Source organism: Microvirgula sp. AG722 (genome assembly GCF_003269145.1).
Lineage (GTDB): Bacteria > Pseudomonadota > Gammaproteobacteria > Burkholderiales > Aquaspirillaceae > Microvirgula > Microvirgula aerodenitrificans.
Window position 1 is genome coordinate 115,344 of record NZ_QLTJ01000003.1, and the last position, 55,678, is coordinate 171,021.

54 protein-coding genes and 10 tRNA genes (1 of these 64 running past the window's edge) are annotated in these 55,678 nt (G+C 63.5%); 22 read left to right on the forward strand and 42 right to left on the reverse strand.

What is annotated here, in order from left to right; translation table 11 throughout:
• Positions 1 to 31 precede the first annotated feature (31 nt).
• Genes DFO50_RS06525 through DFO50_RS06535 form a run of 3 tightly spaced genes read left to right on the forward strand, consistent with a single transcriptional unit; the run spans position 32 to position 1,775 of the window.
• Positions 32 to 610, forward strand: a complete 579-nt coding sequence (locus tag DFO50_RS06525) for a hypothetical protein (protein ID WP_199489756.1) — start codon at positions 32 to 34, stop codon at positions 608 to 610.
• The gene (locus DFO50_RS06530) at positions 585 to 911 is read left to right on the forward strand and encodes a hypothetical protein (protein ID WP_112692287.1); all 327 of its coding nucleotides are present in this window, start codon (positions 585 to 587) and stop codon (positions 909 to 911) included. The genes DFO50_RS06525 and DFO50_RS06530 overlap by 26 nt, the downstream gene beginning before the upstream one ends.
• 18 nt (positions 912 to 929) lie before the next feature.
• The gene (locus DFO50_RS06535; protein WP_112692221.1) at positions 930 to 1,775 is read left to right on the forward strand and encodes an MBL fold metallo-hydrolase; all 846 of its coding nucleotides are present in this window, start codon (positions 930 to 932) and stop codon (positions 1,773 to 1,775) included.
• Positions 1,776 to 1,908: 133 nt separating this feature from the next.
• Here DFO50_RS06535 and DFO50_RS06540 read toward each other — a convergent pair whose 3' ends face one another.
• The 3 genes from DFO50_RS06540 to DFO50_RS06550 all read right to left on the reverse strand — a co-directional run bounded on the left by DFO50_RS06540 (position 1,909) and on the right by DFO50_RS06550 (position 3,806).
• Entirely contained in the window at positions 1,909 to 2,112 is a 204-nt protein-coding gene (locus tag DFO50_RS06540) for a hypothetical protein (protein WP_028498187.1), read from the reverse strand.
• A gap of 128 nt (positions 2,113 to 2,240) precedes the next feature.
• Positions 2,241 to 2,915 (reverse strand): glutathione S-transferase family protein, encoded by a 675-nt coding sequence (locus DFO50_RS06545; RefSeq protein ID WP_199489757.1) that lies wholly within the window; start codon positions 2,913 to 2,915, stop codon positions 2,241 to 2,243.
• Positions 2,916 to 3,053: 138 nt separating this feature from the next.
• Positions 3,054 to 3,806: an SDR family oxidoreductase gene (locus DFO50_RS06550; protein ID WP_107888549.1), complete on the reverse strand. Its 753-nt coding sequence runs from the start codon at positions 3,804 to 3,806 to the stop codon at positions 3,054 to 3,056.
• A gap of 125 nt (positions 3,807 to 3,931) precedes the next feature.
• On the opposite strand from DFO50_RS06550, the gene DFO50_RS06555 reads away from it, so the two are divergent.
• Positions 3,932 to 4,888, forward strand: coding sequence for a LysR family transcriptional regulator (locus DFO50_RS06555; protein ID WP_199489758.1), 957 nt, complete (start codon positions 3,932 to 3,934; stop codon positions 4,886 to 4,888).
• A 106-nt stretch (positions 4,889 to 4,994) separates the two neighbouring features.
• Here DFO50_RS06555 and DFO50_RS06560 read toward each other — a convergent pair whose 3' ends face one another.
• Positions 4,995 to 5,918, reverse strand: a complete 924-nt coding sequence (locus DFO50_RS06560) for an AraC family transcriptional regulator (RefSeq protein ID WP_112692223.1) — start codon at positions 5,916 to 5,918, stop codon at positions 4,995 to 4,997.
• Between the two features lie 221 nt (positions 5,919 to 6,139).
• Here DFO50_RS06560 and DFO50_RS06565 point away from each other — a divergent pair, with 221 nt between their 5' ends.
• Positions 6,140 to 7,294 carry an NADH-dependent flavin oxidoreductase gene (locus DFO50_RS06565; RefSeq protein WP_028498184.1) on the forward strand — a complete coding sequence of 385 codons (1,155 nt, stop codon included), beginning with the start codon at positions 6,140 to 6,142 and terminating at the stop codon, positions 7,292 to 7,294.
• A 307-nt stretch (positions 7,295 to 7,601) separates the two neighbouring features.
• On the opposite strand, the gene DFO50_RS06570 is transcribed toward DFO50_RS06565, so the two are convergent.
• Genes DFO50_RS06570 through mobB form a run of 3 tightly spaced genes read right to left on the reverse strand, consistent with a single transcriptional unit; the run spans position 7,602 to position 10,185 of the window.
• The gene (locus DFO50_RS06570) at positions 7,602 to 8,465 is read right to left on the reverse strand and encodes an alpha/beta hydrolase (RefSeq protein WP_199489759.1); all 864 of its coding nucleotides are present in this window, start codon (positions 8,463 to 8,465) and stop codon (positions 7,602 to 7,604) included.
• Between the two features lie 2 nt (positions 8,466 to 8,467).
• Complete coding sequence (gene glp, locus DFO50_RS06575) at positions 8,468 to 9,691, reverse strand: gephyrin-like molybdotransferase Glp (RefSeq protein ID WP_233495202.1); 1,224 nt, start codon at positions 9,689 to 9,691, stop codon at positions 8,468 to 8,470.
• Positions 9,688 to 10,185, reverse strand: coding sequence for a molybdopterin-guanine dinucleotide biosynthesis protein B (mobB, locus tag DFO50_RS06580; protein ID WP_028498181.1), 498 nt, complete (start codon positions 10,183 to 10,185; stop codon positions 9,688 to 9,690). The genes glp and mobB overlap by 4 nt, the downstream gene beginning before the upstream one ends.
• A gap of 202 nt (positions 10,186 to 10,387) precedes the next feature.
• Here mobB and DFO50_RS06585 point away from each other — a divergent pair, with 202 nt between their 5' ends.
• The 4 genes from DFO50_RS06585 to DFO50_RS06595 all read left to right on the forward strand — a co-directional run bounded on the left by DFO50_RS06585 (position 10,388) and on the right by DFO50_RS06595 (position 13,508).
• Positions 10,388 to 10,744, forward strand: coding sequence for a 5-carboxymethyl-2-hydroxymuconate Delta-isomerase (locus DFO50_RS06585; RefSeq protein WP_028498453.1), 357 nt, complete (start codon positions 10,388 to 10,390; stop codon positions 10,742 to 10,744).
• A gap of 41 nt (positions 10,745 to 10,785) precedes the next feature.
• Positions 10,786 to 11,949 (forward strand): pyridoxal phosphate-dependent aminotransferase, encoded by a 1,164-nt coding sequence (locus DFO50_RS06590; protein WP_112692224.1) that lies wholly within the window; start codon positions 10,786 to 10,788, stop codon positions 11,947 to 11,949.
• Positions 11,950 to 12,153: 204 nt separating this feature from the next.
• Entirely contained in the window at positions 12,154 to 12,309 is a 156-nt protein-coding gene (locus DFO50_RS19120) for a hypothetical protein (protein WP_158537410.1), read from the forward strand.
• A gap of 197 nt (positions 12,310 to 12,506) precedes the next feature.
• Positions 12,507 to 13,508, forward strand: coding sequence for a class 1 fructose-bisphosphatase (locus DFO50_RS06595; RefSeq protein ID WP_112692225.1), 1,002 nt, complete (start codon positions 12,507 to 12,509; stop codon positions 13,506 to 13,508).
• A gap of 46 nt (positions 13,509 to 13,554) precedes the next feature.
• Here the strand turns inward: DFO50_RS06595 and DFO50_RS06600 are convergent, their stop codons facing one another.
• Positions 13,555 to 14,316 carry a LysR substrate-binding domain-containing protein gene (locus DFO50_RS06600; RefSeq protein WP_233495203.1) on the reverse strand — a complete coding sequence of 254 codons (762 nt, stop codon included), beginning with the start codon at positions 14,314 to 14,316 and terminating at the stop codon, positions 13,555 to 13,557.
• Between the two features lie 28 nt (positions 14,317 to 14,344).
• On the opposite strand from DFO50_RS06600, the gene DFO50_RS06605 reads away from it, so the two are divergent.
• Entirely contained in the window at positions 14,345 to 14,815 is a 471-nt protein-coding gene (locus DFO50_RS06605) for an NAD(P)H-dependent oxidoreductase (protein ID WP_199489760.1), read from the forward strand.
• A 63-nt stretch (positions 14,816 to 14,878) separates the two neighbouring features.
• Here the strand turns inward: DFO50_RS06605 and DFO50_RS06610 are convergent, their stop codons facing one another.
• The 9 genes from DFO50_RS06610 to DFO50_RS06650 all read right to left on the reverse strand — a co-directional run bounded on the left by DFO50_RS06610 (position 14,879) and on the right by DFO50_RS06650 (position 23,433).
• Positions 14,879 to 16,702, reverse strand: a complete 1,824-nt coding sequence (locus DFO50_RS06610; RefSeq protein WP_112692226.1) for a SurA N-terminal domain-containing protein — start codon at positions 16,700 to 16,702, stop codon at positions 14,879 to 14,881.
• A 121-nt stretch (positions 16,703 to 16,823) separates the two neighbouring features.
• Positions 16,824 to 16,900: transfer RNA gene (locus DFO50_RS06615), tRNA-Asp, on the reverse strand.
• Between the two features lie 4 nt (positions 16,901 to 16,904).
• Positions 16,905 to 16,981: transfer RNA gene (locus tag DFO50_RS06620), tRNA-Val, on the reverse strand.
• A gap of 27 nt (positions 16,982 to 17,008) precedes the next feature.
• Positions 17,009 to 17,278 carry an HU family DNA-binding protein gene (locus DFO50_RS06625; protein WP_028498176.1) on the reverse strand — a complete coding sequence of 90 codons (270 nt, stop codon included), beginning with the start codon at positions 17,276 to 17,278 and terminating at the stop codon, positions 17,009 to 17,011.
• Between the two features lie 103 nt (positions 17,279 to 17,381).
• A complete protein-coding gene (gene lon, locus DFO50_RS06630; protein WP_199489761.1) occupies positions 17,382 to 19,805 on the reverse strand; it encodes an endopeptidase La in 2,424 nt (807 codons plus the stop codon).
• Between the two features lie 214 nt (positions 19,806 to 20,019).
• Positions 20,020 to 21,294, reverse strand: coding sequence for an ATP-dependent Clp protease ATP-binding subunit ClpX (gene clpX / locus DFO50_RS06635; RefSeq protein WP_028498174.1), 1,275 nt, complete (start codon positions 21,292 to 21,294; stop codon positions 20,020 to 20,022).
• 13 nt (positions 21,295 to 21,307) lie between these two features.
• Positions 21,308 to 21,946, reverse strand: coding sequence for an ATP-dependent Clp endopeptidase proteolytic subunit ClpP (gene clpP, locus DFO50_RS06640; protein WP_051528659.1), 639 nt, complete (start codon positions 21,944 to 21,946; stop codon positions 21,308 to 21,310).
• A 2-nt stretch (positions 21,947 to 21,948) separates the two neighbouring features.
• The gene (gene tig, locus DFO50_RS06645; protein WP_028498172.1) at positions 21,949 to 23,259 is read right to left on the reverse strand and encodes a trigger factor; all 1,311 of its coding nucleotides are present in this window, start codon (positions 23,257 to 23,259) and stop codon (positions 21,949 to 21,951) included.
• An 89-nt stretch (positions 23,260 to 23,348) separates the two neighbouring features.
• Positions 23,349 to 23,433: transfer RNA gene (locus tag DFO50_RS06650), tRNA-Leu, on the reverse strand.
• Positions 23,434 to 23,729: 296 nt separating this feature from the next.
• On the opposite strand from DFO50_RS06650, the gene DFO50_RS06655 reads away from it, so the two are divergent.
• Positions 23,730 to 24,422 carry a Bax inhibitor-1/YccA family protein gene (locus tag DFO50_RS06655; protein WP_028498171.1) on the forward strand — a complete coding sequence of 231 codons (693 nt, stop codon included), beginning with the start codon at positions 23,730 to 23,732 and terminating at the stop codon, positions 24,420 to 24,422.
• Between the two features lie 47 nt (positions 24,423 to 24,469).
• Here the strand turns inward: DFO50_RS06655 and tilS are convergent, their stop codons facing one another.
• Positions 24,470 to 25,819, reverse strand: coding sequence for a tRNA lysidine(34) synthetase TilS (gene tilS / locus DFO50_RS06660; protein ID WP_112692227.1), 1,350 nt, complete (start codon positions 25,817 to 25,819; stop codon positions 24,470 to 24,472).
• A complete protein-coding gene (locus tag DFO50_RS06665) occupies positions 25,788 to 26,756 on the reverse strand; it encodes an acetyl-CoA carboxylase carboxyltransferase subunit alpha (RefSeq protein WP_028498170.1) in 969 nt (322 codons plus the stop codon). Before DFO50_RS06665 ends, tilS begins: the two co-directional genes overlap by 32 nt.
• 204 nt (positions 26,757 to 26,960) lie before the next feature.
• Here DFO50_RS06665 and DFO50_RS06670 point away from each other — a divergent pair.
• The 7 genes from DFO50_RS06670 (at position 26,961) to DFO50_RS06700 (ending at position 27,574) form a co-directional block, all read left to right on the forward strand.
• Positions 26,961 to 27,036: transfer RNA gene (locus DFO50_RS06670), tRNA-Val, on the forward strand.
• Between the two features lie 5 nt (positions 27,037 to 27,041).
• Positions 27,042 to 27,118, forward strand: a tRNA-Asp gene (locus DFO50_RS06675).
• A gap of 7 nt (positions 27,119 to 27,125) precedes the next feature.
• A tRNA-Asp gene (locus DFO50_RS06680) sits at positions 27,126 to 27,202 on the forward strand.
• A 20-nt stretch (positions 27,203 to 27,222) separates the two neighbouring features.
• A tRNA-Val gene (locus tag DFO50_RS06685) sits at positions 27,223 to 27,299 on the forward strand.
• Positions 27,300 to 27,307: 8 nt separating this feature from the next.
• Positions 27,308 to 27,384 (forward strand) — tRNA-Asp (locus tag DFO50_RS06690).
• Positions 27,385 to 27,412: 28 nt separating this feature from the next.
• Positions 27,413 to 27,489: transfer RNA gene (locus DFO50_RS06695), tRNA-Val, on the forward strand.
• A gap of 8 nt (positions 27,490 to 27,497) precedes the next feature.
• Positions 27,498 to 27,574, forward strand: a tRNA-Asp gene (locus tag DFO50_RS06700).
• Positions 27,575 to 27,692: 118 nt separating this feature from the next.
• Here the strand turns inward: DFO50_RS06700 and DFO50_RS06705 are convergent.
• From DFO50_RS06705 to DFO50_RS06740, 8 genes are all read right to left on the reverse strand, one after another.
• On the reverse strand, positions 27,693 to 27,956 hold the full coding sequence (locus tag DFO50_RS06705; RefSeq protein ID WP_028499867.1) for an acyl-CoA-binding protein: 264 nt from the start codon (positions 27,954 to 27,956) through the stop codon (positions 27,693 to 27,695).
• A 74-nt stretch (positions 27,957 to 28,030) separates the two neighbouring features.
• Positions 28,031 to 28,564, reverse strand: coding sequence for a phosphatidylglycerophosphatase A (locus DFO50_RS06710; RefSeq protein ID WP_112692228.1), 534 nt, complete (start codon positions 28,562 to 28,564; stop codon positions 28,031 to 28,033).
• Positions 28,542 to 29,483, reverse strand: a complete 942-nt coding sequence (gene thiL / locus DFO50_RS06715) for a thiamine-phosphate kinase (RefSeq protein WP_112692229.1) — start codon at positions 29,481 to 29,483, stop codon at positions 28,542 to 28,544. The genes DFO50_RS06710 and thiL overlap by 23 nt, the downstream gene beginning before the upstream one ends.
• Positions 29,484 to 29,560: 77 nt before the next feature.
• Complete coding sequence (gene nusB, locus DFO50_RS06720; protein WP_028499870.1) at positions 29,561 to 30,055, reverse strand: transcription antitermination factor NusB; 495 nt, start codon at positions 30,053 to 30,055, stop codon at positions 29,561 to 29,563.
• A complete protein-coding gene (gene ribH / locus DFO50_RS06725) occupies positions 30,055 to 30,528 on the reverse strand; it encodes a 6,7-dimethyl-8-ribityllumazine synthase (protein WP_028499871.1) in 474 nt (157 codons plus the stop codon). The genes nusB and ribH overlap by 1 nt, the downstream gene beginning before the upstream one ends.
• Positions 30,529 to 30,651: 123 nt before the next feature.
• The gene (ribBA, locus tag DFO50_RS06730) at positions 30,652 to 31,758 is read right to left on the reverse strand and encodes a bifunctional 3,4-dihydroxy-2-butanone-4-phosphate synthase/GTP cyclohydrolase II (RefSeq protein ID WP_107888563.1); all 1,107 of its coding nucleotides are present in this window, start codon (positions 31,756 to 31,758) and stop codon (positions 30,652 to 30,654) included.
• 30 nt (positions 31,759 to 31,788) lie between these two features.
• On the reverse strand, positions 31,789 to 32,436 hold the full coding sequence (locus tag DFO50_RS06735; RefSeq protein WP_028499873.1) for a diphthine--ammonia ligase: 648 nt from the start codon (positions 32,434 to 32,436) through the stop codon (positions 31,789 to 31,791).
• Positions 32,433 to 33,050 carry a riboflavin synthase subunit alpha gene (locus tag DFO50_RS06740; RefSeq protein WP_112692230.1) on the reverse strand — a complete coding sequence of 206 codons (618 nt, stop codon included), beginning with the start codon at positions 33,048 to 33,050 and terminating at the stop codon, positions 32,433 to 32,435. Before DFO50_RS06740 ends, DFO50_RS06735 begins: the two co-directional genes overlap by 4 nt.
• A 197-nt stretch (positions 33,051 to 33,247) precedes the next feature.
• Here DFO50_RS06740 and DFO50_RS06745 point away from each other — a divergent pair, with 197 nt between their 5' ends.
• From DFO50_RS06745 to bluB, 4 genes are read left to right on the forward strand one after another with little or no spacing between them, the layout of a single operon-like run.
• Entirely contained in the window at positions 33,248 to 34,846 is a 1,599-nt protein-coding gene (locus DFO50_RS06745; protein ID WP_028499875.1) for a peptide chain release factor 3, read from the forward strand.
• Complete coding sequence (locus DFO50_RS06750; RefSeq protein WP_084300205.1) at positions 34,846 to 35,721, forward strand: mechanosensitive ion channel domain-containing protein; 876 nt, start codon at positions 34,846 to 34,848, stop codon at positions 35,719 to 35,721. The genes DFO50_RS06745 and DFO50_RS06750 overlap by 1 nt, the downstream gene beginning before the upstream one ends.
• A 47-nt stretch (positions 35,722 to 35,768) precedes the next feature.
• Positions 35,769 to 36,422: a TetR/AcrR family transcriptional regulator gene (locus DFO50_RS06755; RefSeq protein WP_028499876.1), complete on the forward strand. Its 654-nt coding sequence runs from the start codon at positions 35,769 to 35,771 to the stop codon at positions 36,420 to 36,422.
• A 28-nt stretch (positions 36,423 to 36,450) separates the two neighbouring features.
• The gene (gene bluB, locus DFO50_RS06760) at positions 36,451 to 37,134 is read left to right on the forward strand and encodes a 5,6-dimethylbenzimidazole synthase (protein WP_028499877.1); all 684 of its coding nucleotides are present in this window, start codon (positions 36,451 to 36,453) and stop codon (positions 37,132 to 37,134) included.
• Between the two features lie 7 nt (positions 37,135 to 37,141).
• Here the strand turns inward: bluB and DFO50_RS06765 are convergent, their stop codons facing one another.
• The 15 genes from DFO50_RS06765 to infB form a co-directional block, all read right to left on the reverse strand.
• On the reverse strand, positions 37,142 to 37,987 hold the full coding sequence (locus DFO50_RS06765; RefSeq protein WP_112692231.1) for a proline/glycine betaine ABC transporter permease: 846 nt from the start codon (positions 37,985 to 37,987) through the stop codon (positions 37,142 to 37,144).
• A 381-nt stretch (positions 37,988 to 38,368) separates the two neighbouring features.
• A complete protein-coding gene (locus DFO50_RS06770) occupies positions 38,369 to 39,079 on the reverse strand; it encodes an ABC transporter ATP-binding protein (protein WP_028499879.1) in 711 nt (236 codons plus the stop codon).
• A complete protein-coding gene (locus DFO50_RS06775; protein WP_028499880.1) occupies positions 39,076 to 39,846 on the reverse strand; it encodes an ABC transporter ATP-binding protein in 771 nt (256 codons plus the stop codon). Before DFO50_RS06775 ends, DFO50_RS06770 begins: the two co-directional genes overlap by 4 nt.
• Before the next feature lie 7 nt (positions 39,847 to 39,853).
• Positions 39,854 to 40,966: an ABC transporter ATP-binding protein gene (locus DFO50_RS06780; protein ID WP_028499881.1), complete on the reverse strand. Its 1,113-nt coding sequence runs from the start codon at positions 40,964 to 40,966 to the stop codon at positions 39,854 to 39,856.
• 24 nt (positions 40,967 to 40,990) lie between these two features.
• Positions 40,991 to 41,920: a branched-chain amino acid ABC transporter permease gene (locus DFO50_RS06785; RefSeq protein WP_028499882.1), complete on the reverse strand. Its 930-nt coding sequence runs from the start codon at positions 41,918 to 41,920 to the stop codon at positions 40,991 to 40,993.
• A 580-nt stretch (positions 41,921 to 42,500) separates the two neighbouring features.
• Positions 42,501 to 43,844, reverse strand: coding sequence for an N-succinylarginine dihydrolase (astB, locus tag DFO50_RS06790; protein ID WP_233495204.1), 1,344 nt, complete (start codon positions 43,842 to 43,844; stop codon positions 42,501 to 42,503).
• Entirely contained in the window at positions 43,844 to 45,310 is a 1,467-nt protein-coding gene (gene astD, locus DFO50_RS06795; protein WP_112692232.1) for a succinylglutamate-semialdehyde dehydrogenase, read from the reverse strand. Before astD ends, astB begins: the two co-directional genes overlap by 1 nt.
• On the reverse strand, positions 45,307 to 46,353 hold the full coding sequence (gene astA / locus DFO50_RS06800; RefSeq protein ID WP_028499885.1) for an arginine N-succinyltransferase: 1,047 nt from the start codon (positions 46,351 to 46,353) through the stop codon (positions 45,307 to 45,309). Before astA ends, astD begins: the two co-directional genes overlap by 4 nt.
• A complete protein-coding gene (locus DFO50_RS06805) occupies positions 46,350 to 47,384 on the reverse strand; it encodes an arginine N-succinyltransferase (protein WP_028499886.1) in 1,035 nt (344 codons plus the stop codon). The genes astA and DFO50_RS06805 overlap by 4 nt, the downstream gene beginning before the upstream one ends.
• A 103-nt stretch (positions 47,385 to 47,487) precedes the next feature.
• Positions 47,488 to 48,699 carry an aspartate aminotransferase family protein gene (locus tag DFO50_RS06810; protein ID WP_112692233.1) on the reverse strand — a complete coding sequence of 404 codons (1,212 nt, stop codon included), beginning with the start codon at positions 48,697 to 48,699 and terminating at the stop codon, positions 47,488 to 47,490.
• Positions 48,700 to 48,964: 265 nt separating this feature from the next.
• Complete coding sequence (gene pnp / locus DFO50_RS06815; protein WP_028499888.1) at positions 48,965 to 51,076, reverse strand: polyribonucleotide nucleotidyltransferase; 2,112 nt, start codon at positions 51,074 to 51,076, stop codon at positions 48,965 to 48,967.
• A gap of 211 nt (positions 51,077 to 51,287) precedes the next feature.
• A complete protein-coding gene (gene rpsO / locus DFO50_RS06820; RefSeq protein ID WP_028499889.1) occupies positions 51,288 to 51,557 on the reverse strand; it encodes a 30S ribosomal protein S15 in 270 nt (89 codons plus the stop codon).
• 71 nt (positions 51,558 to 51,628) lie between these two features.
• The gene (gene truB, locus DFO50_RS06825; protein WP_112692234.1) at positions 51,629 to 52,570 is read right to left on the reverse strand and encodes a tRNA pseudouridine(55) synthase TruB; all 942 of its coding nucleotides are present in this window, start codon (positions 52,568 to 52,570) and stop codon (positions 51,629 to 51,631) included.
• 69 nt (positions 52,571 to 52,639) lie between these two features.
• A complete protein-coding gene (rbfA, locus tag DFO50_RS06830) occupies positions 52,640 to 53,047 on the reverse strand; it encodes a 30S ribosome-binding factor RbfA (RefSeq protein ID WP_028499891.1) in 408 nt (135 codons plus the stop codon).
• Positions 53,048 to 53,134: 87 nt separating this feature from the next.
• Positions 53,135 to 55,678: the 3' portion of a translation initiation factor IF-2 gene (gene infB / locus DFO50_RS06835; protein ID WP_028499892.1), read on the reverse strand. The gene runs 357 nt beyond the window's last position; 2,544 of the gene's 2,901 nt are visible here — the last part of the coding sequence; the start codon falls outside the window, past its right edge; the stop codon is at positions 53,135 to 53,137.

Consider the following 55,678-nt stretch of genomic DNA (forward strand, 5'->3'; position numbering starts at 1 on the left):
AGAATGCTTAACCGTAACGAAGGAAAATCCGATGATCTATACCGTGGAATGCAGCTTCGCCGATCCTGCCAGCGAAGCCGAATGGAACGACTTCTACAGCCTTGAAAAACTGCCCGCGCTCATCTCGGTAACCGGCTTTCATTCCTCGCAACGTTTCAAATCGATCAGCGAAGGTTGTCCCGTCTACCTGGCCATCCACACGGTGGACGGCCTTGATGTCCTGACGGGAGAGGAATATCGCCGCAAAGGCGGCGGCAATTTCGCGCGGTGGCAGCAACAGATCACCGACTGGCATCGCAATCTCTACAGTGACATTGGTCTGGCGCCGGCAGTCCATGCCGACGAACTCCTCGTTCTGGGTGCAAAGGGCCCCGATTCGCTGATTGCGATGGGTCTCGAACCGCTGGGCATGCAGGCCGTTGCGCTGGAAAAGTATCCGGAACGGCGGTGGCTCGCCATCCTGCCCCGAAGCAAGCTCCACCTTGTCGAGACGCTCCCGGAGGGCGTAGACCTGTACGAGCCGATGACGGCGCAATTGACCCGCGCCGGTGCCCTTCCGGCCGGGGAAAACAGGCAGGCCAGCGATGCCAAACCTGACCTTCTACATTGACGCGGGCCAGATGCCGTCCGAAGAGTGCCTTGCCGGGCTTTCCCGCGACTGCATCAAGCTCTGTACCGGAATCCTTGAGGCGCAACTCAAAAATGTTCACGTCATTTATGTCAATGTACAACCCGGCCAGGGGCATCCCGTCTTTGCGGAAATCCGGTATCGCCTTGAGGCGTTTCGCACACCTGCGGTCATGAACCGGTTCATGACCGCTTTGGACAACACCATCGCTCATCACACGGGTCTTGCCGCGCGCATTCGGTGTTTTGGTTATGCCGCGTCGAACATTTACGCCCGAAACTAACCGCTCTGGAGACGTATTGTGTCCATCCTTGCCTTTCCCGGTCAGCAGGTCGGGGATTTCACGGTCACCGCAATCAGCGATGGCTACCTCAATGCCAGCCTCGATTGCCTCTCGAACATCGACGCGTCCGAAGCGTCCGGAATCCAGCGCGATGCGGGTCAGAATGAGCCCTCTGCGATACATATCAACTGCTACGTGATACGCAGCGCCGGGCGCACCATTCTTGTCGATGGTGGCGCTGGTGGCATCAAGCAATGGGGCGGGCGGCTGCAGGCCAATTTGTTGCTGGCTGGCATCGAGCCATCCATGATCGATACCATCCTGCTCACGCATGCCCACCCCGACCATGTTGGCGGGCTGGTGAATGCTGCCGGACAAGTGATTTTTCCGAATGCGGAACTGGTTGTGCATCAGCGCGAGGTCAAGTTCTGGCAGGACGACGCAAATCTGGCCCGTGCCAGTGAGCGGGCGCGCGGTAATTTCCTGATCGCGCGTCAGGTATTCCACGGCTATAGCGACAAGCTGCGTACTTTCGATGAAGGAGAGGTGCTCTCCGGGATCAGCGCGATACCATTACCAGGGCATACCGACGGACATACCGGATATATCGTCGAATCCCGTGACCAGAGTCTGCTTGTCTGGGGAGATACCGTGCATTTTCCGTATATCCAGATTCAGCGACCGGACGTGTCGATTGCATTTGACCAGGACCCATCCCTGGCAGCCGCCACCCGATCACGTCTGCTGGACAGGGTCAGTTCCGAAGGGCTTTTGATCGCCGGCATGCATCTGGGAGAGGCCGGCTTCGCGCGAATCAAGCAAACAAAGGGGGAGTACGGGCTGTTCTACGAGACCGAAGCGTGAGGGCGCGAACAGAAGCGACCCTGTCTGAGATCACTCCCGCACTCAACACCTGGGCGACCACGAAAACGTTGATGCCTGCATAACGGTCTTGGCCGCTTCGGCCGAGCTGCACGCCTGGCCTGTTCGGCCGGTTTCAAATAACGGATACGTCGAACTCATCCGAATCGGCTATCGGGCGGTAGTGCGAATACAGCATACAAGACGGCGGTGGTGACGAGCCCAAAACAGGCTCTGCCACGGCCGCCGCACGAGGCTGGATTTCCGTTTGCTCTGAGATCTCCAGTGCATCGTCTACCTCAATCAGCTTGAGGGGCGGCTTCAGACTGGCAAGCGTCATTCGTAATACCAGAATAAAATGACGCGTTCGCGCATTGGAAATCCTCGCTCAAGCCAAACCCATCGTCGAGGTATGACTCCGGTCTGTTCCTGAGCATGCCGACCCGGCCAGATACGGCTGGAGGCGTCTTAAATCTCCTTCATCAGCAAGGCTTGCTGACGCTGCAAGTGCGCCTGAAAAAGCGCCGGATAAGCTGCGGAAACTGCAGCGCTCACGCTCGCTCTCGCACTGAGCGCTTTGCGCCAGGCATTGACCCCGGGAAAGTCTGTGAACAGCGATTCGGTGCTATCGGTTTCCAGCACATCGAAATAGCGGAAAACGGGCGCAAAAACCGCATCCACCATGCCAAAGGCCTCACCCGCAAAGTACGGGCCAGACCCGAGAATCTTTTCGAGTTGAGCCAGTTTGTCCTTGAGCGAAGCGGCTTTCAGATCGGCGCTAGCTTGATCCCTGGCGTTCAGATACCCCCAGGCCTCTTCCAGGGTTGCGGAGCCAAATTCAATCCATGCTCGGTGCTTCGCTCGCATCAGAGGATCATCCGGATAGAGGCCGGGACCGGGCCGGGTTTCCTGCAGGTATTCGCAGATAGCCACACTCTCGAACAGTATTTCCTCCGCGCCATATGCATCCTGCACCTGAAGCAGGGGGACTTTGCCGGTCGGTGAAATCGCCAGAAACCAGGCGGGTTTGTCACCAAGATCCACATTGATGCGATGAAACGGAACCTGTTTTTCGAGCAACACGATGGCGGCTCGCTGAACGAAGGGGCACAGCGGGTGGCTGATCAGGGTAAGCGTGGGCATTGTCAGGTCGGGTTTTGAAGGGTGGGATCGAGGAAGGGGCGCGGGGATATTCGCCACGCCCCTCCTGCCTGTTGGCTGCGGTCTTGAAGCCGAGGGCTTGTTACCGAATGCGGCGACCTGGACGCCAGCCTTGCGTGGTCAGCGGTTGAGCAGGCGGCCGCCATCCACGACGATTTCCGAACCGAGCGTCCAGCGGGACTCGTCGGAGGCCAGATACAGCACCGCCTTGGCTACCTCGTCGGCGGTACCGAAGCGGCCGAGCGGGATAGTAGCGGCGATGTCCTTGTTCACCTGCGCGCGATAGGCATCGGGGATGCCGAGCTTGTCGTACAGCGGCGTTTCGACCGGGCCGGGACTGACCGCGTTGACGCGAATCCCGCGCCCCAGCAATTCCGTCGACAGCGTCTTCGACATGTTCAGGAATGCGGCCTTGGTGGCGGCATAGACGGAAGAGCGATCCGCGCCGGCATGCGCGCTGACCGAGGTTGTCAGGATGACGGAGGCGGGATTCGCAAACACCGGCAGCAGTGCCTGAAGCAAGAAATACGGCCCCTTGACGTTGATATCGAAGGAACGGTCGAACATCTCTTCCGTCCATTCCTCGATCGGCAGCCACATGGATACGCCGGCATTGAGGAAGGCGACATCGAGCTGGCCGTAGTGGTCCTTGACGGCCTGCGCCAGTTCCCTTTGCGCAGCGACGCTGGCCGAGTCTGCGCGCAGCACCGGAACCTCGGGCCCGAGTTCAGCCCGGGCCTTTGCGATTGAATCGGGATTGACGCCCGTGACGATGACGCGAGCGCCTTCGGCCAGGAACTGTTTTGCGGTTTCCAGACCGATGCCGCTGGTGCCACCGGTGATGAGCGTACGTTTACCTTGCAAGCGTGACATTGTGTTCTCCATTCAGTAACGACCACGGTGGTCGGCAGGGAGAAATGTGCACCTATGCTTCAATCTGGATAAGATGGTCGTATTGAATATATTTAATGCCCTGAGTGCATGAATACGGAGGCTGCGTGGACCGATTTCTCTTGATGACCTGCTTCGCGCGCGCCGTGGAGACCGGCAGCTTTTCTGCGGCAGGACGCGATCTGGGCCTGGGGCAACCCAACGTCAGTCGCTACGTGGCAGCGCTGGAAGACCACCTGCAAACGCGGCTGCTGCACCGATCCACGCGCAAGCTGTCTCTGACGCCGGAGGGCGAACGCTACTACGCCGACATCCGGCGAATCCTCGACGCGGTGGAGGAGTCCGAATCCTCATTCAGGAGCAATGCCGATCCGTCAGGGCTCTTGCGCGTCGCCTGTCCCACCGCGCTCGCCCATGCCTTCGTGTTGCCACACGTGCCGGCATTCCTGGAGCGTTATCCCAGACTGACGCTGGATCTGCAGATCAACGATCGCTACGTGGACCTCGTCAATGAGGGGACCGAACTCGCGATTCGCATCGGACAACTGGAGGACAGCGCACTCCGCGCCCGGCGCATCGGGTCGTACGAACGCGTCTTCGTGGCCAGTGAGGATTACCTGGCCAAACGCGGGATTCCCCGGACACCTGATGATCTGCACGAGCACGACTGCGTGGTCTACACCTTGCTGGCGTCTGGTGCGACATGGCGCTTCCGCAATACCGAAATTCCGGTTTCCGGCAGGCTGAGAGTGAACTCGCCCGACGCCGTCCGCGCAGCAGTCACCGCGGGACTGGGGGTTGGGCACGGACCGGCATGGCTGTTTGACGAAGGCTTGAAGAGCGGGCGCCTGAAGTACATCCTGACGGGATATTCAGCACCGGCTGTCCCTGTGCAGATCGTCTATGTCGCCAACCGGCTTCTGCCAACCCGGGCAATCGCGTTCATGGACTTCATCGCCGATGTGTTTTCGGAGATCCCGGCTTTCAATGAGGCCACTCCATCGTCCAGGCTGCAGGGGAATGATTACCCTCGCTCTGGCCGATATCCGGGCACTGAGGTTTAAATAGGCTTTCAGGCATCACGGCTTCGGCGGCGGCGGCGTCGGTCTTTGCATTGTGTGGCACGTGGTGGTTTCCATGCCGAAGGCACTCTGGCACAGGTGGCCGCTCTTAGTGGCTTTGTCCGTCTCTCGCCCAACTGGATTCCCGCATCCGCTTGATATCGCGATTCGGAGGATCTCCGAATAATCGGCTGTACTCCCGACTGAACTGTGATGCGCTCTCGTACCCGACACGTGTCGCCGCACTGCCCGCATCCAGATTCTCATTGAGCATCAGTTGCCGGGCATCGAGTAGCCGCAGGTTCTTCAGGTACTGCAAGGGACTCACGCCGACCACTGCACGAAAATGCTGCCGAAAAGTTGAAGGGCTCATGTGAGCTTTGGCCGCGAGATCATCTATCAGCACGCTCTCTGTGTAGTGCTGTTTCAGCCATGTGACCACCTTGGCAATTTGCTGGCTCGGCGAGCCTATCGCAACGAGACGGCGCAGGTTGGAGCCATGCCCCCCATGCAGCAAGCGAACGACGATCTCCTGCTGGATCAGGGGTGCGAGGAGAGGGATCAGTGATGGCTCGGCGAGCAGCCGGAGCAAGCGGGTCAGCGCATCCTGCAGACCTGGCTCCAGTGCCACAAGGGATACTCCTCGTGCCGTCGAGGCCTGGAGCGGGGCCGCAAACTCCATCTCCGCCGCCATCTGGGCAATAAGACGAGCATCCAGTTCCAGCCAAATCCCGAGGAAAGGTTCTGCGGCGCTGGCACGAGTGACGTACGCCACCACGGGCATGTCCACGGTGGTGATAAGGGATTGCCCGACCCCGTAGTCGAAGACCTCATCGCCCAGTGTGATCCGCTTGCCGCCCTGCACGATCAGCGCAAGGCCCAGGCCATAAATGCAGGGCATCGGATCGGTGGTGGAACTGCAGCGACGAAGTTTCAGCGCTGCAATCGGTGTGTCGTAGTCTCCATCGATTTGTGCAATGTTGCCCACCAGACTGACAAGTTCTCCGATGTCAGGCTTTGCTTCAACGGTCACTGGATACCTCCATGAAAACTAGTGTTTTCCTTTGTGTTTCGTGATTGAAGCTTAGCATTGCCGAATGCAGACCAGGCCCTTCATTGATCGAAGCTCATCACATCAGGCAAGAAACGCGACGGTTTTGGCAAACGGAACCAAGGCATTCAGGAACACACTGCTTGCCATGGGAGCACAAACCACCGCAGAGCGCCTTTTTCAACAATGGAGATTCGATTCAAATGACCCAAACCATATCGAGACTGCTTCAGCCTTTGGCTTTCAAGAACGGCCTGACCCTGCGCAACCGCGCTGTGATGGCACCGATGACGACATGGTCGGCGAATCCGGATGGCAGCATCTCCGACCAGGAGGTGGCCTACTACCGCGCTCGCGTCAACGGTGTTGGCATGGTGGTGACGGGTTGCACGCACGTGACGCCGGACGGCATCGGCTTCACTGACGAATTCGCCAGTCACGATGATCGCTTTATTCCCAGCCTCCGTCGCCTGTCGGAAGCAGCCAGGAGCGGCGGAGCGCCAGCCATCTTGCAAATATTCCACGCCGGCAACAAAGCCTTGCCACACCTCGTGCCGGATGGTCGCGTTGTCAGTGCCAGTGCGCTGAAGGTACCGCCCAGCCCGTTCAATAGCGCCGAAGTGACCAGTCATGCGCTGAGCAAGGAAGAAATCGAAGGGATCATCCGAGCGTTCGGCGAAACGACTCGTCGCGCCATTGAGGCAGGCTTCGACGGCATCGAGCTGCATGGCGCTCATGGCTTTCTCATCCAGAACTTCTTCTCGCCCATGTTCAACCAGCGCGAGGATGAATGGGGTGGCTCGCTCGAAAACCGTATGCGCTTCCCCCTGGCCGTCGTACGCGAAGCACAACGGGTCATCGCCGAACACGCCAAGCGGCCATTCCTGCTGGGCTACCGCATCTCACCGGAAGAGCCTGGCGAAGGGGCGCTACGGATTGGCGACAGCTACGTGCTGATCGACCGGCTGATCGAGGCGGGTGTCGATTACCTTCATGCGTCGCTCTTTGACATTCCGAATGCCAGACCTGCGGACTACAGCGGCGAGCAAACCACTGCCGAGCTGATTGTTGAGCACGTTGCCAACCGCATTCCCTTGATTGCTGCGGGTCTTATCCGGACGCCCGATGACGCCGAAAAAGCACTCGCGACGGGCCTGGAGTTGGTCGCAATCGGACAGGGGCTGGTGATGAATCCGAAATGGGTAGAACTCGCCACCGAAGGACGGGGAACAGAGATTGCCACAGCGCTCGATTCCGACCGCGTGCCGCAACTGACGATCCCCGACAAATTGTGGGGCGTCATTCAGGTGGCCAAGGGCTGGTTTCCACTTGTTGAGGCAACACCACCTGCCGCTTGATGACTCCTCAACGCAACCAGGCACTCAGTCATCTTGGGGCCAACTGCCTTCGGTTTCTGCGTCTGACCTTCAGCAGTTGGTCGGGCTGACTGAGCTCTTCAAGCACCGTCACCAAATAAGTCCAGCATGCAGTGATTGCCAGGTGATCAATTGAATCGAGCCAGATTTTGTTGAGACCGCGCGGGCTGCTTTTGGCGCTGCATATGCCACTCAAGCAAGGAGGGCTGAACGGCAGCTTTGGCCGAACAGCAGCCTCCCAAGGCCCCCAAGCGAAACTCGCCCGGTTGCAAATCCGCCCCCCATCCCCTCATGAACGCCCCCCCGACAAACACCCCTCAATCCACCCAATCAACTCATCAATAACCCGGTCGCGATCCAGATCATTCAGCGTCTCATGGTAGTTGTCCGGATACAGGGCCAGATCGACATCGGCCGAGCCCACGCCGGCAGCAAATTCGCGGCTGCCGTCCGGCTCGGTCAGTCGGTCGGCGGTGCCATGGAACACGCGTACCGGCAGCGTCAACGTCTGCCGGCCGGCCGCAATGCGGCGCATGGCCACGATCAGTTCGGCGCCGGTTCGCGCCGGTACGCCACCGTGATGGACCAGCGGGTCGGCACGGTTGTCGGCAACCACAAGCGGATCGCGGGACAGCAGCGCGGCGTCAATGCGCCGCACCGGCAGGCCCGGCGCAAGGCAGCCGATCACCTGGGCGACGGCAATCATCCAGCGTGGTACGTCGGCACCGAGCGACAGCGCCGGGCTGCTCAGGATCAGCCCGGCCAGCGCCACCCCGCTGGCGGGCAGGCGCTCGATCGCCCATAGCGCGGCAATTGCGCCGCCCATGCTGTGTCCCATCAGGAACAGCGGCACGCCGGCCGGACAGTGGCGGCCGGCCAGTGCCAGCAAGGCTTCGGCATCGTCCAGGTAGTCATCAAAATGGCGCACCCGCGCCCGGGCGCCGGCCGAGCGGCCATGGCCGCGCAGGTCGACCGTGACCAGCGAGATGCCGGCCCGGTTCAGCCGCTCGGCAAAGGCTGCATAGCGGCCGCCGTGTTCGGCCAGCCCGTGCACCAGCGCCACTACCGCGCGCGGGGCGGCGGCAGGCCAGATCCGTCCGGACAAGGCCGTGCCGTCACGGCTGCTCAGGGCCTGTTCCAGCGCGGCCGTCACGCTCAGACCAGTGCCGACATCGGCAGAAAATCGACCAGATCACCGGGTTTGACCGTCCGGCCCGGCGCCAGCCGCACCAGCCCGTCCGCCCACGCGCACGAGGTCAGCACGCCCGAGCCCTGGTGCGGGTAACGTTCGACGGCCAGGCCGCCATCGTCCTGCCCGACCAGCCGGGCGCGCAGGAATTCGGTCCGGCGCGCATCCGCCCGCGTCCAGTCGAAGGCTGCCGGCAGGCGCAGCGGCAGTGGCAGGCGCACGGCGGTGCGTCCCATGCGCTGGCGCAGGAAGGGCACGATCAGCGTCAGCAGGGTCACGTAGCCGGACACCGGGTTTCCCGGCAGGCCGATAAAGTCGGCGGCACCAATGCGGCCATAGGCCAGCGGCTTGCCGGGCTTGATGGCGATCTTCCACAGATGCAGCTCGCCCTCGCGCTCGACGGCGGTCTTGACATGATCTTCTTCGCCCACCGACACGCCGCCGCAGGTCACCACCACATCGGCACTGGCCGCCGCATCGCTCAGCGCCAGCCGGGTCGCCGCCAGGCTGTCCGGAATGATGCCGAGATCGCGGATCTCGCAGCCGATCTGTGCCAGCAGACCGCGCAGCCAGTAGCGGTTGGAGTTGTAGATGCGGCCGGGCTGCAGGCGTTCACCCGGCTCGGTCAGTTCGTCACCGGTAAAGAACACCGCGACGCGCAACGGCCGGAACACGTCGACATCCGGTACGCCGACCGACGCAATCAGGCCGATATCGGCCGGCGTCAGCCGTTTGCCGGCAGCGACAATCACCTGGCCATGGCCGATGTCCTCGCCGGCGCGGCGGATGTTCTGTCCGATGCCCGGTGCATGCAGGATGCGGACCCGGTCGCCGTCGAGCTCGCTGTCTTCCTGCATGACCACCGCGTCGGCGCCGGCGGGAATCGGGGCGCCGGTAAAGATGCGCGCCAGGGTGCCAGCCTTTAGCGGTCCTGGCTGGCTGCCGGCCGGCACGCGCTGGCTGACTTCGAACGTGACGCCGTCACGCCAGTCGGCCACGCGCAGCGCATAGCCGTCCATGGCACTGTTGTCGTGTGGCGGCACGTCGATGCCGGACACCACCTCGTGCGCCAGTACCCGGTTGCGGGCGCGGATCAGCGGCACGGTCTCGGTGTCTTCGAGCGGACGCGCACGGGACAGCAGCCAGTCGGCGGCGGCCTCGAAGTCGAGCATGGTGGAAGCAGCGGTCACGGCAAATACCTTTCTGTAATGAAGGCGACGACACCCTCGACGTCGTCGCGATGAAACACGGGCAGCGCATCGCCAATGGCGGTCGGCAGGTCGGTCACGACCGCCCGCACGCGCGGATCGGCAGGTGCCAGTCGCGGCCGGCCGGCCGTGCTGTCGACGACCTCGAGCTTGTCGATCGCTTCGTTCTTGAAGCCTTCGACCAGCACCAGATCACACGGCGCCAGTCGGCGCACATGCTCGTCCAGTGCCATGTCGTTGGCATCGGGCACGGTCTCGATCAGCATGCGTCGGGCCGGTGTCACCAGCATGACCTGTGCGGCGCCGGCCTGCCGGTGTCGCCAGCTGTCGCGACCGGGGGTATCGAAATCGGCATCGTGATGGGTGTGCTTGATCACTGCCACCCGCACACCGGCCGCCGTCAGTCTGGCGACGACTTTCTCCAGCAAAGTGGTTTTGCCACTGCCGGAATATCCGGCGAATCCAAGGACCTGCAACGGCGCCTCCAGGACAGCGTACCCGGCGGGGCCGGGGCTGGCAAAAATTCAATAGCGGCTGGGCAGCCGCCAAAAGTAAATGACTATGGTCTGAAATTCTGGACGATTCCCCCCGGGGCGGCAACCGCCCCGGTCAGGCTGGCATAATGCCCTGTCAACCGACGCCCTGTCGTGCCCTGCCCCTTACCGGAAACCGCTCCCCATGCCTCACCTGACACTGGAACACAATCTCGACCTCGACGCCCGCTCGCTGCTGCTGGAACTGAACCGCACGCTGATCGCCAGCGGTCATTTCTCCGCCGACGACATCAAGAGCCGCGCCTACCGTGCCGACGTGGTCTGCATCGGGGAGGACGCCGACATCGACTTCGTCCATGTCACGCTGTTCCTGCTGTCCGGACGCAGCGCCGACGAGCGCCGGGCCCTGACCGCCATGTTGCTCGACACGCTGACGCAGCGGCTTGCCAATCGCGCCGGACGTGCCCTGCAAATGACGGTCGATGCCCGCGAAATGGAACGGGCACTGTACGCCAAGGCCGTGACCGGCCCGCTGGCTTGAGCCCCGCCCCCCCACTCTTCCGTATCGAAACAGGTTCCCTCATGCAACTCGCTGCCCGACTGGCGCAGATCCAGCCGTTTCATGTCATGTCCATCCTTGAGCGCGCCAAGCGCCTGGAACAGGACGGCCACGATGTCATTCACCTTGAAATCGGCGAACCGGACTTCCCGACCCCGGCGCCCATCGTTGCCGCCGCGCAGTCGGCGCTGAGTCGCGGCGAGACGTTCTATACCGCGGCAATGGGCCTGCCGGCGCTGCGGGAAGCGATTGCCGGCTGGTACCGCGACCGCTACCGGCACGAGGTCGACCCGGCCCGCATCTGCGTGACGCCGGGCGCTTCCGGTGCCCTGCTGATTGCGCTGGCGCTGCTGGCCGAGCCGGGCCGTTCGGTGCTGCTGCCCGATCCGACCTATCCGTGCAATCGCCACCTGGTCAGCCTGCTCGATGCCGAGCCGGTCAGCGTGCCGGTCGATGCCGCCAGCCGCTATCAACTGAGTGCCGCCGACATCGACGCGCACTGGCGCGAAGACAGCGTCGCGGCCATGATCGCCAGCCCGGCCAACCCGACCGGCACCCTGATCACGCCGGACGCGCTGGCCGACCTGCATCGTGCCGTCGCCGCGCGCGCCGGCACGCTGATTGTTGACGAGATCTACCACGGCCTGACCTATGGCTGCGACGCCCCGACCGCGCTGGCCCAGTCCGACGACATTTTTGTCATCAACAGTTTCTCCAAGTACTTCCAGATGACCGGCTGGCGTCTCGGCTGGCTGGTGGTGCCGGATGCCTATATTGCCGCGACGGAACGGCTGATGCAGAACCTGTTCCTGGCCGCGCCGACGCTGTCGCAACATGCCGCACTGGCCGCGTTCGCCCCGGAAACCGTCGCCGGTCTGGAGCTCCGCCGCAGCGAGTTCGCCCGCCGGCGCGACGCCCTGCTGGCAACGCTGACGCCGCTGGGCTTTCGTTTCCCGGCCATACCGGAGGGCGCGTTCTACCTGTATGCCGATGTCTCGGCACTGACCGACGACAGCTTTGCCTTCGCCCGCGACCTGCTGGAACAGGCCCATGTCGCCGTTGCGCCGGGGCGGGATTTCTCGCTGCACGATGCCGAGCGCTATGTCCGCCTTGCCTACACCTGCGACAGCGAACGGCTCGCGGAAGCGGGACGGCGCATCGCCGGTTTTGTCGACCGCCGGAACTGAGCCAGTCATCGCAGGTTCACAATGCGGTAAATGGCTTGTCATTTACCGCAAGCATAGTCTAGTCTTATCTGCAAGCCGAAAACGGTATGGGCCTGTAACAACAATCGGTTTAGCCCCGGGACACACTGCCGGGGTGTCAACGCAGGCTCTTTGACAAGAACGCCATCGGGCATCCCCCGAATGTGCGGTTGGTTGGAGACTAAAATGAACAATGCGATGAAATTGCTGGACCTGTATGCAACGATCCATCACCGCCCCCGCCAATCCAGTTATCGGGAAATCCAGCGCTGCGTGATCGCGATCACCGCGAACCGCCGGGCACCGCTTCCGGTTGCCAGCCAGCGCCACAGCGAACGCTGATAACCCGGACGGGGACGGCAATGCCTGCCTGACTCCCCGTTTCCCCCCCAACGACAACACGCCAACCGCTCAGGTTGGCGTTTGTGCGTCCGGACATGTGGCATGTCGCATACCAGCCGGGTCGTCAGTCTGGCAAAATAAGGGATTGTCGCGCGCCGGCCTCCGCCGTTCGCGCCCGCTTCCCATTCAGGACCGCCATGAACCGCATCACGCTTTCCCGCTTCCTGCTCGACGCCGAACGTCAGGGCCAACTGGCCGACGCCACGCTGCGCGAACTCATTCTTACTGTAGCCAACACCTGCGTTGCCATTGGCGACGCCGTCAATCGCGGCGCGCTGGCCGGCGTGCTCGGCGAAGCCGGCACCGGCAATGTGCAGGGCGAGGACCAGAAGAAACTGGACGTCATCGCCAACGACATGCTGCTCGAAGCCAATGAATGGACCGGTCAGCTGGCGGCCATGGCCTCGGAAGAAATGGACGATCCGTATCCGATCCCGGCCGCCTACCCGCAAGGCCCGTATCTGCTGCTGTTCGATCCGCTCGACGGCTCGTCGAATATCGACGTCAACATTTCCGTCGGCACCATCTTCTCGGTGCTGCGCGCCCCGGAAGGCAAGACCGGCATCGAAGTCGCCGACTTCCTCCAGCGCGGCACCACCCAGGCCGCGGCCGGCTATGTGCTGTATGGCCCGCAGACCATGCTGGTGCTGACCAGCGGCCATGGCGTCAACGGCTTCACCCTCGATCACGGCACCGGCCAGTTCGTGCTGACCCACCCGCTGATGCGCGTGCCGGAAACCGCCAAGGAATTCGCCATCAACATGTCGAACCAGCGCCACTGGGAAGCCCCGGTCCAGCGCTATGTCGGCGAACTGCTCGCCGGCAAGACCGGTCCGCGCGGCAAGGACTTCAATATGCGCTGGGTGGCGTCGATGGTGGCCGAGGTGCATCGCATCCTGTGCCGTGGCGGCGTGTTCATGTACCCGAAGGACAGCCGTGACCCGTCCAGGCCCGGCAAGCTGCGCCTGATGTACGAAGCCAACCCGATGTCGTTCATCATCGAGCAGGCCGGCGGTGCCGCCAGCAATGGCCACGGCCGCATTCTCGACCTGCAGCCGGAAGGCCTGCACCAGCGCGTCGCCGTCTTCCTTGGCGCCAGGGAAGAAGTCGACCTCGTGACCGCCCTGCACGCAAACTGAGCGGGATGCGGGCCGCCGGATTCCGGTCCGGCAGCCCGTCGCGCGCTCACACCGACGCCGCGATATGCTCGCGCAGCCACTGATGCGCGGGATCACGGTGCGAGCGCTCGTGCCACAGCATGTGCATCTCGAAGCCGGCCACGGCAACGGGCGGCTCGACCTGCTGCAGCCGGGGATCGTCCTGCACCAGCCGCGACGGCAGCATGGCCACCAGATCGGTACTGGCCAGCACTGATTTCAGAAACAGGAAATGCGGGACGGAGAGCACGACCCGTCGGCTCAGCCCCCGTTCCGACAACGCAGAGTCAGTCACGCCGCGAAATCCGCCACCATCCGGCGAGACGATCGCATGCTCGAACCGGCTGAATTCGGCGAGGGTCGGACGCCGGCTCAGACCCGGATGGCCGGCCCGGCCGACCAGCACGTACTGCTCGGCAAACATGAGCCGCCGGCGCAATCCCCCGGGCGCCTCGTCCCCGACATGAAATGCCAGATCTATCCCGCCCTGTTCAAGCTGCCGGCCCATGTCGGCGGGCGCGACCTCAAGAACCGCCAGCCGGGTACCGGGCGCGGCGGCACGCAAACCGGCCAGCGCCGGCAGCAGAATGGTTGACTCGCCGTAGTCGAACGAGGCGACGCGCCAGGTCTGGCTGGCCCGTGCAGGATCGAACACCGCAGGCGCCGACACCGCCTGCGCCAGGGCATCCAGCGCCTGCCGCAGCGGGTCGCGCAACGCCTCGGCACGCGCGGTCGGACGCATGCCCCGGGGGCCCGGCAGCAGCAGCGGATCGCCGAGCGCTTCCCTCATCCTGCAGTTTCCGCTGTGGTGGTACTCGATGCCGGCCATCCTGAAAGGCTGGGTGGATCGCGTCTACGCCCATGGTTTCGCCTATGGCGTCGGTGAGCATTCCGACCACCACTGGGGCGACCGTTTTGGTGAAGGCACGATGGCAGGCAAACGCGCCATGCTGGTCGTCACGGCAGGCGGCTGGGCATCGCATTACAGCCCGCGCGGCATCAACGGCCCGATCGACGACATCCTGTTCCCCATCCAGCACGGCATCCTGTACTACCCGGGCTTTGATGTTCTGCCGCCGCATGTGATCTACCGGACCGGGCGTCTCGACCAGGACGGGTTCGCCCGCGCCTGCGCGGCCCTCGGGCAGCGCCTCGATACCCTCGCCACGACCGCTCCCCTGCCATTCCGCCGGCAGAATGGCGGTGCCTACGACATCCCGGCCCTGACCCTGCGCCCGGAACTGGCGCCGGGCCGGCACGGCTTCGCCATCCATCTGGACCAGGCTTAGCCCCATAAACGGAAACACCCCGCCTGGGCGGGGTGTTTCTGCTTCCGGACAGGCCGGAGGCGCTTACTCGGCGTTCGGCATTTGCCGGATCATGACCTTGTAGTGCTCGCGCAGGCTGTTCAGATAGCTGGTTGCGTCCGCGTTGGCCTGCATCTTGCCGAGCAGGTCGGCCAGGTACTGGCGGTCGGTCGGGTTGATCGGTGCGGCCGGAATCACCCGTTCCACCCGGTACAGCACATAGCCATTGCCCTGTACCGCACCGGCATAGGCCGGCAGCCTGGCGGCATCGGCCGAGAACACGGCGCGAACGGCATCGCGGCTGAGCGCACCCGGTGCGCGACGGCTGACCAGTTGACCCGGCCCCCAGTTCGCGCTGACGCTCTTGCCGGCCTTCAGTTCGGCCAGCATTTCCTTGCCCTTCTTGACCGCCATCGTTTCGGCCGCCTTCAGCTTCAGTTCCTGGCGGATGATCGGTGCCACTTCGACCAGCGGTTGCTGCACGGCCGGCTTGTGTTCGGCAATGCGTACCACGGCACTGCTGTCATTGCCGATATCGACCACTTCGCTGTTGTGCTTGCCGTTGAGCACGTCATCGCTGAAGGCCGCGTCGATCAGCTTCGGATTGGCCAGCACGCCTTCGCCCGGCTTGCCGCGCAGCAGCCAGCCGCTTTCCTCGATCTTCAGCTTCAGGGCATCGGCAGCCGGCTTCAGGCTGTCGGCTTGCTGATAGGTGACGTCGGACAGGCGTTCCAGTTGCTGGCGATAGGTCGCGCCGGCTTTCTGGCGGGCCATGCGCTGCTTGATGTCCTGCTTGACCGCCGCGAACTCGGTCGAGCGCACACCGTCGAGCTTGATGACGTGGTAGCCGAATTCGCTTTCGACCACATTGCTGATCTCGCCCTGCTTGAGTGCGAACGCAGCCTGCTCGAACGGCTTGACCATCATGCCGCGCGGCACCCAGCCAAGCCCGCCGCCGTTGGCAGCCGAACCCGGGTCCTGCGAACGCTGCCTGGCGATCTCGGCAAAGCGGGCCGGATCGGCCTTCACTTCCTTGTCGATCGCTTCGGCCGCCGCCTTGACCTTGGCCTTGTCCGCGGCGCTGGCGCCGGACGGCACCGTCAGCAGGATGTGCGACAGCTGGCGTTCTTCCTTGCCGAGGTCGGCCTTGTGCTCATTGAAATACTGTTCGGCGTCCGCATCGCTGACCTGCACCGACTGGGCGACCTGGTCCAGCGACAGCAGCACATACTGCAGCCGCACCTGCTCGGGCAGGCGGAAGCGGGCGAGATTGGCGTCGTAGTACTTCTTGACCGCGCTGTCGTCGACCCTGGCGTCAGCGACAAAGTCAGCGGCCGTCAGCGTGAACGCATCGACCTGGCGCTGTTCGGCCAGCAGGCGATGCATGCGCTCGATTTCACCCGGCGTGACAAAGGACGCGTCAACAAAGGCAGACACCTGTTTCTCGGTCAGCAGTTCGTCGCGCAGGCGCTGTTCGAATGCAACCGGCGTCAGGTACTGCGCTTTCAGGAATGCCTCGTAGCGACTCGGGCTGAACTTGCCGTTGTCCTGAAAAGCCGGAACGGCCGCGATCGCGCGACGCAGTGCTTCATCGCTGACCACCAGGCCGGCGGCACCGGCATCGGCCAGCAGCAGCTTCTGGCGAACCAGGCTTTCCAGCACCTGCTGACGCACCGCACTGTCGGCCGGCTGGCCATTGAGCACCCGATCCACGTCCTGCTTGTAGATCTTCAGGTCAGCGACCTTGGCAAGGTAGGGATCATCCGACGAGGCGGTGTAGCTGCCGACACCGAAGCCGACAAAAGTCAGCGCCACGGCACCGAGAATGACCTTGATGAGGAGCGTGTTTTTCTGGACGAAATCAAACATGAGGGCGATATGGGTCCGTCTGGCCGCGGCCGCCGCCGGACGGCAGAACCGACCCGGACAGCTTGATGCGGAAGATAGCAACAAAAAAGGTGAACGGCAGCGCGTTCACCTTTTTGGATTCTGGCGGAGTGGACGGGACTCGAACCCGCGACCCCCGGCGTGACAGGCCGGTATTCTAACCAACTGAACTACCACTCCGCTGTGGTGGGCGGTACTGGACTCGAACCAGTGACCCCTGCCGTGTGAAGGCAGTGCTCTACCAACTGAGACTAACCGCCCGATTCTCGCTAGGAGACCGAGCGCGGATTATAGCGCGTCTTTGAGGCCCTTGCCAGCGCGGAACTTCGGCGAACGGGCAGCAGGAATCTTGATCATCTCGCCGGTTTTCGGATTGCGACCATTGCGTTCGGCGCGCTCGCCGACGTAGAAGGTGCCGAAACCGACCAGCGTGACCGACTCCCCCTTGCTCAGGGCGGCGGTCAGCGCATCGATCGCACCGTCGAGCGCCTTGCCGGCAGCGGCTTTCGAGATGTCAGCCGAAGCGGCAATCGCGTCGATCAATTCGGATTTTTTCACTTACGTCCCCTTTCCATGTTATGGCCACCGGAACCGCGACTCCGGCAAACAGAAGGCTTTATAGCAAGCCGAATTTTGGCGTGTCAAGGCAGTGGCAATTGGGTCAGTGCTTGGTCACGCGCGCTTCGGCGGGCTCCTCGGTTTTAGCAGGAATCGTGCCGATTTCGTCGCTTTCCGGCAACGCCTCCGGCATCCGTTCCAGCGCCAGTTCAAACACCTGTTCAATCCACTTTACCGGATGGATTTCCAGGCTGCGCTTGATGTTCGCCGGAATTTCCGCCAGATCCTTGACGTTGGTCTTCGGAATCAGCACATGCTTGATCCCGCCGCGATGCGCCGCCAGCAGCTTTTCCTTCAGGCCGCCGATCGGCAGCACTTCGCCGCGCAGGGTGATTTCGCCGGTCATGGCGACATCCGCACGCACCGGGATGCCGGTCAGCGCCGACGTGATCGCCGTGACCAGGCCGATACCCGCCGACGGGCCATCCTTCGGCGTCGCCCCTTCGGGCAGGTGGATGTGAATGTCCTGCTTTTCATAGAAATCAGGCTTGATGCCCAATGTCCGTGCACGACGCCGCACCACGCTCATGGCTGCCGTGATCGATTCCTGCATCACGTCGCCCAGCTGACCGGTCCGGATGATGTTGCCCTTGCCCGGCAGCGACACCGCCTCGATGGTCAGCAGTTCGCCGCCGACCTCGGTCCACGCCAGCCCGGTCACCTGACCGACCTGGTTCTGCTCCTCGGCCACGCCGTACTCGTACTTCTGCACGCCGAGATACTTGTCGAGGTTGCGCGACGATACCGTCGTGCGCACCAGCGCGTTGTCGTCGCGATGCTTGGTCAGGTTGTTCTTGACCACCTTGCGGCCGATCTTGGCAATCTCGCGATCGAGGCTGCGGACACCGGACTCGCGGGTGTAGTAGCGCACGATGTCGCGCACCGCGCTTTCCTGCACCTGCAGCTCGCCTTCCTTGAGGCCGTTCGCCTTGACCTGCTTCGGCACCAGATAGCGTTCGGCGATGGCGACCTTCTCGTCCTCGGTGTAGCCGGACAGGCGGATGATCTCCATCCGGTCCAGCAGCGCCTGCGGAATGTTCAGCGAGTTTGCGGTCGCGACGAACATCACGTCGGACAGGTCGAAATCGACTTCGGCATAGTGGTCGCTGAAGGCATGGTTCTGCTCGGGGTCGAGCACTTCCAGCAGTGCCGCGCTCGGGTCGCCACGGAAATCCGCGCCGAGCTTGTCGACTTCGTCGAGCAGGAACAGCGGGTTCTTGACGCCGACCTTGGTCATGCTCTGCAGGATCTTGCCCGGCATCGAGCCGATATAGGTCCGGCGGTGACCGCGGATCTCGGCTTCGTCACGCACGCCGCCCAGTGCCATGCGCACGAACTTGCGTCCGGTCGCACGGGCAATCGACTCGCCCAGCGAGGTCTTGCCGACCCCCGGCGGGCCGACCAGGCACAGGATCGGTCCCTTCAGCTTGTCGACCCGGCCCTGCACCGCGAGATACTCGAGGATGCGTTCCTTGACCTTGTCCAGCCCGTAGTGGTCTTCGTCCAGCACCTTCTCGGCGGCGATGATGTCGCTGCTGATCTTGGTCTTTTTCTTCCACGGCAGGTCGACCAGGGTCTCGATGTAGTTGCGGACCACGGTCGCTTCGGCCGACATCGGCGACATCATGCGCAGCTTCTTGAGCTCGCTGTTTGCCTTGTCGCGGCCTTCCTTGGACATGCCGGCGGTCTTGATCTTCTTTTCCAGATCGTCGAACTCGGCGTTTTCGTCGCCTTCGCCCAGCTCTTTCTGGATCGCCTTGACCTGTTCGTTCAGGTAGTACTCGCGCTGGCTCTTCTCCATCTGCCGTTTGACCCGGCCACGGATGCGCTTTTCGACCTGCAGGATATCGATTTCGGATTCGATCTGCGCCAGCAGGTGCTCAAGCCGTTCGACGGCATTGAACATCTCCAGCACGTCCTGGCGCTGTTCGATTTTCAGCGGCAGGTGGGCGGCAATGGTGTCGGCCAGCCGTCCCGGGCTGTCGATGCCGGACAGCGACGCGAGGATTTCCGGCGCGATCTTCTTGCTCAGTTTGACGTACTGCTCGAACTGGGCCAGCAGCGCGCGGCGCATTGCCTCGGTCTCGGTGTTGGCACCGGCATCGATCGACGCCGGCGTGATGTCGGCGACGAACAGGCCGTCGTCCTCACGCACGTCCTCGACCAGCGCGCGGCTCTTGCCCTCGACCAGCACCTTTACCGTGCCATCGGGCAGCTTGAGCATCTGCAGCACGGCCGAAACCGTGCCGACGTCGTACAGATCCTCGATAGACGGCTCGTCCTTGGCGGCGGATTTCTGCGCGACCAGCAGGATCTGCTTGTCTTCCGCCATCGCGCGTTCGAGAGCCTTGATGGACTTCGGACGGCCGACGAACAGCGGGATCACCATATGCGGGAACACCACAACGTCGCGCAGGGGCAGCAGCGGCAGGTGGGTCACCGGGGTAGTCATTTCGCTTTGCGACATGGCTGGAATCTCTTTGTCTGGTGTTGTCATGCTGCGCTGCAAATGGGCGCAAAGAGCGAGAATTCAAGCTCGCCCGCGTCGAATGCAGTCTACTCCGCACACCGGCAGCCCGGTGCACGGCAAAATAAAAAAGCCGTCCGTTACCGGACGGCCTTGAATCACATCGACCTTTTGTCGCGAAGAGCCAGCGAGCGAAGCGAGGTCGCCCCGTGTATCAGGCACTGTGCTTGAGCACGTTTTCCTGATACACCAGCTTCGGTTTCGCGCCCTGTTCGATCACGGTTTCGTCGACCACCACGCGTGCCACGCCTTCCAGCGACGGCAGGTCGTACATGGTATCGAGCAGTGCACGCTCGACGATCGAACGCAGACCACGGGCACCGGTCTTGCGCGCCAGCGCCTGGCGGGCGATGGAGCGCATGGCCGACGGACGGATTTCCAGTTCGACACCTTCCATCGAGAACAGCTTGCGATACTGCTTGGCCAGCGCGTTCTTCGGTTCGGTGAGGATGGTCATCAGCGCTTCTTCATCGAGCGGCTCCAGCAGCGCGACGACCGGCAGACGGCCGATGAACTCGGGGATCAGACCGAACTTGATCAGATCCTCGGGCTCGGTTTCGCGCAGCAGTTCGCCGATGGCACGCTGATCGTCCTTCGACGTCACCGTGGCGCCAAAGCCGATGCCGCCCTTTTCCGTCCGCTGGCGAATGACCTTCTCCAGCCCGTCAAACGCGCCACCGCAGATGAACAGGATATTGGTCGTATCCACCTGGATGAACTCGGCATTCGGGTTCTTGCGACCGCCTTGCGGCGGCACATTCGCCACACTGCCTTCGATCAGTTTCAGCAGCGCCTGCTGGACGCCCTCGCCGGACACGTCGCGCGTGATCGACGGGTTGTCGGACTTGCGCGAGATCTTGTCGATTTCGTCGATGTAGATGATGCCGCGCTGCGCCTTCTGCGCGTCGTAGTCGCACTTCTGCAGCAGCTTGGTCACGATGGACTCGACGTCCTCGCCGACATAGCCGGCTTCGGTCAGTGTCGTCGCATCGGCAATGGCGAACGGCACGTCAAGCACCCGCGCCAGCGTCTGCGCCAGCAGGGTCTTGCCGGAACCGGTCGGGCCGATCAGCAGGATGTTGCTCTTCGACAGCTCGACTTCGGCATCGGCCTCGGTGGCGTTCAGGCGCTTGTAGTGGTTGTACACCGCCACCGACAGCGTCTTCTTGGCCTGGTCCTGCCCGATCACGAACTGGTCCAGCGATTCGCGCAGTTCGCGCGGGCTGGGCAGACGTGCCTCAGCCTCGCCTTCGGACGCCTTGTCAGCCCCCTGCCCGGCCGCGCTCAGGTCGGCGATGATGCCTTCGCAATCGCGAATGCATTCGTCGCAGATGAAGACCTGCGGCCCGGCGATCAGGTGTTTGACTTCCTGCTTCTTGCGCCCGCAAAACGAGCATGCCAGTTGCTGGCTGTCCTGTTTATCCGTCATGACTGCTTACCACCTATGTGCGCGATTGCGGCTCGATGACACGGTCGATCAGACCGTACTCGACCGATTTTGCAGCGCTCATGAAATTGTCGCGGTCGGTATCGCGTTCGAGGTCCTCGACCGGACGACCGCAATGCTGTGCCATCAACTCGTTGAGCTTGCGCTTCAACGACAGGATTTCCTTCGCGTGAATCTCGATGTCGGATGCCTGCCCCTGGAAACCGCCCAGCGGCTGGTGAATCATCATCCGCGAGTTCGGCAGCGCGAGACGCTTGCCCTTGGCGCCGGCCGACAGCAGGAACGCGCCCATGCTGGCTGCCTGGCCAATGCACAACGTGGAAACGTCGGGCTTGATGAAGTTCATCGTGTCGTAGATCGACAGCCCGGCCGTCACCACCCCGCCCGGCGAGTTGATGTACAGGTTGATGTCCTTGTCAGGATTTTCCGATTCCAGGAACAACAGCTGCGCCACCACGAGATTGGCCGTTTCATCCGTCACCGGACCGACCAGGAATACGATGCGTTCCTTCAGAAGTCGCGAGTAGATGTCGTAGGCACGTTCGCCACGGCCACTCTGTTCGACCACCATCGGCACCAGGCCGAGGGCCTGAGGTGCGGATTGAGACAGTTGCCAATCCCGTAGGTTATGCATGCTTAGGCGTTCCCCATCAGTTCGTCGAACGAAACCGCTTTCTCAGTCACTTTGGCCTTGCCGAACACGAATTCAACCACGTTGTCTTCCAGCACCATGCTTTCCGGACCATCGAGGCGTTCCGGGCTTTCGTAGTACCACTTGACCACTTCAGCCGGATGTTCGTAGCTGTCGGCGAATTCTTCAACGCGGGCCTTGACCTGTTCGGCGGTGGCCTTCAGTTCGTTGGCCTTGACCAGTTCCGACAGGATCAGGCCCAGCTTGACGCGACGTTCAGCCTGGTCCTTGAACAGTTCCGGCGGCAGTTGCGGCATGCTCTTGGTGTCCAGACCGCGACGGGCGAAGTCTTCTTGCGCCTGTTGCATCAGACGGCCGATTTCCACCTGCACCAGCGACTGCGGCAGGTCGAGTTCGCTGACGCTGATCAGCGCTTCCATGACCGCTTCCTTGTTGCGGGCGGCCAGGCGGCGAACCACTTCGCGCTTGACGTTCTTTTCGATCTCGGCGCGCATCTTGGCGACGTCGCCGTCAACGATGCCCAGTGCCTTGGCGAACGCGTCGTCCAGTTCCGGCAGCACGGCTTCGGCAACATTCTTCACGCTGATGGTGAACACGGCCTTCTTGCCGGCCACTTCCTTGCCATGATAGTCGTCCGGGAAGCTGACTTCGACGTCGCGCGATTCGCCTTCCTTCAGGCCGATCACGCCGGTTTCGAATTCCGGCAGCATCTGGCCCTGGCCGAGCACGAACGGGAAGTTCTCGCTGGAACCGCCGGCGAAGGCTTCGCCGTCGATCACGCCCTTGAAGTCGATGATCACGCGGTCGCCATCGGCGGCGGCGCGTTCAACGCGGTTGAAGCGGGTGCGCTGCTTGCGCAGGATGTCGATGGTCTTGTCGATCTCGGCTTCGGTCACTTCGCAGACCGCTTTTTCGAGTTCCTGGCCGGCAACGTCACCGATCTTCACTTCCGGATAGACTTCGAACAGCGCGCTGAACTTGAAATGGTCGGCGCTGGCGCCTTCGGCAGCCACCGGCTCGAAGCGCGGATAGCCGGCCACGCGCAGCGACTGCTCGGCCACGGCCCTGGAGAAGCCGATCTGGACCTGTTCGCCCAGCACTTCTTCGCGCACCGAGGCGCCATAGTTCTGTTCGACGATCTTCAGCGGGGCCTTGCCCGGACGGAAACCTGCCACCTTGGCGGTGCGAGCCACGCGGCCGAGACGCTTTTTGACTTCGGCGTCAATGTCAGCCAGCGGCAGGGCGATGTCGAGGCGACGCTCGAGGGCGCCCAGCGTTTCCAGTTGCACTTGCATGTCGAATCCTTAGAGGTAAAAGGGGTACCGGTACAATGTCCGGTGATGTGCGGGAACGCGACGGGAGGTCCCGCCGGTCAGTATTCTTGTGGTGCGAGGGAAGAGAGTCGAACTCTCACGCCTTTCGGCGCTGGAACCTAAATCCAGTGCGTCTACCAATTCCGCCACCCTCGCAGAATCCGTTGCGGCCGTGCGTCGAGCCTTTGCCGGCCAGCAAAAGGCGAAATTTACCCGAATAGCGGAAGCCGAGGCAAGACAAGGGCGCACGAAGGGGACGATTGGACACCATATCGGGCGCAGACCCGACATCGACAAGGGCTGCGGCCAAAAAAACCTTGCCGGCCATCATTCTGCCTGTCCGTCATGCACAAACAATGCTGTCGCAAGCATTTCATAACCCGACCTTAAGTCTTGGCGTCTAGTCTTCAAGCATGCCCGAGTCGGGCCTACCCAGCGGAGACGCATTCAAAATGGACAAATACCTCAACACTTCGTATCAGACTTCGGCGCTGTCCGCGAGCCGGAACAAAGTGTTGCGCAACACGTATCTGCTGCTTGCGCTCACGATGATTCCGACCATTGTCGGCGCCCTGATGGGCATCAACATGAGCTTCGGCTTCATGCGTGCCAGCCCGATCGTGTCCAGCGTGGTCATGCTCGCCGCGATCTACGGCATGTTCTTCCTGATCGAGAAAAACCGTGACAGCGGCCTTGGCGTCGCCCTGCTGCTCGCCCTGACCTTCATGCTCGGCGTGCTGCTCGGCCCGCTGCTGCAGGTCGCGCTGAGCCTGCGCAACGGCGGACAGCTGATCACGCTGGCTGCCGGCGGTACCGCCGTGGTGTTCTTCGCCATGGCCACGCTGTCGACCGTCATCAAGCGCGACCTCGGCTTCCTGAACAAGTTCATGGTCGTCGGCGGCATCGTGCTGATGGTCGCCGTGGTCGCGAACATCTTCATGCAGATCCCGGCACTGCAACTGACCATCTGCGCAGGCTTCATCCTGTTCAGTTCGGCCATGATCCTGTTCCAGCTGAAACAGATCATTGAAGGTGGTGAAACCAATTATGTGTCGGCCACGCTGACGCTTTACATGGGTATCTACAACATCTTCACCAGCCTGCTGCAGATCCTGCTCGCCGTATCCGGCCAGAGCCGCGACTGATTGATCAAGTCACCCCACCCCTGGCGGCGCCCCCAGCGCCGCCTTTTTTATTGGCCGCTTTCGACCCACCCGAACGCCCAGCCCGTCTCGCCGGGCCGGGCCAGCCGGTCGCTCGCCACGGCAATGCCGGGCAGCGCCAGCAGCGCGCCATCGGCCCACAGTCGCGGCCAGCGCTGACGGCGCCATGGCGCCAGGCCGGCCTCCTGCCACAGTTTGCGGCAGGCCTTGTGCCCCACGCCCTGCGCCAGGGTCTCGCCATCGGCCGGCGGCCGAACCTCGACCCTGCTTCCATCGGCCAGCGCCACGCCGCCCACCGCCTGCCGTGACAGGCGCAGCGTGCCCGGCCAGCCGGGCAGCGGCACCTCTCCCTCGACCAGCGGCAGGATGAGCGTGACGGACGGCAGCGGCCCGTCCGGGCGCACCAGCAGCGTGCCGCGATAACCGAGCAGCACCCGGTCACCGACCCGCAGCTCGAAACCGTGCGCCGCCTGGGCCAGCAATGTTTCCAGCAGTGCCGGCGATACGGACACCGCCTGTCGTTCCAGATAGGCCGCCAGCAGCAGGCGCTGCCAGGGCGGCGAGCGCTGCAGCAGCGGCGTCAATGCCAGCGCCCCGTCGGCGCCAGTCAGTCCGGGCAAGGTACTGGCGGCGACATCGGCCAGCACCGCAGCCTCATCGGCGGCCCGGGCGGCCGTGCGGGCCAGTTGACGCCGGTAATCAGGAAAATGGTTTGCCAGAACCGGCACCAGCTGGTGGCGGATGGCATTGCGGCGATAGCGCGGATCGGCGTTGCTTTCGTCCTCGATCCAGTCCAGGCCGGCCCGGCGGGCGGCCTGCTCGATGTCGGCACGGGCAAGTTGCAGCAGCGGCCGCCACAGCCAGCCACCGTGTCCGGACTGGCGCAGCACCGGCATGGCGGCCAGCGCGCGCGCTCCGCCGCCGCGCAGCGCCTGCAGCAGCACGGTTTCAGCCAGGTCATCGGCATGGTGCGCCAGTGCCACCACGTCGGCACCACCGGCGGCGATGGCCCGGTAACGGGCATGTCGAGCCGCCGCCTCCAGGCTCCCGCCGCCGCGATCGACGCGGACCCGCTCGATGCGCAACGGCACCTGCAGCCGCGCGCACAGCGCCGTGCAGAACGCAGCCCAGTGGTCGGCATTGGGGCTCAGGCCGTGGTGAACATGCACGGCAGTCAGCCGCACGCCGCGCGCCGTCGCCAGCGAGGACAGCGCGCACAGCAATACGACCGAATCCACTCCACCGGACAACGCCACCTCCACGTGCGACTGGCCGGAACGCAACAGCGTTTCCGGCCAGTGGGTGGCGATCGCGGCGGCTACTGCCGCCAGCGGTGCGTCCGGTGCGTCAGGCGGCGTCTTCTTCCTTGAAGCGTCCATAACTCATCAGGCGATCGAAGCGATGTTGCAGCAGTTCATCCTGCGGATGGCTGCTCAGGCCTTTCAGCGCCTCGTGCAGGCTGCGCTTCATGGTCTGCATCATCTGTGCATGATTGCGGTGCGCGCCACCAACCGGCTCGGCGATCACCTTGTCGACCAGACCCAGCGTCTTCAGCCGGCTGGCGGTAATGCCCAGCGCTTCGGCGGCATCCGACGCGCGCTCGGCGGTCTTCCACAGGATGGATGCACAGCCTTCCGGCGAGATCACCGAATAGGTCGAATACTGCAGCATGTTGAGCTGATCGCCGACCGCGATGGCCAGCGCCCCGCCGGAACCGCCCTCGCCGATGACCGTGCACACGACCGGCACGCGCAGGCGGGTCATTTCGTACAGATTGCGGCCGATGGCCTCGCTCTGTCCGCGTTCTTCCGCGCCAATGCCCGGATAGGCGCCGGGTGTGTCGATAAAGGTGAAGATCGGCAGGCCGAACTTGTCGGCCAGCTTCATCAGGCGCAGCGCCTTGCGGTAACCCTCGGGACGGGGCATGCCGAAATTGCGGAGGATCTTCTCCTTGGTGTCGCGTCCCTTCTGGTGACCGATGATCATGACCGGCTGGCCATTGAAGCGGCCCATGCCGCCGACAATGGCAGCATCATCGGCATAGCTCCGGTCGCCGTGCAGTTCCTCGAAATCGGTGAAGATCGACTTCACGTAATCGAGGGTGTACGGGCGTTGCGGGTGCCGCGCCACCTGGGAGATTTGCCAGGGGGTGAGCTTGCTGTAGATGACCTTGGTCAGATCCAGGCTTTTTTTCTGCAGCCGGGAGATCTCTTCGGAGATGTCCAGGACCGAGTCGTCCTGTACATAGCGCAGCTCTTCGATCTTGTTCTCGAGCTCCGCGATCGGTTGCTCAAAATCGAGGAAGGTGGTTTTCATGCTTCTCGGCGTTCCACTTTCAGAATCGGGCAATCATACCGGAGCGCCGTGCCCTTTGCCATGTCGGACAATTCGTGCGACGCATCCAGGTCAATCTTGTTCAAAACAGTCGAAAACCGGGTTCTTTTTCCAAAACCCTTGCCGGCGGCAATTTACTGTGCTTAAATGCGCGCCTCTCGTCGCTGCGGAAACGCGGTCGACGGAGGGTGATTAGCTCAGTTGGTAGAGCGTCTCCCTTACAAGGAGAGGGTCGGCGGTTCGAATCCGTCATCACCCACCAGTAGTGGAGTGGTAGTTCAGTTGGTTAGAATACCGGCCTGTCACGCCGGGGGTCGCGGGTTCGAGTCCCGTCCACTCCGCCAACGCTCTGGAGCGGTAGTTCAGTTGGTTAGAATACCGGCCTGTCACGCCGGGGGTCGCGGGTTCGAGTCCCGTCCGCTCCGCCAGCGCGCTTTGCAAAGAATTCGGGCGGTTAGTCTCAGTTGGTAGAGCACTGCCTTCACACGGCAGGGGTCACTGGTTCGAGTCCAGTACCGCCCACCATGGTTTATGGAGTGGTAGTTCAGTTGGTTAGAATACCGGCCTGTCACGCCGGGGGTCGCGGGTTCGAGTCCCGTCCACTCCGCCAACACGTTGTACGCAGTACCTGCTTGCCCGGGCGGTTAGTCTCAGTTGGTAGAGCACTGCCTTCACACGGCAGGGGTCACTGGTTCGAGTCCAGTACCGCCCACCACAGTTTATGGAGTGGTAGTTCAGTTGGTTAGAATACCGGCCTGTCACGCCGGGGGTCGCGGGTTCGAGTCCCGTCCACTCCGCCAACACCCAAAAAACCGCCGAATGGCGGTTTTGTTGTTTCTGCCCTTCCCGGCTTGCCGCACGCATGACAAAGCCGCCATTCAGGCGGCTCAGGTGACAGCATGCAGCCGCAAAAACGGCTCAGCGGCCCAGCAGACGATCGACCAGCGCAATGTACTGCGCCATCGCGCCGTCAGTCGGCGTGCCCTTCAGCTTGTCCCAGGCGTCGAATTTCATCCGGTTGATGAAGTCCATCATGCCCGGCCGCTCACCGGTGGCATCGCCGGCCGATGCCTGCTTGTACAGGGCGTACAGTTCCAGCATCGTCGCATTGTCCGGGCGTTCGGACAGCGATTGCACGTCGGCTTGCGCCTGCTGGAAACGGGTGCTCAGTTCGGTCGACATCGGCGCTTCTCCTGCGATTTCGGTGGTCATGACACTGAAATGTAACACGCCACCGCCCGTTTTCATACGCCCGTTTAAATCAGCCGCAGCATGCCGGCCGGCTGGGTCAGTACACCGAGCCAGGCCAGCATTTCCAGCCCGACAATGGCAAAGACCGCGGCCAGCACGTCGTCCAGCATCACCCCCAGGCCACCGCCCACCCGCGAATCGATCCAGCGGATCGGCCAGGGTTTGAAAATATCGAACAGGCGGAACAGCAGAAACGCCGCAATCCAGCCTCCCGCCGTATTCGGGGCAAAGGCCAGCACCAGCATCATCGACACGATTTCATCCCAGACCACGCCGCCATAATCGTCGACCCCCAGATCGCGGCAGGTGCGGCCGCAGGCATAGCAGCCATAGGCAAACAGCGGCACGCACAGCCAGGCGATCAGCAGGTCGGACAGCCCCGCCACCAGCAGCACGGCCATGATCGGACAGGCGACCAGCGTCCCCCAGGTACCCGGCGCGCGGCGCGCGAGACCGGCACCGAAGCCAAAGGCAATGAAGCGGTAGCTGCGCTGGCGGATAAAGCGCCAGCTGGCGCTATGCGAAGTGGTCAAAGCCATTCCTTTTCAAGTGGACCGGTCGCTGTTGCGCATCAAGCAGGCGCAGGCCCGGGGCCGCGTCGATCACCCCGACCCGGGTCACATCAACGCCGGCGCGTGCGGCGGCGGCACGCACGGCAGCAGCCTGCGCCGACGGCGCAGTAAAACACAGTTCGTAGTCGTCGCCGCCAGCGGCGATGGCATCGCGCCAGATGGCCCGCTCAAGCCGGTCATCGGTCGGCAGTGCATCGATATCGACCGTCGCCCCGACTGCAGAGCGTTCGAGAATATGACCAAGGTCGCCGGCAAAGCCATCAGAAATGTCGAGCATGGCACTGGCGATGCCGCGCAGCGCCATGCCGAGCCCGATCCGCGGCTCCGGCCATTCCAGCCGCTTGCGGCATTCGGCCAGCAACGGCGCGGACAGCCTGGCCTCGCCCGACAGATGGGCCAGGGCGGCAGCCGCCAGCCCCAGTTGTCCACTGACCCAGATTTCGTCCCCTGGTCGGGCGCCGTCACGGCGGATCGCCTGCCCGGCAGGCACTTCACCACCGATGGTCACCGACAGGGTCAGCGGGCCGCGGGTGGTGTCACCGCCGACGATATCGACACCGGTCCGCTCGGCCAGCGCGAACAGCCCGTCGCAGAATGCCGCGATCCACGCCTCGTCCAGCGTCGGCAAGGCCGCACCGAGCACAGCCCACACCGGTTCGCCGCCCATGGCGGCGATGTCCGACAGATTGACCGCCAGCGTCTTGTGACCCAGTGCGGCCGGATCGACATCGGCAAAGAAGTGACGACCAGAGACCAGCAGATCGGTCGAAACCAGCAACTCGGCACCCGGCGTCGGCACCAGCACGGCGGCATCGTCGCCCACCCCCAGCCGCGCCCGCCGGGCCGGTCGGGTGAAATAACGGCGAATCATCGCGAATTCGTTCATCGAAGCGCCTACGTCAACAGCATGAAAACGAAAAAACACCCGCGCGAGGCGGGTGCATGGCGAATCGGCCGGAACGCTTACTCGGCGTCGGTCGACGGCTCGTCATCGGCCGGTGCCGGTGCCGGGCGCTTGCCGCGACGGTTGGCACGCACGGCGGCACATTCGTCAGGACGCGCTTCGGCAGCGAACTTGTCCAGCACGCCATTGACGAAGCGATGGCCTTCGGCGCCGCCGAAGGTCTTCGCCAGCTCGATGGCTTCATTGATGATGACGGCCAGCGGGGTATCCGGATGGCGCAGCAGTTCCAGCGCCGCCACCAGCAGCACCGCGCGCTCGACCGGATTGACTTCCTCCGGGGCGCGTTCGAAATGCTTCGACAGCGCCTCGTCCAGCACCGGGGCCTCGTTCAGCACACCGAACAGCAGTGCGCGGAACAGGTTCTCGTCAGCCTTGACGAAGTATTCGTTCTCGCGCAGGTTCTTTTCGATGGATGCAGCGGTCAACTGGTTCAGTTGCCACTGGTAAATCCCTTGCACCGCGAATTCGCGGGCACGTCGTCGTGCAGTTTTCATCAGTCGTAAAACGCTTTCTGGAGATTGGCCATTTCCACCGCGCAACGTGCGCAGTCGCGGCCCTTTTCATCCATGCGCGCCTCGGCCTGTTCATCGGTATCGCAGGTCAGTACGCCGTTGGCGACCGGAATGTCGAAATCCAGCCCGACCCGGGTCAATGCCGAGCCTGCTTCGTTGGACACCAGCTCGAAGTGATAGGTCTCGCCGCGAATGACTGCGCCGAGCGCAATCAGCGCGTCGTAGGCGTCGTCTTCGTTCTGTGCCATCGCCTGCAGGGCCAGCGGAATTTCCAGCGCGCCGGGCACGGTGACGAAGGTGATGTCATCCGCTTGCACCCCCAGGATGCCCAGCTCTTCCAGGCAGGCATCGCGCAGGCCTTCGCAGACCGGCAGATTGAAGCGGGCCATGACCACACCGACTCGCAGCCCTTCACCGTTCAGATTCGGTTCGATATTCACAACGTCAGCGCGCATGGCGACTCCCCGTGATGGATGAAAAGGCGGAAGGAAACACACCTGGGAAAGGGCGGCATTTTAAAGCGGATACCCGGCCTTGGCGAGCCGTGATCCAAAATGGCTGATGCCGCCCGGCCGGTTTCAGCCCCGGGTGTCGTCGTCCGGCAGCAGATAACCGGTCACTTCCAGCGAGAAGCCGGTCATGCTCGGCAGCTTGGCCGGCTTGGACATCAGCTTCATCTTGCCGACACCGAGGCGACGCAGGATCTGTGCGCCGATGCCGTAGATTTTCGGGTCCCACTTGCGTTCCGGTGCATCGACGACACCGGGGAAGGCACGCGCCAGCAGCGTCTGCCCGTCCTCGTCGCGATGCAGCAGGATCAGCACGCCGGAGCCGGCCTCGTCGAAAGCGCGCATCACGCGCGGAATCGGCCAGCTGTGCGAATCGCATGCCGAATCCATCCAGTCGATGACCGACAGCGGTTCGTGCACGCGCACCGGCGTGTCGCGGCTGGCATCGATCCGGCCCTTGACCAGCGCCAGATGGGTCGCGCCGCTGGTCGCATCGCGGAACGCATGCAGCCGGACCTGGCCGTACGGCGTGTCCAGGTCGCGCTCGGCCACATGTTCGATCAGGCTTTCGGTCTGGCTGCGGTGGGCGATCAGGTCGGCAATGGTGCCGACCTTCAGTCCGTGCTTCTCGGCGAACTCGAGCAGTTCCGGCAGGCGGGCCATGGTGCCGTCGTCATTCATGACTTCGCAGATCACGGCGGCCGGCGTCAGTCCGGCCAGCGCGGCGAGGTCGCAACCGGCCTCGGTATGGCCGGCGCGCACCAGCACGCCGCCGTTCTTGGCCTTCAGCGGGAAGATGTGGCCCGGCTGGACGATATCGGCCGGCCTGGCGTCACGCGCGACGGCAGCCTGCACGGTGCGGGCACGGTCGGCGGCGGAAATGCCGGTGGTCACGCCGTCGGCCGCCTCGATCGACAGCGTGAAGTTGGTGCCGTGCGACGAGCCGTTGTTGGCGACCATCAGCGGCAGGTTCAGCTGCGCGCAACGGTCTTCGGTCAGCGTCAGGCAGATCAGGCCGCGCGCGTGCTTGGCCATGAAGTTGATCTGCTCGGCGTTGACGAAATCGGCGGCAAGGATCAGGTCGCCCTCGTTTTCGCGGTCTTCGTCATCGATGACGATGACCTGCTTGCCGGCCTTGATGTCGGCGATGATGTCTTGAATCGGGGAAATGGTCATGGAAGTCGGCTCCGCCGACGGCGCAGGCCGTCAGCGTGGATAAAAATCGATGAAGGCGCAGCCACCATGGCGGTGGATGTCGCCGGTTTGCAAGGTCAGCGGCTGCCGGAACAACGGGCCGTCGACCACTACGGTATGGAACTCGCCGCCCTCGCCGCACGGGTCGACGCCCAGCGCTTCCAGTTCGGTCACGCAGTCGGCATCGAGGGTACGGCCGAGGAACGATGCCGGCAAGGCATCCTCGCGCACGGTACTCAGCCGGGCGACAAAGCCCGCACCGATCATCTCGTCGACCAGCGAACGGCGCGACGCCTGCCACAGCGGCAACCAGGCCTGCAGGCCGGCGCGGACACAGACCTTTTCCTCCCAGAAACGGTGCGCGTCAAGATCGATGTCACCAAATACCACCTGCTCGACGCCGCGTGCGCGCAGGCCGTGCAGTGCACCGACAAACACCTGTTCGTAGTCGGCCCAGCTGGCCTGGCCGGTCAGCAGCTCGATGCCGAGGCTGTCGGCCTGTGCCGCCAGCACTTCGGGGCGCAGGCCATGCGAGCGGCTGCGCTGCCCGCTCTCGTCGGACATGTTCAGCAGCGCCAGCGGGCGGGCGCCGGCGGCGATGGCACGCCACAGCGCCAGAGCAGAATCCTTGCCACCGCTCCACGACGCGGCAACGATCATGCCGCCAGACCGCGCTGCGCCAGTACCCGTTCGACCGTTTCCACAATGGCCTGGGTCTGCGGGTCGACCTCGATGTTGATCCGCTCGCCGACCCGGCGCCAGCCGAGGTTGGTTCGCGTCAGCGTTTCCGGAATCAGGTGCACGCAGAAGCCGTCTTCGCGCACGTCACCAACGGTCAGGCTGCAACCGTCGACGCCGACATAACCCTTGTTGAGGATGAAGCGCATCCAGGTCGCCGGCAGCCGGAACCAGACGGTGCGGTTGTCCGGGGTATCGATCACGTCGACGACCTCGGCGGTACACATCACGTGACCGCTCATCGCGTGGCCGCCGATTTCGTCGCCGAAGCGCGCGGCGCGCTCGACATTCACCCGGTCGCCTTCACCGAGATCACCGAGGTTGGTGACGCGCAGGGTTTCCTGCATCAGGTCGAACGACACCAGATCGCCGTCGATCGCGGTGACGGTCAGACAGCAGCCGTTGTGCGCGACCGAGGCGCCGATGGCGAGGCCCGGCAGCAAGTCCGCAGGCAGGCGGACGACGCGGGTCTGAAAGGCCGCCCGGCGCTCGATGCGCACGATTTCGGCGACCCCTTGTACGATTCCGGTAAACATGGCGGGACCATTCTGGAGAGAGGAAAACGACGCCCGTGTTCACAGGCACGGGACATCCGGACGCTCCGATTCTACCCGTCCGCAGCGGGGATGCCGACCCGCAGCCGGCATCAAAGCCGGATGGCCGGACAGCGGGCTACTTGTCGGGGTCGATTTCCGCTAGAATTCACTGTTTTTTCGGCCATTTTCCTCATTCCATGTCAGACATAACCGTTCGCGAAGCCGCGCGCCGCCGCACCTTCGCCATCATCTCCCACCCCGACGCCGGTAAAACGACGTTGACCGAGAAGCTGTTGCTGTTCTCGGGCGCCATTCAGCAGGCCGGCACCGTCAAGGGCAAGAAGGGCGGCAAGTTCGCCACGTCGGACTGGATGGAAATCGAAAAGCAGCGCGGCATTTCCGTCGCCAGCTCGGTCATGCAGTTCGACTACTTCGACAATGTCGTCAACCTGCTCGACACCCCGGGCCACCAGGACTTCTCCGAAGATACCTACCGGGTGCTGACTGCCGTCGACAGCGCGCTGATGGTCATTGATGCCGCCAAGGGTGTGGAAGCGCAAACCATCAAGCTGCTGAACGTCTGCCGCCTGCGCGCGACGCCGATCGTCACCTTCATGAACAAGTACGACCGGGAAGTCCGCGACTCGCTCGAACTGCTCGATGAAGTGGAGAACGTGCTCGAGATCCGCTGTGCGCCAATTACCTGGCCGATCGGCATGGGCAAGACCTTCCGTGGCGTCTACCACCTGCTGAACGACCAGGTGTTGCTGTTCGATGCCGGCGGCACCCGCCTGCCGCACGAATTCGACATCATCGACGGCATCGACAATCCGCGCCTCGACGCCCTGTTCCCGCTCGAGATCGAACAGCTGCGCAACGAGATCGAACTGGTCAAGGCCGCCAGCAACGAGTTCGACCTCGACGCCTTCCTCTCCGGCGAACTCACGCCGGTGTTCTTCGGCTCGGCCATCAACAACTTCGGCGTCAAGGAAATCCTCGATGCGCTGATTGACTGGGCACCGTCGCCGCGTCCGCGCCACGCCACCGTGCGTGACGTCGAGCCGGGCGAGGACAAGTTCTCCGGTTTCGTGTTCAAGATCCAGGCCAATATGGATCCGAAGCACCGCGACCGCATCGCCTTCCTGCGCGTGTGCTCGGGCAAGTACGAGCGCGGCATGAAAATGAAGCACCTGCGTCTGGGCCGCGATGTGGCGGCAACGTCGGTGGTGACCTTCATGGCCCACGACCGCGAAATCGTCGAGGAGGCCTTTGCCGGCGACATCATCGGCATTCCGAACCACGGCAATATCCAGATCGGCGACTCGTTCAGCGAAGGCGAACAGCTCGCCTTCACCGGCATTCCGTTCTTCGCCCCGGAAATCTTCAAGGCGGTCCGCATCCGCAACCCGCTGAAGATCAAGCAGTTGCAGAAAGGCCTGCAGCAGCTTGGCGAGGAAGGCGCGGTCCAGGTGTTCAAGCCGGAAAACGGCGCCGACCTGATCCTGGGCGCGGTCGGCGTGCTGCAGTTCGAGGTGGTCGCCCATCGCCTGCTGACCGAATACGGTGTCGAAGCCATCTTCGAGAACTGCGCGATCTGGACTGCCCGCTGGGTCAGCTGCGACGACCGGGCCAAGTTCGCCGAGTTCCAGAAGGCCACGGTCCACAACCTGGCCATCGACGCCGCCGGCAGCCTCAGCTACCTGGCGCCGAACCGCGTGAACCTGGAACTGACCCGCGAACGCTGGCCTGACATCGTGTTCCACGAAACCCGCGAACACGCGGTCAAGTTGTCCTGATGCTGGAGACAGCGCTGGACTGGCTCAGGAACCTGCCGCAGGTCTGGGCCTTCGACCTGATCCGTTCGGCACTGCTGGTGGCCGTGCTGGTGATGCTGCGCGTGATTGCCGCGCGCACGCTGGCCGGCCGGCCGCACCTGAGCCTGGAATGGCGCCGTCGCTGGTCGGTCAATATCCGCAACGGGCTGATCATTTTCGGCCTGCTCGGACTGGTGGTGATCTGGTCGGCCGAGCTGCAGACGCTCGCGGTGTCGATGGTGGCGATTGCCGCCGCGCTGGCGCTGTCGCTGAAAGAGCTGATCATGTGCTTTTCCGGCAGCTTCCTGCGCGCGATGAGCAAGGGCTACAACATCGGCGACCGGATCGAGATCGGCAACTACCGCGGCCGGGTCATCGACATCAATCTGTTCGGCACCACCATTCTGGAGATCGGCCCGCGTCACGATGCCCACCAGCAGACCGGCCGTGCCATCACTTTTCCGAACAGCCTGCTGCTGACCCAGGCCGTCACCCGCGAAGACTACACCGGCGACTATCTGGTCCACGTGATCACGGTGCCGCTGAATGTCCAGGCTGACGTGCTGAAGGCCGAAAAGCTGCTGCTGGCGGCAGCGCAGGAAATCTGCGCGCCGTACCTGGCCGATGCCCACCGTCACATGGCGGCCATCGAAGCGCTCAGCCTGATCGATACGCCCTCGGTCGATCCGCGCGTGTCGATCAATATTGCCGATGAGAAAACCCTGCGCCTGAATCTGCGCATTGCCGTGCCACGCGCCCAGAAGCAACGCGTCGAGCAGGCCATCCTGCACCGCTTCGTCGCCGATTTCTTCGGCCATGGCGACAGCGAGCAGGATGCGCCGCGGCAGCCATCCTGACTTCCCTGCCCGCGACCGCCGGCGGGCCCGTTCATCAAGGAGCCGTCATGAGCAAAAGACCGGCCATAAAAACCTACGATCGCATCGTCTCGGAGAGCCTGGCCCTGTTCAATGAACATGGCGAGCGCACCATTACCACCAACCACATCGCGGCTCATCTCGGCATCAGCCCGGGCAATCTGTACTACCACTTCCGCAACAAGGAAGAGATCGTTTACCAGATTTTCCTGCAGTACAAACACTTCCTGACCGAGCGGCTGGCCGCCCCGGCCGACCGCGACATCAAGGTCGATGACATGGAACGCTATTTCGATACCGTGTTCCAGGCGATGTGGCAGTTCCGCTTCATGTTCTACGACCTGCCCGGCCTGCTGGCCCGCAATCCGCAGATGCAGGCCGAGTACCACCATTTCATCCATACCGATCTGGAAGAACGGCTGAACGCGCTGTTTCACCGCTTCGCCGAGATCGGCCTGTTCCGCATCGACGAGGAAGACATCCGGCCGATGGTCACCAATGTCTGGCTGGTGGCAAAATTCTGGTTCGCATTCGAGCAGGCATCACGGCCGAAGGAACCGATCAGCGAGGCGGCCGGCAACCGCGGCGTCTGCCAGGTGCTGGCACTGTTCAAGCCATATGTGCCTGCCGAATTCCTGCCGACCTTCCGCCTGCTGGCGTCGAAGTACACGGCTGCAAACTGAGCTTTTTCCGACACCGATGACTGTACCGATGACCGACACCGACCTGCCCCACCGCTATCCGGACGACCAGCGCGACGCGATCTACCGCGCCATGCGCGAACGACGCGACATGCGCCATTTCAATGGCAGGCCGCTGGCGACCGACGTGCTCGAGCGGCTGGTCGGCGCGGCCCACCTCGCGCCATCGGTCGGCTACATGCAACCGTGGCGCTTTATCCGCATTACCGACGCCGCCCTGCGCGCCGACATCTTTGCCCTGGTCGAGCGCGAACGCCTGCGCACGGCAGCAACGCTGTCATCGCGGCAGGCCGAATTCCTGTCGCTGAAGATCGAAGGCATTCGCGAATGCAGCGAACTGCTGGTCACCGTGCTGATGCCCGACACCGGCGCGCACGTCATCGGCCGCCGCACGCTGCCGGAAATGGACCTCGCCTCGGCAGCCTGTGCAATCCAGAACCTGTGGCTGGCGGCACGGGCCGAAGGCGTCGGCATGGGCTGGGTGTCATTCTTCGATCCGGACGAGCTGGCGCAGCGGCTGGCACTGCCGGCCGGCGCCCGGCCGATCGCCGTGCTGTGCCTGGGCGACGTCGAGGCGTTCTATCCGCGACCGATGTTCGAGGATGCCGGCTTTGGCGAACGGCTGCCGCTCGACAGCGTACTGTTCGAGAACGCCTGGCCGGCCGACGCGCAGCCGACGCCGGCCGCGTACTGAACGACGCTCAGCGGCGCGGCGGCACCCGCCGCCCGCCGTAGCCCTGACCGATGCGGTCGAGCACGATCGCCAGAATGACAATGGCTGCACCGGCCTGCAGCCCGCGGCCGAAGTCCAGCGTCTGGATGCCAATCAGCACATCCTCGCCCAGCCCGCGCGCACCGATCATCGAGGCAATCACCACCATCGACAGCGCCATCATGATCGACTGGTTGATGCCGGCCATGATCGACGGCAGCGCCAGCGGCAGTTGCACCCCCAGCAGCAGTTGCAGCCGCGTCGGCCCGAACGACCATGCCGCCTCGGCCACGTCATGATCGACCTGGCGGATGCCGAGGTCGGTCAGGCGGATCAGCGGCGGCAGCGCGTAGACCACGGTAGCGAAAATCGCCGGCACCTTGCCGAGTCCGAACAGCATCAGCACCGGGATCAGGTACACGAAGGTCGGCAGGGTCTGCATGATGTCGAGCAGCGGCTGCAGTACGCGACGCACGCCCTCGTAGCGCGCCATCAGTATGCCGGCCGGCACGCCGAGCAGCACGGTCAGGGTCATCGCCACCAGCATCAGCGCAAAGGTCTGCATCAGCGGGTCCCACAGGCCGAGACAGCCGATCAGGTACAGCAGCCCGGCCAGCAGCACCCCCTGCCGCAGGCGGCGGGTCGCATGCCAGCCCAGCAGCCCCATCGCCAGCAGCACCAGCCACGGCGGCAAGGCGCGCAGCGCACTCTCCAGCGGCAGCAGCACCCCGCTCAGCACCGACTCGCTCAGCGCGCGCAGCGTGTCGCCATAGTGGTCGACCAGATTGTCGACGAAGCGGTTGATGACGTCCTTGAACGACAGCGGAATGAACATGCGTACGGGGCTCCCGGCCAGGCACCGACGGCCACCATGGCGTCGGACCCCGTCACGCTAGCGTGAAAACGGCCGGCTGTCGCGCGCGGCCACGCTGGACACACAACAACAGCAGCACCAGAAACTGCGCAGGTAACCCGGGTAATCTGCAACACCAGAGAACCTGGCGCATGGGTGCCTCGATCGTCCTGCGCGCGGCAGGCAGCAGGAAAGCCGCATCCCTGCCGGCCTTGATATGCAGACATGTCACGCCCTTCTCCACCATCCGGCCAGCAACCGGAAAACGTGGTGCGGGAGAGACAGCGGCAGGCGGGGCCAGCGCGAAAAAAAGGGCCACCCGGCTTCCCGACCGGACGACCCTGATCCAACGCCGTAATGCGCTTATTCGCCCAGGTAGGCTTTCTTGACCGCGTCGCTGTCGAGCAGCTCGCGCGAATCGCCGGCCATGGTGATCTTGCCGGACTCCATCACGTAGCCGCGGTTCGAGGCTTCCAGCGCCAGTTTGGCGTTCTGTTCGACCAGCAGCACGGTCACGCCCTGCGACGAGATCATCTTGATGATGTCGAAGATCTGCTGGACGATGATCGGTGCGAGACCCATCGACGGCTCGTCGAGCAGCAGCAGCTTCGGGCGCGACAGGATTGCGCGGCCGATGGCCAGCATCTGCTGCTCACCGCCGGACAGGGTGCCGGCCAGCTGCTTGTAGCGCTCTTTCAGGCGCGGGAACAGCGTGTAGACGTAGTCGATTTCCTTGTTGATCTCGGCTTCGTCATTGCGATAGAACGAGCCCATGCGCAGGTTTTCCTCCACCGTCAGCCGCGAGAACACCCCGCGGCCTTCCGGCACCAGCGACAGGCCCTTCTTGACGAAATCGTAGACCGGCAGCTTGCTGCAATCGTGTCCGTCGTAGGTCACCGAGCCGGACTTCGGCTTCAGCATGCCCACCAGCGTTTTCAGCGTGGTGGTCTTGCCGGCGCCGTTCGCCCCGATCAGCGTGACCATCTCTCCCTGGTCGATGTGAAAGTTGATGCCCTTGACCGCCTGAATGCCGCCATAGGCCACTTCGAGATTCTTGACTTCCAACAGGCTCATGCGTGGGCCGCTCCCAGATAGGCTTCGATAACACGCGGATTGCTCTTCACTTCGGCCGGCAGGCCTTCGGCAATCTTCTTGCCGTAATCGAGCACCGCGATACGGTCGCACAGCGACATCATCAGCTTGACGTCGTGTTCGATCAGCAGCAGGGTCACGCCGCTGTTGCGGATCTTTTCCATCAGCGCCTGCAGGTCCTCGGTTTCCCGCGGGTTCATGCCGGCGGCCGGTTCATCGAGCGCCAGCAGCGTCGGGTCGGTTGCCAGGGCGCGAGCGATCTCCAGCCGGCGCTGGTGGCCGTAGCTGAGGTTGCGTGCCCGTTCGCCGGCAACCTTGCTGATGCCGACAAAGTCCAGCAGCTCGCGCGACCGCATGCGGATGCCCTTCTCTTCTGCCATGGTGCGCTTGTCGCGCAGCACGGCGCCGAGTGCACCGGTCCTGGTCCGCACGTGGCGGCCGACCATCACGTTTTCCAGCGCCGTCATCTCGCCAAACAGGCGGATGTTCTGGAAGGTCCGGGCAATGCCGGCCTCGACCACGATATGCGGCTTCTTGCGGAACAGGTCGCGGCCGTTGAAGGTGAACGTCCCTTCGTCCGGCTGATACAGGCCGGTCAGCACGTTGAACAGCGTGGTCTTGCCGGCGCCGTTCGGGCCGATCAGGCCGTAGATTTCACCCTTGTTGATGGTGAGGCCCACTTCGTTCAGCGCCACGAGGCCGCCGAAGCGCTTGGTGATGCCTTCGATTTTCAGCAGTACGTCAGCCATGTCGTTGTTATCCCTTGAGTCCGTCGGCGGCTTGCGAGTCGGTAGCCGGTACGCCCTCGTCGAGCGCGTCGTGGAATTCCGCCTTGCGGCGCTTGTTCGGCCACAGGCCTTCCGGGCGCAGCAGCATGACCAGGATCAGCGCGAGGCCGAACAGCAGCATGCGGGCGTTCTCCGGGTCGACCAGCATCTTGCCGAACACGGCCATCTGCACCGGGCCGATCACGTCACGCAGGATTTCCGGGGTAATGGTCAGCAGCACCGCGCCGAGGATCACGCCGGGGATGTGGCCCATGCCGCCGAGCACCACCATCGACAGCACCATGATCGATTCGAGCAGACCGAACGATTCCGGCGACACGAAGCCCTGGAAGCTGGCGAACAGACCGCCGGACACGCCACCGAACGTCGCGCCGAGCGCGAACGCCAGCAGCTTGATGTTGCGGATGTTCAGGCCCATGGCACTGGCGGCGATATCGTCTTCACGCAGCGCCACCCAGGCACGGCCGATGCGCGAGTGCTGCAGCCGCGAGCAGATGATGACGGTGAGGATGGTCAGCGCCAGGAACAGGTAGTAGTACAGGTACACGCTGTTCAGGCTGTAACCGAAGATCACGTGCGACTTGCCCAGCGACACGCCGGCCACGGTCACCGGCTGGATCATGTTCACGCCTTGCGGGCCGTTGGTGATGTTGATCGGCGCGTTCAGGTTGTTCATGAAGATCCGCACGATTTCACCGAAACCGAGGGTCACGATCGCCAGATAGTCGCCGCGCAGCTTCAGCACCGGGGTGCCGAGCAGGATGCCGAAGAAAGCGGCACAGATCGCACCGATCGGCAGCAGGATCCACCATGGCCAGAAGATGTCGAAGTGCGGCGAGTTCAGCAGCGCGTAGCTGTAGGCACCGACCGCGTAGAACGCGATATAGCCCAGGTCGAGCAGGCCGGCGAAGCCCACCACGATGTTCAGGCCCAGCGCCAGCATGATGTACAGCAGCGCGAAGTCGAGCGTGCGCACCCAGGAATTGCCCAGCGTGTTGCCGACCAGGAACGGCAGCACCGCGAGCAGGATGCCGCAGGCGACGAACAGCGCGAACTGCTTGCCTTTGGAAAGCTGAATCATTGGTTTTCTCCTCGAATTCTTGTATCAGGCGCGTTCGGCGACGCGTTCGCCCAGCAGACCGGACGGGCGGAACACCAGCACCAGGATCAGCACCATGAAGGCGAAGATGTCCTGATAATTCGAGCCGAGGAAGCCCCCGGTCAGGTCGCCGATATAACCGGCGCCCAGCGATTCGATCACCCCGAGCAGCAGACCGCCGACCACGGCGCCGCCAAGGTTGCCGATCCCCCCCAGCACCGCGGCGGTGAACGCCTTCAGGCCGATGATGAAGCCCATGTGCGAGTGGGCCTGGTCATAGTTGGCGGCAACCATCACGCCGGCGATCGCACCGAGGCCGGCACCGATCACGAAGGTGGTGGAAATGATGGTGTTGACGTTGACCCCCATCAGGCCGGCGACGGCCGGATTCTGGCTGGTGGCACGCATCGCGCGGCCGAGCTTGGTCTTCTCGACCATGATCAGCAGGCCGACCATCAGTGCCAGCGCGAGGAAGATGATCACGATCTGCAGATCGGTGATCGACGCGCCGAAGAAGTCGAGCGGGTTGTGCGGCAGCAGCGACGGGAACGAGATGTAGTTGCGGCCCCAGATCAGGATCGCCACGTTCTGCAACACGATGGAAAGGCCGATGGCGGTGATCAGCGGCGCCAGGCGCGGCGCATTGCGCAGCGGCCGGTAGGCCACCCGCTCGATCACGAAGCCCAGCAGCATGCAGGTCGGAATGGCGACCATGATGGCCAGCAACACCAGCACGGGACCCGGAAGTGCCAGCCCCATGCTGCTGAACAGACCCAGCACGGAGATAGTCACCATGGCGCCGATCATGGTCACTTCGCCGTGGGCGAAGTTGATGAGCCCCATGATGCCGTACACCATGGTGTAGCCCAGCGCGATCAGCGCATAGATGCTGCCCAGCACGAGGCCGTTCAGTATTTGTTGCAGAAAGATGTCCACGGAGATTCTCCTCTTGCAGAACGTCATTGCGGCATTACAGATGGGTACTCTGCAGGCCGCTTGTTATAAGCAAAAACTGGTTTAATCCAGTTGATGATGCGCGGCGATTATGTAGTGGCCCCATGGGGCTGTCAACGCGGCAAAAGACGTTTTTAGCCAAATTTTCCGCTTTATATCCGTTGGAATAGAGGATAAATCGTTAAAAATGGCCGGGATGTAAAATTTTATGCCACGTACGGCACTATTTTCGTGCAAAGGAATTAGGCTGCCGCCCGATTTTGGCGCACTATGCTTTACGGTTTGCTGATTTCACTTGTCGGTTATGTTGCAGTTCCATGAATTGCCAGACAATTATACTGTCGACCGGATTTGCGCCGTGATGAACACAAAATCCGGCCGTTCCTGCCAGGCAACAATCAAGAACTGTGCCAAGTTGGGTAAATAGTCATTACCTTCTTGTTACACCGGATAAACGCACAACAAAAGTATGGCTCAACGCCGGAGGCCGGCCGGAAAAAGTCATGCCCGGGGCGCCATCAGGCTCCCCGGGCATTCCGGATACGGGCCGGCCCGCTGCCGATTACGCCAGCTGGAATGGATAGACCGATCCCAGGCACAGGATCCGTGTCAGTTCATCCAGCGCGCCACGGGTCTCCGCCAGCAGTTGCGGGTCCGCGAAATCGCGCTCGCCCAGCCGGTCGCGGTAATGTTTTTCGACCCAGCCCACCAGCCGCGCATACAGCGTGTCGTTGATCAGGATCGCCGGGTTGACCGCCGCCAGTTCGGCATCGTTCAGCGCCACGCGCAGGCGCAGACAGGCGGGGCCACCACCGTTCTGCATCGATTCGCGCAGGTCGAACACGCTGAGTTCGCGCACCGGCCCGCCGCTGGCCAGCAGCGACTGCAGATAGGCCCAGACCGCCGGGGTCTTGTGGCACTCCTCCGGCACCACCAGTCGCATGCCACCGTCCGCCAGGGCCAGCAGCTGGCTGTTGAACAGATAGCTTCTGACCGCATCGCCGACACTGACCTGCGCCGACGGCACTTCGACCGGTACGAACTCGCCGCCCAGTACAGCCAGCTTGTCGGCCAGCTCGGCCAGCACGCGCGGCTGGTCGACGAAACTCTGCTGATGGTGGAACAGTACGTTCAGGTTGCCGACCGAGATCACGTCGTTGTGGAATACGCCGGCGTCAATCACGTCCGGGTCCTGCTGGGCATAGACCACGGCGTCGTCGCGCAGTCCATGGCGACGGGCGACCGCCTGACAGGCTTCCAGCGTGTGCCGGGCCGGGAAGCGTTTCGGCGCCGGCCGTGACGCATCGAATGCCGAGCCGCCGTAAACAAAGAACGCCACGCCGGGCCGGTCATAGGCGGCAGCAAAACGGGTATGGTTGGCCGCACCCTCGTCGCCGAAGTGCATCTGCGCCGGCAGGGCGGCATGGATGGCGAAGCGGTTCTCATCCGGGAACATCGCCTGCAGCAGACGCCGGGTGGTCGGATGCTCGATCGAACGGTGGAACTTGTTGTTCAGATTGGCCGGCGTGAAGTGCACGCGTCCGTCCGCCGTATCGGCCGACGGGCTGACCGTGGCCGCATTCGCGGTCCACATCGACGACGCCGACGAACAGGCAGACAGCAGCTCGGGGGCGTCTTTCGCCGCCCTGGCAAGCACTTGCGCATCGCTGCCGGCAAAGCCCAGTTCGCGCAGCGCCCCGATCGCCGGCCGCTCGTGCGGCGCGAACACCGCCTGCGCATAGCCGAGATCGGCCAGCGCCTTCATCTTCGCCAGCCCCTGCAGGGCGGCCAGCTTCGGATTGGCGGTGACGCGGGCATTGCCGGTAGACGCGACATTGCCGAACGACAGGCCGGCATAGTTGTGCGTCGGCCCGACCAGCCCGTCGATATTGAGCTCGAACGCCATCAGAACGTCATCCCCGGGTTCAGTTGCGCCGGCAGCGTCAGCGCATCGGCTTCCAGCGAAGCCACCGGGTAGGCGCAGTAATCGGCGGCATAGAAGGCACTGGCGCGGTGGTTGCCTGATGCCCCGACGCCCCCGAATGGTGCAGCGCTGGAAGCCCCGGTCAGCGGCTTGTTCCAGTTCACCACCCCGGCACGACTTTCCAGCAGGAAGCGGTCATAGCTGGCACGGTCATTCGACAGCACGCCGGCAGCCAGGCCGAAACGGGTGTCGTTGGCCAGGGCGATGGCCTGGTCCAGCGTGTCATAGCGGATCAGTTGCAGCAGCGGGCCGAAATATTCCTCATCCGGCAGGCCGGCCACGCCGGTCACGTCGATCAGGCCCGGAGTGAGGATGGCGGCTTCTTCGTCGATGCGGCGCATGGTCAGCAGCGCCCGGCCGCCCAGCGACAGCAGGCGCGCCTGGGCATCGAGCAGTGCATCGGCCGCCGGCTGCGAGATCACCGCGCCGATAAACGGCGCCTCGGCATCGTCCCAGTGACCGACCTTCAGCCGACCGGTGACCTCGACCAGCCGGGCAACGAAGGCATCGCCAGCGGCACCGCTCGGCACCAGCAGGCGGCGGGCGCAGGTACAGCGCTGACCGGCCGACACATAGGCCGAGAACACGGTCTGGTACACGGCAGCGTCTTCGTTGCCACTGACATCACCGACGATCAGCGGGTTGTTGCCGCCCATTTCCAGCGCCAGGATCTTGTCAGGGCGGCCGGCGAACTGCCGGTGCAGGATCTCGCCGGTGGCCGAACTGCCGGTAAAGAACAGCCCGTCGATGCCGGCATGCCCGGCCAGGGTGATGCCGGTTTCGCGCGCGCCCTGCAGCAGACCGATCACGCCGGCCGGCAGGCCGGCCTCCTGCCACAGGCGCACGGTTTCCTGCGCGGTCCACGGCGTCAGCTCGGATGGCTTGAATACCACGGCGTTGCCGGCCAGCAGCGCCGGCACGATATGACCATTCGGCAGATGACCGGGGAAGTTGTACGGTCCGAACACGGCCACCACGCCATGCGGCCGATGGCGCAGCACGGCCTGCGCGTCACCCAGCGGGCCGGTGCGCTCGCCGGTGCGCTCGGCATGGCTTTTTACCGAGATGTCGACCTTGTTGACCATGGTGGTCACTTCGGTCATCGCCTCCCAGCGTGGCTTGCCGGTTTCCTGGGCAATCACGTCGGCCAGCCGGGCCTGGCTGGCCTTCAGCAGCTCGGCGAAACGGCGGCAGACCGCCTCGCGCTCGGCGAACGGCAGCCGTGCCCAGGCCGGAAACGCGCGCCGGCCGGCAGCGACCGCCGCGTCGACCTGGGCGGCGTCCGCCGCCGACCCTTCCCAGACCACGCGGCCATGGGCCGGATCGACCGAATGCATGTGGGTGCCGTTGCCGGCGAGCCAGACGCCATCAATGAACAGGGTGGTCATGCGGCTTTTCCTTCCTTGGCGCTGAGCGTGACGAAGCGCACGTGCTGGCCCGGCTCGACCCGCAGCGCCGAGGCCTGTGCCGGCGTCAGGTAGAAGCCGTCGAGATCGGGAGCCGGAGCATCGACCAGAATGGTGCGGAAATGCTCCAGTTCGGTGTTCGACACCAGCCAGGTCGCCAGCGGCGCGTCGTCCGGCATCGGGTCGACGATGCGGGCCGGCAGTTCGCGGCTTTCCTTCACCGCCCGCACTTCGCCAACATAGGCCTGAATGGTCGGACCGGCATCGAAAATGTCGACATAACCCTCGTAGCGCAGCCCTTCGCTTTCCAGCATGGCCAGCGCCGGGCGGGTGTTGTCGTGGGTACGGGCAATGACCGCCTGCGCCTCGGGGGTCAGGAAGTCGATGTAGACCGGGTATTTCGGCATCAGCTCGGCGACAAAGGCTTTTTCTCCGACACCGGTCAGGTAGTCGGCATGGCCGAAGTCGAGACTGAAGAAATGGCGGCCCAGTGCTTCCCAGAACGGCGAGCGTCCCTCGTCATCGGAATAGCCGCGCATTTCGGCAATGACGATCTTCGAGAACAGGTGCGGGAACTGCGCCATGAACATGAAGCGGCACTTGGACAGCAGCGGGCCGTTCTTGTGGCCGCGATAGTCGGGGTCGAGGAACAGCGAACACAGTTCGGAATAGCCGGTGTGGTCGTTGGACAGGAACAGGGTCTCGTGCTGCGAGTAGATGCCAAGCTCCTGCGAGGCGTGGACCATGGTGCCGACGCGGTAGTTGTACCACGGCTCCTTCAGGCCCAGCGCGGCCTCCAGCCCGCAGATGCCGGCGATCCTGCCGGTCTCGCTGTCCTCCAGCACGAACACATAGCCCTGATCGGCGTTGTCGAGCATGCCGGCGAACGACAGGTTAGAGCGCTGGATGCGGCGCGACAGGCGGTCCTCGTTGGCGGGCAGCGTGGTCAGGCCGGTACCGGTCTTCTGCGCCAGCGCCATCAGTCCTTCCAGGTCATTGAGTCCGATCGGTCGAATCACCATCATGCTGCGTCCCTCCCCTCACCCTGAAACTCGATCGCGCGGACCCTGTCGCCGGCCACGACCTGCAATGCCTCGGCGGCATCCGGCGTGATCCACAGCGTGTTGTCGCGGATACCGGCCTGCAGCAGCCCGGAGCGGAAGTCGACACAGCGCTCGCTGCTGACCAGCCAGGTGGCCGAGCCTTCGGGATGCACATTGTCGATACCGACGCTGAACACCCGGCTCTTCGAGATCGAGCGCACGTCGCGGGCGCGAGCGGTCAGCACGGCACCGCCATCGAAGATGTCGATATAGTTGTCGGCCTCGAAGCCTTCGTCGGCCAGGATGGCAAACGGCACTTCGGCATCCGGATGTACCTGCCCCATCACCTGCTGCGCCGCATCCGGCAGCAGCGGCACATAGATCGGATAGGTCGGCATCAGTTCGGCAACGAAGGTCTTGGACTTGGTCGCCACCAGGTGTTCGGCGGCCGCATAGTCGAGGTTGAAGAAGCGGCGACCGATCGCGTCCCAGAACGGCGACTGCAGATTGTCGTCGCACTGGCCCAGCAGCTCGGCGATCAGGCGATCGCTGAAACGGGCACGGTGGCTGGCGATGAACATCAGTCGGGCGCGCGACAGCAGTCGGGCACCGTCGCCGGCCATCACCTCGGGCAGCACGTGGAAACCGCCAAGCTGGGTCTGCCCGGTCAGGTCATGACACATGGTCAGCGCATGGATCTTGTTGTTGACCTTGAGACTCGGGCTGGCATGCACCAGCGTTTCATTGCGGTAGTTGTAGAACGGCTCGTCGAAGCCGGCGCTGGCGACGATGGACGCGGTGCCCAGCACCTCGCCGTCCCGCTCAAGCACAAAGACATAGATTTCCTCGCCCTGGCTGGCGATATCGCTGGCAAAGGACGAATTCGACCGCTGGATGCGCTCGTACAGCCGTTCGCGGTCGTTGGGAAGACTGGTAACGCCGACACCGCTTGCTTCGGCAAAGTGCTCGAGCGCAGGCAGGTCCGATACCCGAATGGGTCTGACCAGCAGCATGATGCTTCTCCTTGTATTTCTTTATCGCGCGGGCCGGCAACGACTTCTTGCGGCCAAAAAAGCGGCGCCCCTGGAAGCGCCGTCTGGAATGCTTGTGCGGGACCTATTTGGCCGCGATGCTGGCCACGGCGGCCTTGAACCGCGCCAGACCTTCATCGATGTCCTGCTCCGGGATGACCAGGCTGGGCGCGAAACGCACGACATTGGTGCCGGCGACCAGCACCATCAGGCCCTGCTTCTCGGCCGCCTTGACGAAATCCTTGGCCCGGCCGGCGTATTCCTCGGCCAGCACGGCGCCGAGCAGCAGGCCCATGCCGCGCACTTCGCGGAACACCTTGTACTCGGCATTGATCGCATTGAGGCCATCGATAAAGCGCTGGCCCTTGGCGCGCACGCCGCCCAGCACCGCCGGGGTGTTGATCACTTCGACCGCACGCAGGCCGACGGCGGTCGCCAGCGGGTTGCCGCCATAGGTCGAACCATGGGTGCCGACGACAAAGCTGGCCGCTGCCCTGGCCGTGGCCAGCATCGCCCCGATCGGGAAGCCGCCACCCAGCGCCTTGGCCGACGACAGCAGATCCGGGGTCACGCCGTATTTCATATAGGCATACAGCGCGCCGGTCCGGCCGACGCCGGTCTGCACTTCGTCGAACACCAGCAGCGCGTTGAACTGGTCAGCCAGTTCGCGGGCAGCCTTGAGGAAAGCACGGGTGGCCGGCAGCACGCCGCCCTCACCCTGCACCGGTTCCAGCACGATGGCGGCCACGTCATCACCCATCGCTTCCTTCAGCGAGTCAATGTCGTTGAAGGTGCAATGACGGATGCCGCTCGGTGCAGGCAGAAAACCTTCGACGTATTTCGGCTGGCCGCCGACCGACACCGTGAACAGGGTGCGGCCATGGAAGCTGTTGCGGGTCGAGACGATGACGTTCTTCTGCGGACCGTAATGGTCGGCCGCATACTTGCGTGCCAGCTTGAAACAGGCCTCGTTGGCTTCAGCGCCGGAGTTGCAGAAGAACACGCGCTCGGCAAAGGTATTGTCGACCAGGGTCTTTGCCAGCCGCAGTGCCGGTTCGTTGGTCAGCCCGTTGCTGACGTGCCACAGCTTGCCGGCCTGCTCGGTCAGCGCCGCCACCAGTTCCGGGTGGCAGTGGCCCAGCCCGTTTACCGCAATGCCGCCGCCGAAATCGATGAATTCACGGCCCTGCTGGTCCCACAGGCGCGAACCGGCACCGCGGACCGGCACAAAACCGGCCGGGGAATAGTTGGGGACCATCACTTCATCGAAGGTGGCGCGGGTCACGGGAAACGACATGTTCTGATTCCTTGGTTCGGTGATGAACGCAAGCCTGCGTTCGAGTCGGGTTTGATTCTAATCAAACCACCATGACACGCAATTCCGCTTTGCGACGTGCAATTACACGACACATGGCAGTTTTGTGACATGTGGTTCATAAAAACCCATAGTAAGCGCGCAAATTGTTCGCTTCGCAACTTGCAGAACAATTGCCGGTGTACAGCATATATGACAGACACAAAAAACCCGGCCTGATGGCCGGGTTTGCTTGCGGGGGAAGCGGTTATTGCTGGACGCCGGCTTCTTCGTTCAGCACTGCCTTGATCGACAGGCGGATACGACCGCGTTCGTCGGTTTCCAGTACCTTGACGCGTACCGGCTGACCTTCCTTCAGATGGTCGGCGACGTTGGCGATGCGTTCGTTGGCGATCTGGCTGATATGCACCAGACCGTCGCGGCCCGGCATGATCTGCACGATGGCGCCGACGTTCTTGTCGAGGATCTTGACCACGGTGCCGTCGTAGACCTTGCCCACTTCGACTTCGGCGGTGATTTCCTCGATGCGGCGCTTGGCTTCTTCAGCACCTTCGCCCGAGATCGAGGCGATGGTGATCAGGCCGTCGTCGGAGATGTCGATGCTGGTGCCGGTTTCTTCGGTCAGTGCACGGATCACCGAGCCACCCTTGCCGATCACGTCGCGGATCTTGTCCGGATTGATCTTCATGGTGTACAGGCGCGGTGCGTGTTCCGACAGTTCCTGCGGTTCGTCGATGGCCTGCTTCATCAGACCGAGGATGTGCAGACGGCCTTCCTTGGCCTGGTCCAGCGCCACGCGCATGATTTCCTTGGTGATGCCCTGGATCTTGATATCCATCTGCAGGGCGGTCACGCCGGCGTCGGTACCCGCAACCTTGAAGTCCATGTCGCCGAGGTGATCTTCGTCGCCGAGGATGTCGGTCAGCACCGCGAAGCGGCTGCCTTCCAGGATCAGGCCCATGGCGATGCCGGCCACGTGCGCCTTCAGCGGCACACCGGCGTTCATCAGGCTCAGGCAGCCACCGCAGACCGAGGCCATCGACGACGAGCCGTTCGATTCGGTGATCTCGCTGACCACGCGCATCGAGTAGCTGAAGTCTTCCTGCTTCGGCAGCACGGCGATCAGTGCGCGCTTGGCCAGACGGCCGTGGCCGATTTCGCGGCGCTTCGGCGGGCCCATGCGGCCGGTTTCACCGGTCGAGTACGGCGGGAAGTTGTAATGCAGCATGAAGCGTTCGGTGTATTCACCGGCCAGCGCGTCGATGATCTGCTCGTCCTGCTTGGTGCCCAGCGTGGTCACGGCCATGGCCTGGGTTTCACCACGGGTGAACAGCACCGAACCGTGGGCGCGCGGCAGCACGCCGGTGCGGATCGAGATCGGACGCACGGTGCGGGTATCGCGACCGTCGATGCGCGGTTCGCCGGCGAGAATCTGGCCACGCACGACTTCGGCTTCCAGATCCTTGAAGATGCCCTTGATCTGGTTGGCGCGCAGCGTGTCGGTGTCTTCGTTGATCAGCGCGGTCTTGACGTTGTTCCATGCTTCGTTCAGCGCCTGGCTGCGGGCCTGCTTCTGACGGATCTGGAACGCGGCGCCGATGTCGGCTTCGGCAATGGCCTTGATCTGGTTGACCAGTTCGGCGTCTTCGGCGGCCGGGGCCCAGTCGAACAGCACCGGGTTCACTTCGTCGGCCAGTTCGTTGATGGCGCGGATCGCAGCCTGCATCTGCTCATGGCCGAACACGACCGAGCCAAGCATCACGGTTTCCGGCAGTTCCTTGGCTTCCGATTCCACCATCAGCACGGCGGATTCGGTACCGGCAACGACCAGGTCCAGCTCGCTGGTGGCCAGTTCGGTGCGGGTCGGGTTCAGGATGTATTCGCCATTGGCGTAACCGACGCGGGCAGCGGCGATCGGGCCCTGGAACGGGGCGCCGGTCAGGATCAGCGCGGCGGAAGCGCCGAGCATGGCCGGGATGTCGGCATCGACTTCCGGGTTCAGCGACATGACGGTCGCAACGATCTGCACGTCATGGTAGAAGCCGGCCGGGAACAGCGGGCGGATCGGACGGTCGATCAGGCGGCAGGTCAGGATTTCCTTTTCGCTCTGCTTGCCTTCACGCTTGAAGAAGCCGCCCGGGATCTTGCCGGCGGCGTAGGTGCGTTCGTAGTAGTCGACGGTCAGCGGGAAAAAGTCCTGACCCGGCTTGACATTCTTGTTCACGGTCACGGCGACGAGGACGACGGTGTCGTCCATGGTGACGAGCACCGAGCCCTGGGCCTGGCGGGCGATTTCGCCGGTTTCCAGAGTGACGGTATGACGACCGTACTGGAAGGTCTTGCTGAATTTCTTGAACACGTTGCGGATTCCTTAACGCGGTTGGGAGATGCAACGGGAACCCCTACATTTCAGTGCTGACCACGCCGAAATGTAGAGGCTCACCCCGCTGCGGAGACGGGAGCGTCGCGCCTGGGCGCGCTCCGAAAGAACAGTGCCGGCAGCGCTGTTGCCACCGGACAAAACAAAAAGGCCGCAAACCAGAGTCTGCGACCTTTCCGTATCTACACGCTTACTTGCGCAGGCCCAGACGGGTGATCAGCGCACGGTAGGCTTCAGCGTCGTTGCGCTTCAGGTAGTCCAGCAGCTTGCGACGGCGGCTGACCATCTTCAGCAGACCACGACGGCTGTGGTGATCCTTGGTGTTGGCCTTGAAGTGCGGGGTCAGGTCGTTGATGCGAGCGGTCAGCAGCGCAACTTGCACTTCCGGGGAACCGGTATCGCCTTCAGCGCGTTGGAAATCCTTGACGATGACGGCTTTTTGATCGACGGAGATCGACATGTAAAACTCCAGATAAACAAGGGGTTTGAAACCCCGGTCAAGTACGGCGAGCCTTGACCCATCCGTACTCCCTAAGCGGACACGGGCTTGTTGGCCAGCATCCGGTTCGGCCACAACAGGTCATCCTTGCGGATTTCACCCAGACCGATAAACCGCCCGTCTTCTGTGTACAGGCGGAAGTCCCGGATTATTGCATCATTCTCCCCCGCCCGCACGGTATTTTGTGCGGCCAGCGCAGGCTGACCATGGCAGAGGCGGTGAATGTCGGCATCATCGAGCACCGTGCGCGGCAGATGGGCCACCAGCACGTCGGGCGGCATCAGCAGCCCGTCGCGCGCGTCTTCCGCCACCGCTTCCAGTGCGTCCAGCGTCAGCGCGTCGGCAACTTCAAAACCCGCCGTCCGCGTACGGCGCAGTCCGGTCAGATAGGCACCGCAGCCCAGCACGGCGCCAATGTCGGCGGCCAGCGTGCGCACATAAGTACCCTTGCTGCACTGGACATTGATCACGGCGGTGTCGCCGTCAAACCCGACCAGCTCGATCGAGTGGATGGTGATGCGGCGCACCTTGCGCTCAATCTCGATCCCCTCGCGCGCGTACTCGTACAGCGCCTTGCCCTGGAACTTCAGCGCCGAGTGCATCGGCGGCACCTGTTCAATCTCGCCGAGGAAGCCGTCGAGCACCTCGCGCAGCCGGTCGGCGTCAAAGTTCACCGGCCCGACCGGGGTAATCTCCCCCTCGGCATCCAGCGTGGTGCTGACCGCGCCGAAGCGGACGGTCGCACAATAGCCCTTGTCGGCGTCGAGCAGAAAGGCGGAGAACTTGGTCGCTTCGCCAAGGCAGACCGGCAGCAGGCCGGTGGCCAGCGGATCGAGCACGCCGGTATGACCGGCTTTCTGCGCACGGTACAGCCAGCGCACCCGTTGCAGGGCGGTGTTGCTCGACAGGTGCAGCGGTTTGTCGAGCAGAAAAACGCCGTCCACGGGACGGCGGGGAATGCGAACTTGGGTCATGGGTCCGGTGTCACCGGCCGGTGCGGACACCGGCCGGAAAAGGGGTTCGGATGAAAGTGGCGCGGCCCGTCAGGACTTCGCTTCGCCTTCGCCGGCGTCTTCGTCTTCGGGACGAAGCTCGGCGTCTTCCTGCGCGACCCGGTTCAGCAGCGCGTCCATGTACAGGCCGTGCTCGATCGAATGGTCGTAGACGAAATGCAGCTGCGGCACGGTGAAGATCTTGATCGTGCGCGCAATTTCGCTGCGCAGCCAGCCGGCGGCGCGGTCCAGCGTGTCCTGGGTTTCGCTCGGGTCTTCGGCATTCATCACCGTGTAGAACACCTTGGCGTGCGAATAGTCGCGCGTGACCTCGACACCGGTCAGCGTGATGAAGCCGACACGCGGATCCTTCAGCTCGGAACGGATCAGTTCCGCCAGCTCGCGCTGCATCTGGTCGGCAATCCGGTCGGCCCGGGAAAAGCCTTTTTTCTTCGGCATGTTCTGCCTCCTAAAACAAAAGCGGCGGGCTTTCGCCCGCCGCGGGCCGGAAGTGCCGTTGCCGGCACGTCCCGCCATCCATTGCCATTACAGCGTACGGGCGACTTCGACGATCTCGTAGGCTTCCAGATGATCGCCTTCGACCAGATCGTTGTAGTGCTTCATCATCAGACCGCACTCGAAGCCCTGCTTGACTTCCTTCGCGTCGTCCTTGAAGCGCTTGAGCGAGTCGAGTTCGCCATCGTGCACCACCACGTTGTTGCGGATGATGCGGATGCGCGACGTCTTCTTGACCACGCCGTCGATGACCATACAACCGGCGATGGTGCCGACCTTGGACACGACGAACAGCTGCCGCACTTCGACCATACCGGTGATTTCTTCCTTCTTCTCCGGCGCCAGCATGCCGGACAGGGCGGATTTCACCTCGTCGATCGCATCATAGATGATGTTGTAGTAGCGGATGTCGACACCGCTGGACTCGGCAGCCTTGCGGGCAGCCGCATCGGCGCGGGTGTTGAAGCCAATGATGACGGCGTTCGAGGCAGCGGCCAGGTTGACGTCCGACTCGGTGATGCCACCGACGCCCGAGTGCAGGATCTGCACGCGGACTTCGTCGGTCGACAGCTTTTGCAGGCTGCCGGCCAGCGCTTCGTACGAACCCTGCATGTCGGCCTTGATGATGAGCGGCAGCGAACGGACTTCGCCTTCGGCCATCTGCGCAAACATGTTTTCCAGCTTGGCGGCCTGCTGCTTGGCCAGACGCACGTCGCGGAACTTGCCGGCGCGGAACATCGCGATTTCGCGCGCTTTCTTTTCGTCGGTCAGCACCATGGCGTCTTCACCGGCAGCGGGCACGTCGGACAGGCCAAGAATTTCGACCGGAATGGCCGGACCGGCCTGGTCGATCTGCTTGCCGTTCTCGTCGAGCATGGCACGGACACGACCGAATGCGGTACCGGCCAGCACGATGTCACCCTTGCGCAGGGTACCCGACTGCACCAGCAGCGTGGCCACCGGGCCGCGGCCCTTGTCCAGACGCGCTTCGACGATGATGCCCTTGGCCGGGGCGTCGATCGGCGCCGTCAGCTCAAGCACTTCGGCCTGCAGCAGGATCGCTTCCAGCAGCGCATCGATATTGGTGCCCTGCTTTGCCGACACTTCGATGAACTGGGTATCACCACCCCAGTCTTCCGGCACGACTTCGTAGCTGACCAGTTCCTGGCGGATACGCTCGGGATTGGCACCTGCCTTGTCGATCTTGTTCACCGCGACCACGATCGGCACACCGGCCGCCTTGGCGTGGTTCACCGCTTCGATGGTCTGCGGCATCACGCCGTCGTCAGCCGCCACCACCAGCACGACGATGTCGGTCGCCTTCGCACCACGGGCACGCATGGCCGTAAAGGCTTCGTGACCCGGGGTGTCGAGGAAGGTGATCATGCCGCGCGGGGTTTCCACGTGGTAGGCACCGATGTGCTGGGTAATGCCGCCGGCTTCGCCTGCCGCCACCTTGGCGCGACGGATGAAGTCGAGCAGCGAGGTCTTGCCGTGGTCGACGTGACCCATGACGGTCACGACCGGTGCACGCGATTCCTGGCGGGCTTCTTCCTGGCCTTCCGGCTTTTCCAGATAAGCTTCCGGATCGTCGGTCTTGGCAGCCTTGGCGATATGGCCCATGTCCTCGACGATGATCATCGCCGTTTCCTGGTCCAGCACCTGGTTGATGGTCACCATCATGCCCATCTTCATCAGCGTCTTGATCACTTCGGCAGCTTTCACCGCCATCTTGTGGGCAAGATCACCAACGGTGATGGTTTCCGGCACCAGCACTTCATGCACGACCGGATCGGTCGGTGCCTGGAAGGCATGCTGGCCGGACTGCTGCTGGCGACGACCACCCTTGCGGCCGGTCTTCCAGCCACCGCCGGCGTCGCCGCCGCGGGTCTTCAGACCACCACGCTTCTTGTTGTCGTCACGGCTGTCACGATGACCACCTGCGGCACCCTTCTTGGCACCGCCGGCCGGACGCCGGTCTTCACCAGCCGGAGCCGGACGGGCCGCGCCGCCTGCCGCACCCGGCGCAGGACGTGCACCACCCGGAGCCGGACGCGCGCCACCCGCTGCGGCGGGGCGAGCCCCGGCCGCCGGACGGGCGCCTGCAGCCGGACGCGCCGCGGGTGCGGCAGCCGGGGCTGCGGCACGCGGGGCTTCGACCGGCTTCGGACGTGCGGCTTCTTCCGCCTTCTGCTGGGCGGCCAGTTTGGCTGCCATGCGGCGGGATTCGCGTTCCTGGCGTTCGCGGATCAGTGCTTCCTGGCGCGAGCGCAGTTCGGCCTGACGACGTTCGTCAGCCGCGCGCAGCGCGATTTCCTCATCGCTGAGGATGGAGATCGGGCGAGCCGGAGCGGCTTCAGCCGGCGCTTCCTTTGCCGGCTCGGCAGCGGCTTCCTTCTTCGCTTCGGCCCTGGCCGGTGCCGGCTTGCTGTCGGCCACCGGGGCAGCGGCAACCGGCGCCGGGGCGGCAGGCGCCTCGGCCGGGGCAGCTTCCGGCTTGGCGGCAGCCGCTTCCGGCCGGGCCTCGACCACCGGTTCCGGGCGCGTTTCGACGACCGGTTCCGGGCGGGCTTC

Bases quoted from the DNA above. Each gene is read 5' to 3' on its own strand.
- DFO50_RS06525 (WP_199489756.1), top strand. From the start codon at position 32: ATGATCTATACCGTGGAATGCAGCTTCGCCGATCCTGCCAGCGAAGCC.
- DFO50_RS06530 (WP_112692287.1), top strand. From the start codon at position 585: ATGCCAAACCTGACCTTCTACATTGACGCGGGCCAGATGCCGTCCGAA.
- DFO50_RS06540 (WP_028498187.1), bottom strand. From the start codon at position 2,112: ATGACGCTTGCCAGTCTGAAGCCGCCCCTCAAGCTGATTGAGGTAGAC.
- DFO50_RS06545 (WP_199489757.1), bottom strand. From the start codon at position 2,915: ATGCCCACGCTTACCCTGATCAGCCACCCGCTGTGCCCCTTCGTTCAG.
- DFO50_RS06550 (WP_107888549.1), bottom strand. From the start codon at position 3,806: ATGTCACGCTTGCAAGGTAAACGTACGCTCATCACCGGTGGCACCAGC.
- DFO50_RS06565 (WP_028498184.1), top strand. From the start codon at position 6,140: ATGACCCAAACCATATCGAGACTGCTTCAGCCTTTGGCTTTCAAGAAC.
- DFO50_RS06585 (WP_028498453.1), top strand. From the start codon at position 10,388: ATGCCTCACCTGACACTGGAACACAATCTCGACCTCGACGCCCGCTCG.
- DFO50_RS06590 (WP_112692224.1), top strand. From the start codon at position 10,786: ATGCAACTCGCTGCCCGACTGGCGCAGATCCAGCCGTTTCATGTCATG.
- DFO50_RS19120 (WP_158537410.1), top strand. From the start codon at position 12,154: ATGAACAATGCGATGAAATTGCTGGACCTGTATGCAACGATCCATCAC.
- DFO50_RS06595 (WP_112692225.1), top strand. From the start codon at position 12,507: ATGAACCGCATCACGCTTTCCCGCTTCCTGCTCGACGCCGAACGTCAG.
- DFO50_RS06600 (WP_233495203.1), bottom strand. From the start codon at position 14,316: ATGAGGGAAGCGCTCGGCGATCCGCTGCTGCTGCCGGGCCCCCGGGGC.
- DFO50_RS06605 (WP_199489760.1), top strand. From the start codon at position 14,345: ATGCCGGCCATCCTGAAAGGCTGGGTGGATCGCGTCTACGCCCATGGT.
- DFO50_RS06610 (WP_112692226.1), bottom strand. From the start codon at position 16,702: ATGTTTGATTTCGTCCAGAAAAACACGCTCCTCATCAAGGTCATTCTC.
- lon (WP_199489761.1), bottom strand. From the start codon at position 19,805: ATGTCGCAAAGCGAAATGACTACCCCGGTGACCCACCTGCCGCTGCTG.
- clpX (WP_028498174.1), bottom strand. From the start codon at position 21,294: ATGACGGATAAACAGGACAGCCAGCAACTGGCATGCTCGTTTTGCGGG.
- clpP (WP_051528659.1), bottom strand. From the start codon at position 21,946: ATGCATAACCTACGGGATTGGCAACTGTCTCAATCCGCACCTCAGGCC.
- tig (WP_028498172.1), bottom strand. From the start codon at position 23,259: ATGCAAGTGCAACTGGAAACGCTGGGCGCCCTCGAGCGTCGCCTCGAC.
- DFO50_RS06655 (WP_028498171.1), top strand. From the start codon at position 23,730: ATGGACAAATACCTCAACACTTCGTATCAGACTTCGGCGCTGTCCGCG.
- tilS (WP_112692227.1), bottom strand. From the start codon at position 25,819: ATGGACGCTTCAAGGAAGAAGACGCCGCCTGACGCACCGGACGCACCG.
- DFO50_RS06665 (WP_028498170.1), bottom strand. From the start codon at position 26,756: ATGAAAACCACCTTCCTCGATTTTGAGCAACCGATCGCGGAGCTCGAG.
- DFO50_RS06705 (WP_028499867.1), bottom strand. From the start codon at position 27,956: ATGTCGACCGAACTGAGCACCCGTTTCCAGCAGGCGCAAGCCGACGTG.
- DFO50_RS06710 (WP_112692228.1), bottom strand. From the start codon at position 28,564: ATGGCTTTGACCACTTCGCATAGCGCCAGCTGGCGCTTTATCCGCCAG.
- thiL (WP_112692229.1), bottom strand. From the start codon at position 29,483: ATGAACGAATTCGCGATGATTCGCCGTTATTTCACCCGACCGGCCCGG.
- nusB (WP_028499870.1), bottom strand. From the start codon at position 30,055: ATGAAAACTGCACGACGACGTGCCCGCGAATTCGCGGTGCAAGGGATT.
- ribH (WP_028499871.1), bottom strand. From the start codon at position 30,528: ATGCGCGCTGACGTTGTGAATATCGAACCGAATCTGAACGGTGAAGGG.
- ribBA (WP_107888563.1), bottom strand. From the start codon at position 31,758: ATGACCATTTCCCCGATTCAAGACATCATCGCCGACATCAAGGCCGGC.
- DFO50_RS06735 (WP_028499873.1), bottom strand. From the start codon at position 32,436: ATGATCGTTGCCGCGTCGTGGAGCGGTGGCAAGGATTCTGCTCTGGCG.
- DFO50_RS06740 (WP_112692230.1), bottom strand. From the start codon at position 33,050: ATGTTTACCGGAATCGTACAAGGGGTCGCCGAAATCGTGCGCATCGAG.
- DFO50_RS06745 (WP_028499875.1), top strand. From the start codon at position 33,248: ATGTCAGACATAACCGTTCGCGAAGCCGCGCGCCGCCGCACCTTCGCC.
- DFO50_RS06750 (WP_084300205.1), top strand. From the start codon at position 34,846: ATGCTGGAGACAGCGCTGGACTGGCTCAGGAACCTGCCGCAGGTCTGG.
- DFO50_RS06755 (WP_028499876.1), top strand. From the start codon at position 35,769: ATGAGCAAAAGACCGGCCATAAAAACCTACGATCGCATCGTCTCGGAG.
- bluB (WP_028499877.1), top strand. From the start codon at position 36,451: ATGACCGACACCGACCTGCCCCACCGCTATCCGGACGACCAGCGCGAC.
- DFO50_RS06765 (WP_112692231.1), bottom strand. From the start codon at position 37,987: ATGTTCATTCCGCTGTCGTTCAAGGACGTCATCAACCGCTTCGTCGAC.
- DFO50_RS06770 (WP_028499879.1), bottom strand. From the start codon at position 39,079: ATGAGCCTGTTGGAAGTCAAGAATCTCGAAGTGGCCTATGGCGGCATT.
- DFO50_RS06775 (WP_028499880.1), bottom strand. From the start codon at position 39,846: ATGGCTGACGTACTGCTGAAAATCGAAGGCATCACCAAGCGCTTCGGC.
- DFO50_RS06780 (WP_028499881.1), bottom strand. From the start codon at position 40,966: ATGATTCAGCTTTCCAAAGGCAAGCAGTTCGCGCTGTTCGTCGCCTGC.
- astB (WP_233495204.1), bottom strand. From the start codon at position 43,844: ATGGCGTTCGAGCTCAATATCGACGGGCTGGTCGGGCCGACGCACAAC.
- astD (WP_112692232.1), bottom strand. From the start codon at position 45,310: ATGACCACCCTGTTCATTGATGGCGTCTGGCTCGCCGGCAACGGCACC.
- astA (WP_028499885.1), bottom strand. From the start codon at position 46,353: ATGATGGTGATTCGACCGATCGGACTCAATGACCTGGAAGGACTGATG.
- DFO50_RS06805 (WP_028499886.1), bottom strand. From the start codon at position 47,384: ATGCTGCTGGTCAGACCCATTCGGGTATCGGACCTGCCTGCGCTCGAG.
- DFO50_RS06810 (WP_112692233.1), bottom strand. From the start codon at position 48,699: ATGTCGTTTCCCGTGACCCGCGCCACCTTCGATGAAGTGATGGTCCCC.
- rpsO (WP_028499889.1), bottom strand. From the start codon at position 51,557: ATGTCGATCTCCGTCGATCAAAAAGCCGTCATCGTCAAGGATTTCCAA.
- truB (WP_112692234.1), bottom strand. From the start codon at position 52,570: ATGACCCAAGTTCGCATTCCCCGCCGTCCCGTGGACGGCGTTTTTCTG.
- rbfA (WP_028499891.1), bottom strand. From the start codon at position 53,047: ATGCCGAAGAAAAAAGGCTTTTCCCGGGCCGACCGGATTGCCGACCAG.